Consider the following 57,671-nt stretch of genomic DNA (forward strand, 5'->3'; position numbering starts at 1 on the left):
AAACTGGACAGGATCGCATTGAGAACAAACTCATTCCAGAACTAAAAACTGGACAGGATCGCATTGAGAACAAACTTGATAGAATGAATTTTAACATTATTTCAAGTATAGGAGATTATACCGATAAGATTATCCATCATTTTGAAGATACTTCTAAAGCATTAAATAAAAACATCATCACAAGTATGGGAGATTATACAGATAAGATCATTCATCACTTTGATGATACTTCTCAGGCATTGAATAAAAGAGTGTTAAAGGTTGAAACTGAAATCGAGAAAGCTAACAGGCAGTAAAGGCACCTAGACATCAAATAGGGTCTCTGCTGTTTTTTAATTTGAATACTTGTGAATGTTAAACATATTTTTATGTATAGAAGGAGGCTAACAATATGACTTGGTTTTGGGTTTTCATCGGAGGCATGTTACTTTTTGCACTTTTTATAGACTGGCGTCGGAAAAGAAATAACAACAATCCGCACAGTTCTACTCACGCAGGTGCTAAGCCTGGGGATAGCACGAATTATCAGATGGGAGACAATCGGTATACAGGTGGCGGCGAATAGAAAAAGCATCTCCTTTGATAGATGAGATGCTTACCCGAATTCTTTTTGATGCGCTTTTTTCATTTTCAAATATTCTTCATCTGTTCGAGCGAGCTTCCACTTCTCTTCAAAAATCGCTGCTGACTTCGCCTTTACAGGGTCGATTTTACGTTCATTCACCTCGCCGTTTTCTTTATATTTCCTTCCCCCTTTGTAGTTCGTATAACGCCGTGCACGTGTATAGCCCATCTGCAGAAACTTCCTCGCCATATCAGCACCGACAAAATCTTTATTTTCCTTATACTCTAGAAATTGTTCATAAATTTTCTTGGAAGACTTTTCAGCTTCTTCCGGTGTTTTGAAACGCCAATGAGGAAGGATCTCACTTTTATAGGGTTCAACTAAAAGAACACCTTGTTCCCCGCGTCCAACACGATACTTTTCTGGATGTTTCCGAAAGTCTATCTTTTCAAAATCAAGGTCGTAGTTAAAAGCCATTGAATTCCCTCCTTTATCTTATCGTTACCCGAAAAAAGGGAAATTAAAAATTTTTAGTGTGTGCTTCCTGTCTCTAATTTAGGTTTTGCCCAAAAAAATCCGCTGTTCATTAGAACAACGGATCGCACACTTATTGAACATTCTCATATAAACTTTCTGAAGCTTCTTCTATAAAAGGACATGGCTTTCCGCTATAAAACACGGTCAGCTCATGCATCGCACGCGTGCACACCGTATAGAACAGTTTTCGTTCACGTTCATTTTGATAACCTGATGCATCAAATATAGCAACAGCATCAAACTCGATGCCTTTTGCTAAATATGAAGGTATAACGATTACTCCTCTTTGGAAAGCAGCATCTTCGTCGATCATAAGCCTTACATCCATTGTTCCCTTTAGCGATTCGTACACTTTTTTACTTTCTTTAGCAGAACGACAGATTACAGCAACCGTTTCATGTCCTTCATTTAACCAGCGACTAACGAGCTTTTGAACTTGATCGACATGACTTTTATCACTTTCAACCGCAACGACAGATGGTTTCTCTCCAGAACGATTAAATGGAATAATTGTGCTTCCATCATGTAAAAGACTCTTCGTAAACTCTACAATTTCTTTAGTCGAACGGTAACTTCTTGAAAGTGTAATCGTTTCAGGCTTTTTCTTATCCAATAATTTCTTCAGCCTGCTGAACGACTCATCGGATGCATGGGCGTAAATGGACTGGTTCAAATCTCCGAGCACGGTTAGATTTGCTCTTGGAAATATCCGCTGAATGAACGCGAATTGAAATAGTGAAAAATCCTGTGCCTCATCAATAAAAACATGTCGCACTGCTGCATTACTTTGAAAACCGATCAATAACTCTTTCACATATAAAAATGGTGTGGCATCTTCATTCGCGAGGTGATTTTGTTTTAAGTTAAACAACGTTTGATTGCAAATGTCGATCCACGTATCTAGATTGTCTATCAGCTTATTATTTTTTTGAAACAGTTTCGCATACAGTGACTTAACGTCCAGGAAGGCAAACTGCTCAACCTTTTCTCGCACCGGTTTAAAAGCAATCCTCGTTACATAAGCCGATAAAACTTTTTGCTCACTTTGCAAATCATTGAACGAATCCGCCCCGTACTGATTTCGTTCTTGCAATTTCTCATATAGCTTTGTATACACATTTTTATCGAGAAGCTGAATCTCTTTTTCTACCCAAGGTTTCTTGCGTTCTCGACGCTCAATTTTCTTCAGTTCTTCTAAAATCCAAACAGACGTTTTTTTCATTCGATAAGGTACGGTTTCACGCTGATCTAGTGAATAAAAGAATTCACTGATCTGTTTTGCTCGAATAACAACACGATCCCGGAATCTTATATCTAAAAACTGCATGCCTGATGTACTCAGTTTATCAACATATCGATGAATCTCATCTAAAAAATCAACAGAAGCTTTAAACTTTATTCCATTGATGCGACTCGACTCACCACTTCCTGATAGCAGATCCTCCATCTGTTCAAATGGCGTTTCCACGGAGAAATCTTTTGCTAAATGATGGTCGATATAAGCCTGGAAAGTAGTTTGCTCCATGTTTTCTTCACCAAGCTCGGGTAGCACGTTCGCTACATAACTGTTGAACATGTTGTTTGGCGAAAATAAAACAATATGGTGAGATTGCAGTGTTTCACGGTCCCGGTACAATAAGTACGCGACACGCTGAAGGGCTGCTGATGTTTTTCCGCAGCCCGCTGCTCCTTGCACGACAAGTAAATCGCTTGATGTATTTCGGATTATCGCATTTTGTTCTTTCTGAATTGTAGCGACTATGCTTTTCATTTGAGTATTCGCTTGATTGCCTAATACTTGCTGAAGAAGATCGTCCCCGATTGCTTCTCCTGTATCAAACATGCCTTTAATTTCACCGTTTTTTATAATAAACTGTCTTTTCAGCTCTAATTCACCTGTGATGATTCCGCTCGGCGCACGAAAATCCGCGGTACCAAGAGAATGATCATAATACAAACTAGAGATCGGTGCACGCCAATCATGAACAAGAAAAGAGCTTGTGAGTTCATCATAATAAGAAGCAATCCCGATGTATACGTTCTCGGTCTCAGCTTCATCCGCTTCTTTAAAATCAATGCGTCCAAAATAGGGTGACCTTTTTAGTTTTTCATACGTCTTGAGACGAGCTTTTGCTGATGTGTGACTTCGTTCGATTTCGGATAAAAGTTCTGATTGCTGTTTAATGCTTGCTGCTGTTTCGATTGCATCGTCAACATCATCTAAGTTAACTGTAACATCTGACCAAAAGTTTTTTCTAATCTGCACAACATCAGCTAGCTTTCCACCAAGATGATTCTCCAGTTTGGCCGTAGCATCAGAAAGTTTATGAATCACTTTATCTACTCGTTTTTGTTCATTTTGTTGTTCCCGATTCCAAGTAGTCATCCGATCTCTCCCTACTACAAAATTTATAGTTGACACACACTTCCTTTTCATCGTATAATATAATTAGGAGTTATTATAACCTAATTTATTTAACGAGTGCGTCTTTTCTATAATAGCATATTTCTGTGCAAAAAGTACATAGATGATTTACCGTAAAAAACAGTGAACCTCCACATGGGGGTTCACTGTTTTTTTGTGAAGCTACACCTGCTTGACCGACTGATTCTCTATAACTCTCTTGATTGCATGCATTTGGCCTAGATGATACGTTTCGTGGAATACTGTAAAGTTTACAAGTTCACCAAAGGTTTTAAAGTTAAAAATTTCTTTCTCCAATTTTTCTTGCAGTCTCTCTTCTGGTATTTCTTTTATTCTTACTAGTTGATCGGACAGCTGCTGTTGAAGTTCTTTTAATGTTGGTACTTCTCCTTTCCAATCGGCCGGGCTAGTTCCTCTGTTAAATAACTCAATATAGTGTTTTGGTAAGTTTGAAGATTTTTTCGGGAAATCAAACATAAAATACTCAGCGGTAGTAAGGACATGACCTGCATGCCAGCGAATATTGTTGTTGAACCCTACAGGCTGGACATCTGCAAGTTCTGCGTTCATAGCTTCCAGGTGATTTAGAAAAAAAGCTCGTGAAAGTTCAAAGTTTTGAATTGTTAAAGTACTCATTCATACTCCTCCTTTATTTTAAAAAAACGATCATACCGACCATTATACAAACCCTATCGCTGCTTCCTCAATAATACGTCCCTTAACGATAGTTATCGTGTATAGGCTGAAATAGATCTTCAGTAGTGTTCCTTACCGCCGAAAAGTGGTCAACGTTATAGTGACCATGCAGAATTTTATTGTGATGGCTTATGATTTGTTCAGCAGTCAACACCTCTGAATTTGTGGTGGAATGACCATCTCCAACTAGTGTCACATCAAAACCTGAGACCGTTGCCATCCTAACTGCCGTATCGATGCAATGTTCTGTCTTACATCCCATTACGACCAGGTGACGAATTTTCTTCTTATTTAAATATTCTAGTAGAGGTGTTCCATAAAAAGAGCTGGTTGCTTTCTTATTAAAAATTTCTGCATGCTCTGGAACTGCAATATCAGGATGAACCTCAAATCCAGCTCCATTTCCCTCTGCAACGTCAAGATCTCGGATAAAAATGATAGAAGCATCTGCTTCTTCCGCTTTTTCGATCACTGTGTTGATGTTGCTTAACAGACTGCCTTTGTTAAAAACCTCCTTCTCTTTTTCATTACCGTCTATCAAATCTTGTTGCGCATCAATTACAATTAGAGCTTGCTTCAACTTATCCGCTCCTCTTGATTCATTTTTCCTTCCAAATTTAATTTCGACATAGAATTCATATATCTTGTTTTTTGAACAAATTTTTTAAATTGGTTAATACTAACAAAGCAGTTATATTTTATCGTTGCGAAAAAAATTAAATTAACGAATAATAGAAAAGTTCTATTCGTAAAAGATTTAGGAGGAAAAGGAAATGAAGTACATCATCTTTCTAGCTGGAGTGGCTGCGGTTTTCTTGTTAGCCTACCTTGTCAGCAATGATCGCAAAAAAATTAAATACAGACCCATCTTAACCATGCTTGGGTTGCAGTTAATTCTTACATACTTTCTATTAAATACAGGTGTTGGCCTCGTTATTATAAAAGGTATTTCTAAACTGTTTGAAAAGTTATTAGGCTATGCAGGAGCTGGGATCGATTTCGTGTTTGGCGGACTTGCAAATGAAGCAGCCATGCCGTTCTTTTTAAACGTATTGCTGCCAATCGTATTTATTTCAGTTTTGATCGGTATTGCTCAACACTTCAGGATTTTGCCGTTTATTATTAAATGGGTTGGATTTGCCTTAAGTAAAGTGAATGGTTTAGGAAGACTAGAATCCTATAACGCCGTGGCATCTGCGGTTTTTGGCCAGTCCGAAGTATTTATCTCCGTAAAAAAACTGTTAGGGCATATGCCAAAGCATCGGTTATATACACTTTGTACATCAGCTATGTCTACTGTTTCTGCCTCAATCTTAGGGGCATACATGACGATGATCGATCCAAAGTACGTTGTAACAGCCTTGGTACTTAACTTGTTTGGTGGATTCATTATCGCAAACATCATAAATCCGTATGAAGTAACTTCTGATGATGACATTATTGAGATCGAAGAAGAAAAACAAACGTTTTTTGAGATGCTCGGTGAGTACATTATGGATGGATTTAAAGTAGCTGTTATCGTGGGAGCCATGCTTTTAGGATTTGTTGCGTTGATTGCGTTAATCAATGACGTGTTTGATATGGTGTTCGGCATTACCTTCCAAACGATGCTTGGATATGTGTTCGCACCTGTTGCATTCCTTGTCGGGATTCCGTGGTCAGAAGCCGTTTCAGCTGGTACAATCATGGCAACAAAACTTGTTTCCAACGAATTTGTCGCGATGATGGATTTGGCCAAGTATGCAAAGAATATGTCCGACCGTACAATCGGTATTGTATCCGTGTTCCTCGTATCGTTTGCCAACTTCTCTTCTATCGGTATTATCACTGGAGCAGTTAAGGGGCTTCACGAAGAGCAGGGAAACACTGTTGCCCGCTTTGGTTTAAAACTTCTCTATGGCGCAACTTTAGTAAGTATTTTATCCGCTGCCATAGCCGGTTTATTTCTATAAGCAATTAAAAAAGAAGCCTCGGCTTCTTTTTTTGTTTCGCTTTTTAGGTAACTGCTGAAAACGCAGGAGGATATTCAACCTTTCCTTGTATCCCTTCCAACGATCCCTTTTTTAGCTCAAACACCATAAATACTTCTTCTTGAACTGGAAATGGTGAATGTATTCCTTTTGCAACAGAAGAAACGAATCCAAACTTCGGATAAAAGTTAGGATGTCCCAATACGACCACATGCTCATAACCTAATTGCTGTGCTTTTTCTAAACCTGTTTGTACTAAAAGAGTTCCTATCCCCTGCTTTTGATGCTGAGGAGAAACAGCCATTGGGGCAAGCGCTAGTGTAGGTACTTGTTCGTTCTCTGTCTGAATCATCACTTCACTGAACAGAATGTGACCAACAACTTCTTCATGCTTTTCAGCTATTAAAGATAGTTCTGGCACGAACCACTCTGAATCACGTATAGCTCTTATTAGTTTGCTTTCACCTTTACCGTTAAAAGCAGAAGAGTTAATTTCATCGATGACAATGTAATCTGCTTCCTTTTCAATTCTGATTTTTATCATATGAACTTTCCTTTCCAAATCTTATATATTCACTATACCCTCTTTGAATGATACCCAACAACATAAAAAAACTGCCGCCTCACTATAGAGACAGCAGTTGTACATGCTATTGAAGTTCAGCTGCAAATTGACCTGGTACCAATTTTAACGCTTCGTGAACTGTGTTTAATTTTTCTTCAAAAGCTGTGAATAATTCGTCAGCTTCATTTGCTTTTGCTTCATCTTCTAATCCAGCTACGCGAGCTTCGTAAGATTTCTTCAGCTCTTCAAGAGAACCTTTTACAGCTTCTTGGTTTTCTTTTGATAGATCTGACGGTACTTCAATAGATGGAATTTCAGCTACAGCCTTTTCACCAGCTGCTTTTGCATCAGCTTTTAATTTATCGAGATCTGCTTGAGCAAGTGCTTCTTCGCCTTCTTTTTCAAGACCTGCAGCATATGCATTAAATGGTGCATGGTATCCGCGAAGTTTGTTTACAAGCTCCCCTTCGAAGTTAAGAAGTGTAATCTTTTCAGCATTTCCGTCTTCTTTCTTCTCAGCCGCTGCTGGCTTTGCTTCTTCTTTTGGTTTTTCTTCTTCCTTGCTGCACCCTACGCTAAGCGCAAGTAAAGCAGCTGCAGTTACCGCTAAAAATTTTTTCATCGAGATAGCCCCCTGTATATATTTCTATTTTTTGGAACTTTCTCATTTTAATACTTTTTCTTACTATTGTAAATCAAAATGTATCCGTTTTCTCTTTTTCCAAAAAAAATAATACTCAAGCCTTAATATGATTGAATTATCAAACTATTTTTATAATTCTAATTCCTAATCCTTTTAATATAAAAGTTATAACACTATACTAAATGATTAACTCCTTTAAACTTTTCTCATGATTTAAGAGCCATTCTTTTCTCCAAAGACCCCCTGCATAACCAGTAAGCTTCCCATTCGTCCCAATGATTCTATGACACGGAATAATAATGCTTAATTTGTTCCTCCCATTTGCACTTCCTACAGCCCTGACCGCTTTTTCATTTTGAAGCATGTTTGCAATATCACGGTATGATGCGGTTTGAGCAAAAGGGATCTGTAAAAGCGAATCCCAAACAGCCTGTTGAAATGGCGTTCCATTCAATGTATAGGCAAAAGTAAATGTTTTGCGCTTTCCTAAAAAGTATTCATGAAGTTGTGTGCAGCAATCTTGTAGAACATCTGGTATTTCTCTCTGGTGCTCAATTGCTGACAATCTATCAACGAACACTATTGAGTAGACCGTATCTTCGCTGCTCACCATCTCAAGAACACCTATAGGAGATTCGTAGTCCAATTTGAACAGTTTACTCATACAAAGACCTCCAAAGATAAAAAGTGGCGTACCCTTCCCAGTCAGTCCAATTTTCCGCGAATTTCTTTAATTCATCGATTGTTGGTTTACGATCCTGTTCCAACTGTTTCATTACCGCGTTGTGTAGTCCTACATCAGCTATCGGAAATGCATTTGGCTTTAACAGACATTTCATTAAACAATAGTCTGCTGTCCAAGCTCCGATTCCTCTTATGGAAATCAGTTGTTGAGCAGGATTTTCAGACTCTTTCAAAACTTTCTTTGACAAATGGCTAGAACTCATCTCTTTTGCCACACCAATCACGTACTCTGCTTTCCTCTCAGTAAATTGAAGCTTTCGTAAGTCATCGGTTTCAAGATTTGCGATTACTTCCGGCGTTGGGTGTAACCAAAATAACTTTCCATTGTAATTCAGCTTCTCACCAAAGTTCTCAACAAACCTTCGTTTTAGCGTATAAGCAAACTTTAAGTTGATTTGCTGTCCCATGATTGCCCAAGTCAAAGCTTCAAACAAATCAGGAATTCCAATGATCCGTAAACCGTAATACCTTTGTGTAAGTGGATGAAGGATGGGGTCTTCAGAAGCAACTTCATAAAAAACAGAAAGATCTCGCTCCAAATCAAACCATTCCGTAATATACCCAACCACTATTTCTTTTTGTTTTGTTTTTTTATCTGGAAACTTTACAATTAACTTTTGATCTTTAGAGTTTATTTTCATCAAAATTCTATCATTATCGACTTTTATTAGTTTATAAAGTGTATCTTCTTGTATGTCATGCATCACTTCCAGCTGTGATCTTCCGAGGAATGTGAGACATTCAGAAAAGCTGAATTCGTTAGGCAAGTGTATTTCTAGATGATCATCGCAATCAGTCCACTGCATATCCTGCCTCCTTTTTAGATTTTCGATAGTCACTTGGAGAACAGTTTTTGATCTGACGAAACGTTTTATAAAAATTTGAAGGACTATGAAAGCCCGCTTCATAACAAATTTCAAGATTTGTTTTTGATGAATTCATTAGCAGGAATGCCGCTTTATCTATGCGAATCTTCTCCACATATTCACGAGGCGTTTCGTTCATTTCCTCTTTGAACAGCCGCTCTAAATAAAAGGAGCTCACACCTGCGTAATCTGCTACATCTTGCAAAAGAATACGCTTGTGGTGGTTGTTCACTAAATAACTCGTTGCTTTTCTTATTAAATCAATCTGTGGACAATGCTCGACCTCAGGCTGGCACCTCTTACATGCACGGTATCCCGCCTCTTCACATTGCGTGATCGTATCATAAAAGACGACATTCTTCTTTTTGGGCTTTCGCGATCGACAGGATGGACGGCAAAAAATCTTCGTTGTCTTAACTGCCGTATAAAACAAGCCGTCATAAGACCGATCGCATTCCATGATTTTATCCCACATCTCGTCAAATGACATATGTACGTTACTCACTGTTCATCCCTCCACCCATCATCTTTTCTTTATTTTATCAAGCAAAAATCTTAAAGTCGTCCTCAATCTTGCTGTTATGGTCTGTGTAAAATAAAAAGAGAGTGACAAATAGCCACTCTCTTTCCTTTGTATTTATTTCACAGCCGCAACACGGTCATTCTTTTTTCGGGTGCCACTTGTTTTATATTGATAAAGTATGACTGCAGCGATGACAAAAGATGTAATTCCAAAGCCAATCACCATGTTAAAGAATCCAATCGTATCCAAAAACAAACCCGTTAACAGCATCAACACTTGAAAGATGATGTTATCAACCATCCCCTTAATGGAGAAAAACCTTCCGTGATAATCAGATGGCACATCCGTTTGAAAGATGGTCGTGACAACCGGGAATAATGTGCCCGCCGCTAGACCAAACAGTCCGAACGAGAGAACAGACATGATTGGATGATCTGCTAAAAATAAAGAGGTGTGTGCGGTAGCAATAATAAACGTGATTGCAAACATGTAAGATAATTTCGGATTGTCTCTAAAAAACCTTTTTGATAAAAACGTACCAATGAATACACAAACCCCTTCTGTTGTATACAGGATCCCTTTAATACCCGCATTATCTTGAAGCTCGCTGATCTCGATCACCATTAAATTGAAGCCGGATAAAAATAAGTAAGCTGGAATCAACAAGAAGATACCATAAACCACTTTCGGCTGTTTTTTAACCATAGGATAGAGCTCAGCTAGCGTTCTGAAGAAGTTTTCTTTTCTGCCAGACTTATCTACTTCTTTCGGCTTCTCTTCCACATTTAAAAAGAACGTAGAAATGAGTAGAATTACATATGAAACAAGCGTTACTGTATACAAAGAAAATAGCGACATGCCGACAAGCATCACACCGCCGAGTGCTGTTCCAACAATTCGAGAAGCTGTAAAGATGTTCATGTTGACACCGTTCGCATCAAGAAGTTCTTCCTTTTTCACGATTAACGGCAGCATGGTCTGCATGGCGGGCTGTGAAAACGTTCCGGAAATTCCGATGACGAGCGTATAAACAACCATCCACCAAACATTGTTGTAAGCGATCGCTAAGTACATAAAAAAGACCGCTGCACAGCGAGCAAATCCTGCATATATTAATATCTTTTTCTTGTTGCTGCGATCAATAATTCGTCCGGCCATCGGTGCCAAAAATATACCAACAAGAAAACCTGCTAAAATAATGAGTGCCTGCAGAAAGGATGACTCTACATTCATCTGCAAAAATTCAAGGTTCCCAATGATTCCTACCCAAAGTCCAGTACTTGATACAGCAAGACCAAACATCAAAATTAAAAAATTCCGGTTTCGCCACATGTTCTCTTTCTCCTTTCAGTCACACCGAAACAGTACATCTATGTTTATCAAAAATTACTTAACAAAGTAAAATAGACTCATTATTCAGTATACAGTATTTAGAAACTGTGAAGGAGAAATAAATCTTCATTTTTTTCTTATTTTTACACTCTGTTATAATGACTACAGTAGAAGTTCGAAAGGGGTACATTATGAAACAATTAATCCTTGCTGAAAAGCCGAGTGTGGCACGCGACCTTGCCCGTGTCCTAGGCTGCAAGCAACAAAATAAAAGCTATATTGAAGGTTCGAAGCACATTGTAACGTGGGCACTTGGTCACTTAGTTGAACTAAAAATGCCTGAGGACTACGACAAGCAATACAAACAATGGCGCTTGGAAGATCTCCCCATCATTCCAAAACATATGGGATTAAAAGTGATCCGCCAAGTCAGTCATCAATTCCGTGCGATTGAACAGCTCGCTAAACGTAAAGACATCGGTGAGCTTGTAATTGCAACAGATGCTGGACGTGAAGGTGAACTGGTCGCGCGCTGGATCATGGAAAAAGTGAGATGGCAAAAACCTGTGAAGCGACTATGGATTTCATCTCAAACCGATAAAGCAATACGTGATGGATTCAACCAGCTCAAACCCGCTAAACAATATGACAACCTTTATCAATCTGCTGTTTGCCGTTCTGAAGCAGATTGGCTGATCGGCCTAAACGTGACACGTGCACTAACAATGAAATACAATGATCCGCTTTCTGCTGGCCGTGTTCAGACACCGACTCTTGCTATGATTTTAGAACGTGAGCAAGAAATCAACTCGTTTCAGCCAAAAGACTTTTGGACGATTGATGCGACGATCGGGATGTTAAAAGCGTCTTGGGAACGCAACGGTGAGAAGCGTCTTTTCGAAGAGAAAAAAGCGACAGACATCGTTAGCAAAGTAAAGGGACAGCAAGCAACTGTTTCTTCACTTCAAAAGAAGGAAAAAACTGAGGCACATCCGATGCCTTACGATCTTACTGAACTGCAGCGTGACGCGAACCGCCGTTTCGGGTTCTCTGCTAAAAAAACATCGTCTGTTCTTCAAAAGCTTTATGAGCAATATAAGCTCGTTACGTATCCAAGAACAGATTCCCGCTACTTAACAAAAGATATGGAAAACACGATGTATGATCGCCTTCAGGGAATGTCATCAGGCTATCGTGAAGAAGTGCAGCCCCTTTTAAAACAAAAAGGAAATGTTGTCGCAAAGAAAGTATTCAATGACAGCAAAGTTACCGATCATCATGCGATCATTCCGACGGATGAACCGTTGCACTTAGGTGATCTCGATAACGATGAGCGCAAACTTTATGATTTAATCGCACGCCGATTCCTTGCTCTGTTCTATCCTGCGTATCGAACGGAGACGCTGACTGCTGCAATGAATGTTGCAGGCGAGACGTTCATGGCACGTGAAACATTGGTGTTAGACCCAGGTTTTAAAGTGCTGTCTGGTAAAGAAGAAGAAAGTCCTCGTGCACTTGCTAATCTAAAAGAAGGGCAAATACTTTGTGTTAAAGAGGTGAATGCGGAGAAAAAGCTTACTGAACCACCTTCCCGTTTTACAGAGGCCGACCTATTATCTCGTATGGAAAAATATAGTCTTGGAACACCTGCAACACGTGCTGATATTATCGAAAGACTATTAGGGTCTGAAGTGCTTGATCGTAAAAACAACAAGCTGCACCCTACTCCTAAAGGGAAACAGCTGATCGATCTTGTGAATGATGAGTTGAAGTCACCTGAATTAACAGCTAAATGGGAGCAAGATCTAGAGGCCATTGCACGCGGAAAAGGAAATCCAAAAGAGTTTCTAGAAAACATCCGCAAGCAGACAAAGCAGCTTGTGATGGAAATCAAAACAAGTTCGCAGGAATACCGTGCTCATAACCTAACAGGCTCCAAGTGTCCAGAGTGTGGAGAGCTATTAAAGGAAGTAAAGGGCCGTGACGGCAAAGTGCTTGTCTGCTCCGATCGCGAGTGTTCATACCGCCGCCGAAAAGATCCGAAGCTATCGAACCGACGTTGTCCGCAGTGCCATAAGAAAATGGAGCTTCACAACGGAAAAGCCGGCACATACTTTCAATGCAAGCCATGTAATGTGGTGGAAAAAGCAGACGATAAGAAAAAGAAGGTTACGAAGCGAGAAGAACGGCAGCTGCTCAAAAAATACAGCGCAAACAACAAAGAGGACGAAGGCTTTGGGAATAGTTTAGCTGATGCATTAAAGGCTGCGATGAAAGATAAAAAATAGTTAAAAGCTGACTTCTGCGGCCGGAAAATAGCATGTTACTGCTGTTTAGACCTTATGAAGTCAGCTTTCTTTAGTTTAGGGGAAATGAATTTGTACGCTTCAACCGTTAATCTGTCCAATTCGAGCATTTATCTGTCCGATTGAACGATTAATTTGTACGATTCGAGTGTTTATCTGTCCGATTCTCAAAGTGCGCTATTTCAGGATGAAAATAAATCTTTGATTTACCCTCTTTTCGTTGTTTACTGCCCTACTCCAGCAGACTTTTTCTCCATTTGCTTCTCATGCGCTTTTCCATGAGCTCGGTTTCTATCTTCTTCCACCTCACGCGACATTTTTACCCCTTCAGCTACGCTTGTTGAAGAGACTTGCTGTAAACCGTTTTGATCTTTTTGATAAACGAAGGATGCTCTTGTTGATATAGCTGCACCTGGAGACGTAACAAACGGCACAACACGATAGTCGGTACGCCACTCTTCTGGCGTTACCGTACATCGTACATACCCTCGGTAATCGTTAAAAAATTTGATATGCGGATTCAATCCCAAAATCTTATCCGTATCAGCTCGTTTATCCGCACCATTTCCTCCAGAAGTAATGGATGTTCCTACAAATTCAGCACCAATCACTTTTGAAGCTGAATCATCATAGTTCGTTCTCAAATCACACGCCCAGCTGGCATGTACATCTCCTGTTAAAACGACTAGATTATTTAAATTCTTAGACTCAACAAAATCAGTAATGCGCTGACGTGACGCTGTGTAACCGTCCCATGCATCCATGCTTAATCGAGGTGCAGTACTTGACCCATAGTTTCGCTGAGCAAAGAACACTTGTTGAGCAAGAACGTTCCAGTGAGCTTTTGAGTTTCCTAGATTCTGTAGCAGCCAACTTTCCTGCTCTTTCCCCATCAACGTTCGGTTCGGATCTTGCGATTCGGGTGATGGGGGTTTGCTGCCATCACCATTTGCTTGATCATCACGATATTGACGCGTATCCATCACATTGAATGCAGCCAGGTTACCGTAAGAAAAGTCGCGGTACAACAACATGTCCGCTCCATGCGGAAGGGAAGAGCGACGCAATGGCATGTGTTCATAATAAGCTTGATAAGCTGCAGCCCGTCGTTTTACAAATGCTTCTATTGACTGATCTTTTTCAGGAATCATGTTGGCATAGTTATTCTCAACTTCATGATCATCCCAAGTAACGATCCAGGGAAACGCTGCATGTGCAGCCTTAAGATTTCCATCTGAGCGGTATTGTGCATGTCTATTTCGGTAGTCTTCTAGTGTCATAATTTCAGGCCCGCTATGCGTGCGAACATTTCCAGATGGAGATACGTATTCATTTGGTCCGTATTCATAAATATAATCCCCAAGGTGAACGACAAAATCTAATTTCTCTTCAGACATATGCTGATACGCTGTAAAGAAACCATGCTCATATTGCTGACAGGAAGCAAATGCAAATGTCATGTTTTTCACGTGAGCATCCTTTTTAGGAAGTGTCTTTGTTCTGCCGACAGGACTTAATTCATGACCACTTTTAAAACGATAAAAATACACATGATCTGGCTTTAGTCCCTCTACCTCAACGTGAACAGAATGAGCTAGATTAGGCCGCGCAAATTCCGTTCCCTTTTGGACGATTTTCTTAAACCTTTCATCTTCAGCAATTTCCCATTTAACAGATACCGCTTCATCTGGCATCCCCCCTCCATTCAGTGGATCGGGTGCTAACCTTGTCCATAACACAACACTATTAGATAACGGATCGCCTGATGCCACACCTAATGTAAAAGGGTAGTTTCTAAACGTGGGTGCTGCGTTCACTTCGTTGCTGCCTAGCGATTGTGCAATTGTGAGTCCCAGTGAAATACCTGCAATTTTTCCGGCACCTGTGAGGAATGTTCTTCGATTCAGTTTGTTTTTTTTTTAAGCTGTCGTCTGTAAGCTTCTTAATCCATTCGTCCATCGGTCTTTCATCCATCATTGTTGCAACCCCTTTTAAATTAAATGAATTTTTACAATGCTCATTATAAATTAGGAATGTTAAGAAACCATTTCCTAATGTAAACGTATAAACATGTACCCTTAGGAAATTATTACTAAATTAAGACTGATCAAAGTCCATATCTGTTTACCATCAAGGTTCGACAACGATTGAATAAAATAACGAATCATTCATATGGCCTGTTTTTCTTCATACTATCTTTAAGAGATGTTCATAAAAACATAAGAAAGATTCGGTGATGACAAGTGGCGCTAAGGCGGAAAAAGAAGAAAAAACAATACGGAGAGCACTACTCGTGGTTTGACTTTTTATGTGATGTTCTGTTTTTTATACCCGAAATTTTGGTTTGGATGATTCGTATACTTGGAAGGGGCATATTCAGGCTTTTCGATGGTATATAAAAAAACAACTCTCATAATAGAGAGTTGCTTAATAGTTTCATTTTTGCATTGATTTTTGCAGTGTTATAGATACCGTTGTCCCTTGTCCTGCTCGGCTCTGAACTTTTAGGTCACCTTTGTGCTCCGTAATGATTTTATTGCTGATGGTGAGGCCAAGGCCAATCCCTTTTTCTTTATTTGTAAAAAACGGTACCCCAATACTTTTTAAACGTTCCTCCTCAATTCCAATCCCATTGTCCACAAATAGAAGTTTCACCTTTTTGTCTGTTTCTTCAATAGCTATCGTTAGTATTCCGCCTTCGTTCATCGCTTCGATCGCATTCTTTATTACATTAATAAAAACTTGTTTAATTTGATTTTTTTCACAAAAGACATACAATTTCTTCTCTTTAAATAGAAGGCGGATCTCTACGTTGTATAAGTTTGCTTCTGATGTTAACAGCATTACCGTATCTTGCAGCAGTTGAATAATATTTACGTCTTTCTTAATTTGAGTTGCATCAGGTTTAGCCAGTGCCATAAACTCGTTAACGATCGATTCTATTCGATGAAGCTCATCGCAAATCACTTCATTGTATAGATAGATTTTCTCCCGATCATAATCACCATTTTTCATTAAGGAAAACAAGCCTTTTATAGATGTTAACGGGTTGCGAATCTCATGAGCAACTCCTGCTGCCAGTTCTCCTAAAACTGCAAGCTTTTCACTGTTTCGTATATACTCATCTGCTTTTTTCTTTTCAGTAATGTCTCTAGAAATAAATACGATTCCTTCAATTTCACCTTCATCAGAAACCATGGGCATCCCTTTTCCCTCTAAAAGGATCGGGTGACCTGAAGCATGCATTTTCCGATAAACAAGTGGCATTGGATTCTTTGATGATGACACCAGGTTTATATAGTTCTTTACTAATTCATGGTCTTCAACATGAATGCAATTCATAGAGTTTGTACCAAGGAGAGTTTGCGGATCGATTCCTAACACACTCTTATAGGAAAGAGAAGCATATAAATATTTCCCTTCTGCATCTACTAAGCAAATCAAATCATTGCTGTGATCGAGAATAATTCTATGCTTAAACTCGTTCTGCTTTAGCGCAGCTTCTGCTTTCTTTCTTTTGGTGATATCTCGAGATGCAACAATTGCAGCATGATTGCCTTTTTGATAAATCGGTTTACCTTTCGATTCAAGCCAGATATAAGAACCATCTTTTGTTAAATATCTATACTCAACAGTTAGTGGTATTTGTTCAGCAATCATCCTAGTAAATTCTGAAATAACATGGACTCGGTCTTCTGGGTGAACGAGATCAAAAGGTGTTGAGCCAATAGCCTCTTCTTGTGGGTAACCGGTTACCAGGCTATAAGAAGGAGTCAGGGAAGTAAAAACACCTTCCATATTAACAACCCCTATAATATCAATCATATTTTCAGTAATGAGTTTCAAATGCTCTAACGTTTCCTGCTTTTCAATGTGCTGCTGCGTTAAATTCCGAATGATAATCTGTGTAGCATGGGATGAAAACATGAGCGGAAATCCAATAACTTCTAATTGAATATAATTACCTTTTTGGGTAATCCATGTTTGTTCACTAGGCTTTGGTGCAATTCCATTGCCGCATGACTGGATGCGTTCCTCCACTATGTCATGCACTTCTGTAGGAAGGTTGTTCCAGATTGGCTTGCCGATGATGTCTTCTTCCGCTTCGAGAATTTTTCTAGCAGCAGGATTAACATATACCCATTTTCTATCTTTTTGGATAAGAAAAGGAGTCTCAGAATGTTCAAATTGGCTGGCATAATTTTTAATTTGATTAATGACAAGACGATCTGCTGCGGGTTGACCATCTGAAATTTTCATATCCACCCTCCATGCAAACGTTAATCAAAACGTTTCGTTTGTAATTAACTAAATTATAAACATAGAGTTCTTCGTAAATAAAGATATTTTTCACGATTATTCATAATATTGAAAAGTTTATAAAGTGAGCTAAGTTGTCCTGAATTAAAGAAGTATCTGCCTTTTTAAAAAGTCAGATTGTGTTTCTTGAAACAAAAGAGCTGCACCTTTTATGGCTATTTTTCTTTCTGGGGCAGTTACGGAGGCCATGATGATCTGTTCTTGATTGTAATAGAGCATGCTCATAACAACGGTTGTTTTATGACTGTATTGAAAAATATCTACATCTACCAATTCACCTCCAATCATTACTCGAAAAAAACTGTATTTCGGGGAACTTCTCATCTCCATGACCCCCTTAATCTTTTAAGTAATTATACTTTGGTCATAAAAGTTTTGTTATTTAAATAGTAAATAACTCCTAATAATTTGTCAATATATTCTGTCAATTAAAGTCGATTTCCTGGGAAATTAGTTGTAGGTTGGAAAATAGTACGATTAAATATTTCTCTTGCGCGCACTGAGCTGTGTTGGAAGGCAGTCAGGCGATGGCAGTGAAAGTATGTGTACCTGTATATTAAGCACCATAAAAAAAGACCAGTCTAATTAAGACCGGCCTCATAACTTTTATGCTTCTTTTTCCACTAGTTGCTGCTCTGCATCTTCGGGTATCGAGTTATCTTTAAGCTCTACTTCCCTCTTGGTAATTTCAATCTTTTTAACTTGATGTCCATCTATTTCGATTACTTTGAAGTCATATCCTTCATAAGTAATTACCTGATGTTCTTGAATCTCAGAATTCTGAGATAACACCCAGCCACCAATTGTATCAAGTTCACTGTCATCAATTTGAAGTCCGTAAATGTCATTAACTTCTGCGATCAAAACTTTACCATCAAAGTGTTTTACATTTGGACTTACTGCCTGAATCATCGGTGATTCATCTTCATCGAATTCATCTCGAATTTCACCAACAAGCTCTTCCAAAATATCTTCTATGGTTACAATACCTGCTGTTCCACCATATTCATCAACAAGGACAGCCATATGAAAACCTTTTTTCTGAAGCTTTAAAAGTGTTTCTTTAATTGGTGTATTTTCAAAAACACTAAGTGTGGGACGAACATAATGCTCTAGTGGATATTCTTTTCCTTTAATCAGGTCAAAAAATACTTCTTTCGCATTTACCATACCTAGTACATTATCTTTATCTTCACCTACAACAGGGTAACGTGTATATTTTTCTTCAGCAATAATATTTATATTTTCTTCCATGGTATTATCTTCGTAAAGACAAACCATTTCAGTACGAGGGACCATAATCTCTTTTGCAGTTCTGTCGTCAAATTCGAATACCTTTTCTACATAACTGAACTCAGATTTGTTGATTTCACCACTTTTGTAGCTTTCGCTCAAAATCAAACGAAGTTCTTCTTCGGTATGTGCCATGTCATGCTCTGAAGCCGGCTTTAAACCAAACATTCTTACTAAAAGCTGTGCACTTCCGTTCAAGAACCAAATGAATGGATACATGACTCTGTAGAATCCAATCAATGCAGGTGATAACAATAAGCTGATTGTTTCTGCTTTTTGAATAGCTACCGTTTTTGGTGCAAGTTCACCAAGAACAACGTGTAAAAAAGTAATGGATGCAAACGCAATTGCAAATGATAAAGTATGAACAATTGCCGGACTCAAATCCATTCTTTCAAATACTGGACCGAGAATTGCTTCTACCGTAGGCTCACCTAACCAACCTAATCCTAATGCTGTAATTGTAATACCTAACTGACAGGCAGAGAGTGATCCATCAAGGTTTGAAATAACCTTTTGTGCTGCAATCGCTCGTTTGTTACCTTCTTCAGCCAGTTGATCAATGCGCGATTTACGAATTTTAACAATCGCAAATTCCGCTGCTACGAAAAAAGCGGTTAGTAGAATTAATACGGCTACTGCAAATAATTTCAATAAGGTCAAACTGTCCAAAAAGACTCCTTATACCCCATATGTTTCTGGAATATAAGTTGTCACCTCCTAAGTGTTATAAATTTTATTAATTTAGAAAAGTATATCATAAAAATGCAGAACTTACTTAATAAAACATCTTATCACCTATTTTTAACAGATTTCATCTTTTGAATATACTGTGTTCTTATTATCTTTTCGACCAACATCATGGTATATTTACGTTGATTTCTATGATTGAAAGGTGACTTAACATATGGATTTAAAAGAAATATTGATTTACATTTTTCTAGGTATCGTACAGGGGTTTACGGAACCCATTCCAGTTTCATCGAGCGGACATCTTGTCATTGTTCAATATTTCATGGGTATTAATATCAAAGATTTAAATTTTGAAGTATTAGTGAACTTTGCATCCTTGTTAGCAGTCCTACTGGTTTACAAACACGATTTATATCATCTAATCAAAAATACTATCGGCTTTTTAACAACTAAAAAAAAAGAATACAGATCTGACTTTATGTTTTCGGTTTATCTCGTATTAGCCACAATACCTGTAGCGGTTCTTGGCATTCTCTTTGAAGACATGATAGGAAATTATCTAAAAGGCATCCAACAGGTCGGATTCTCCCTTCTTGCAACTGCTGCAGCGTTATATTTGATTCGAAATCTAAAAGGTTATAAAGGAGACAAAAATCTTACTGTAAAAGACGCTATTGTTGTAGGATTTGCCCAGGCTGTTGCGTTGATTCCTGGTATCAGCAGATCTGGTGCAACCATTGTTGCATGTATGGCACTTGGAATGAAGCAGGATACTGCTCTTCGTTTCTCGTTCTTCTTATACATACCTGTAAGTCTAGGTACATTTTTACTTTCTATAAGTGACATCACTGGGGCATCTAACTTTGATGAGATGGCTCTGCCATATGCAGGTGCTTTTATCGCTTCACTTATTTTTTCCTATTTCTCATTAAAGTGGTTTATGGGAATTATGAAACGAGGTAATCTTGGTTATTTTGCACTTTATTGCCTAGCCGCAGGGCTTTTTATAATCTTTTATTTTTGACAAAAAAGAGCTGATTTCCTTTCAGCTCTTTTTATTCTCCTATTTCCACTGTATCCAGGTTTTCTTCTCGCTTTAGTACAAGTTTATTTTCCACTTCATCGTAATAATATATTTTCATCCGATTATCTTCATCAGAATGAACATCCCCACTATACAGACCAAAATATCCATTCCCCAAGTGGCACAAGGTTCTTATGAAATACAGGCGAATTGTCTGAATAATCATTTCCTTGTGATCTACCGTCATATGATTATTTGCCCCTGTTACAAACAAGAGCAAAATACCAAATACAATTAAAGTGTATTAATTCTCCGTAATTCAAATGCTACGTCAGAATACATGTCTTCCCCCCATTACTCTACAAAGTTTCACAACCTAATTTTACTAGAAAAGGATAAAAAAACTTATGAATTTTAAAAAATAAAATGATGCTATTTATGGAAGACTTAGCCAATACGTCGTGTTATTATTGTCATGGAATAAGTAAAAAAATGTATTAGAAGGGGCGGTTACTTAAAGTGGAGTTTGTTTTAGACAATAAATGGTTGTTTCTAATTCTTGCAGAGACCGTTTTCTGGCTATCCACCCTATCCTTTTTGTTAGTAAGGTATTGGTTCAATTTAAAGAGATTAAGTGTAGCTTTTTTTATTCTTTTTCTCGTTAATGATTTATGGATTGCTACAATGGGATATTTCGATTATTTGAGAACTGGAGAATTCTCTGCTTACCAGATTATTATTTTGGTTGTTATCGTCTATGCTTTCATTTATGGAAAAAGTGATTTTCAAAAGCTTGATGCTTTTATTCAACGAAAAGTGGCAAAATGGCGCGGATTGCCTGCACCTGAACTTACTTCAACCAAACCACTATACGGAATGGAGCATGCTAAACAAGAAAGAAGAAACTTTTATAAACACCTGATTGCCTTTATTGCCGTTCAGTGTTTGTTTGTAGTCATGTTTGGTCTCTCTGACTCGGTTTCCAGCCTACAAATAGATACGCTATTTGCAGAGTGGTATGATCAAAAACAAACTGAGCTGTTTTACAAAAGTGACACAGCCAATAACATTACAAGGGTATGGACTATTATCCTTGCTATTGATCTGATAATCGCTATGTCATATACTGTTGCTCCAAAAAAGAAAAAAAAGGCTTCACATGCAGTCTAGTTCATACATCCTCATGAAGGGTGTATTTTTTCGTTTAACTTGTAACATATATTTGACATTTTTAATATATATATTACAATACAAGGTATATTATGTAAGGAGTTGACGTTTCCATGGCAGAATCAATAATTATGAACAAAGTTAAAATTGTTCGTATTGCAAAAGGAAACTTAACTCAAGGTGACTTTGCAAAGTTGGTTGGAGTAACAAGGCAAACTATGAATTTAATTGAAGCACAAAAGTACAACCCCACTATTCGTGTATGCTTACTCATTAGCAAGTACCTAGAAACACCATTAGATGAGTTATTCTGGATTGAAGAATAAAGAAAAGAGGTGCACTATGCAAATCAACTTCTTATTTATCGTTATTGGCAGTTTAGTTAGTTTAGCTTTTGTTTATGTATTAACTAAAGAATTGCAGTGGGGCGCATTATCGGGGCTTTTGATACTGATTGGCGGTTTGAAATTTCTTCGCATTCGAAAAAAAGAAGCCAACGATGAAATTGAGTATGACGAACGTGTAAATGATAATCTTAGAACGTTCACCCTCCAATCTTTCGCTTTTTCTCAATTACTTCTACTCATATATTTATTAATCTCTCAGCTATTTTTTAATCAACAGCACATCCAGTCAAACTATCTCATTCTTTATTTATCCATCACATTTATTATAAGCTTTTTCATTGGTCCTTCCATTGTAAGAAAACGTTAAACAAGGGGGAAAACAATATGAATAGCACCTTAATAATCACAGCGGTTATTTTGTTTTTTATGGCTTACCTTATCGGAGTGAAAAAACAAACTTGGCTATTAACTGGATTTAATCAGCAACGGGTCAGTAATCAAGATAAACTAGCCAGACTTGTAGGCTCCTACACTTTCATTATGGGAGTTGTCATGTTAGCAGGAGCTTTCATTCGACAGCTTGAAACAGAAGTGTTATTTCCTGTTCTAGTGATCGGTTATGTAGTTCTGCTCGGCTATGTAAATACAAGAATGGTTAAGTAAAAAAAAGCTTGGGATCATTCCTTCCCAAGCTCTCTTTCTATTCTGGCTTTGTCTCCGGTTTTCTTGAAGTTTCTACTCTTTCATTTCCCATAAACAAAATGACAACCGCAGAAATAACGATCGGAATCAATGCATATGTGAAAACTGTTGTAATGGAATCAGACATTGATGCAGTTATACCGTCTAAGATATTAGCAGGGATCTTCGTGCGTTCCTCCGCTTGAAACACCTTTTGTGGATCTATGTTCGTAAAAGCCTCTGAACCTTCCCCGCCGAAGCCTTTTACGTTTTCCTTTAGTTTTTCATAAAATATACGGTTTTGAAGTGCACCAAATATCGTTACACCAAGCGTCATACCTAGTGACCGCAGAAAGGCATTTGTCGAGTTTGCTGAGCCTCGATAGCGAAACTCCATCTTATTAATGGTAGCTGCTGGTAATAACGAGAACGAGAACCCCATTCCAAATCCAACAGTCACCATAAAAAATGTAAGCATTATTCTAGATGTGTCTGGTGTCAACCCGCTTAGCATATACATTCCGCTGAAATAAGCAATAACCGATATGATCATCAAGTTACGGAAGTTGGTCTTCGTTTGAAAAATTCCACCGATCATACTTCCCGCAACTGAACCTAGCATCATTGGTGTTAGAACCAATCCCGCACTTGTTGCAGAACCACCGTAAACAGCCTGAACAAAAATGGGAATAAAGACGGCTAAGATGATAAACGTGCTGCCGTAGAGAAATCCCAAAAGCTGTGATGTGGCAAAAAGTCGTTTCTTAAACATCCAAAATGAAATGATCGGCTCTGATGCTTTTTGTTCTACAGCAAAAAACACAATGAAAAAAACAGTGAAAATGGTAAACAGTGCAACAATCTGTGTGGAATCCCACGCATACGTTTTCCCGCCCAATTCAAGAGCGAACATCAAACTTACGACAGCGATAACAAGCGTAATGGCTCCCCACCAATCAATTTTCTGCTCCCGGTGCTCAAGTGTTTCCTTATAATAGCGGAAGATAAAATAGAAAGAAGCTATACCAATCGGTACGTTTATATAAAAAACCCAGTGCCAGCTGATCGCATCAGTAATGAACGCTCCAAGCAATGGACCAAGAACACTCGACGTTCCAAAAACCGCTCCAAGAAGACCTGTCATCTTTCCTCTCTTTTCAGGTGGAAAGATATCAAAAACAATGGTGAACGCAATCGGCATCAGTGCTCCCCCGCCAATACCTTGTATAGCTCGAAACGCAATCAGCTGCTCCATGCTTTGAGCGAGACCGCAAAGCGCTGAACCAATCAAGAATACAACAAGACCAAAGATGAAGAAACGCTTTCTTCCATACATATCGGATAGCTTTCCGTAGATCGGCATCCCTGCCATTACGGCGACCATGTAAGACCCTGTAACCCAAACGAACTTATCAAATCCTCCAAGATCCGCCACAATGGTTCCCATCGCAGTTGCAACAATGGTGTTGTCCATTGCCGCCATCAGTATACCGAGTAACAAGCCCGCTACTACCAATTTTAAATTCGTTTCTTTATGCACCATCGCGCCATCTCCTAACCTTACACCCTCATGTATACTTAATAAGATTAAGTATACATGAGGGACTTCTTGAGGGACAGTCCCCCAACAATTTATTTCCTTTGCTAAATCTCTTTATTTGTATAGGGTGTTTTCTGCATTTCGCACATCTGAAACTAAGCATTTTGTTTTTAATTGATTAGCATAGTACTTTATTTCCTAAGTATACAATCCCATATAAAAGAGACAGCACGTCTACCGCCTCTTTCAAAACATTCTATCGTTTTATATCACTCTAGACCTATCGGGGAGGATTTCATTTCGAGTCATTTAGTTACAGTTTTTTGATATTTTTCTTATAAACAGGAAATATGACGAATAGCGTTTTATCCTTTACACTGGAAATAGGAATAAAAAGAGGTGAATGGTAAATGGCTCAACATGTTTTTCATTTACAAGCACATTGGCCTGGCGGCAGAAATGACTCTGGAACGATTGAGACGAAGAATCTGCAAACTACCGTGTCCATACCGCCAGAGATGGACGGGCCTGGGATTGGCACAAATCCAGATGAAATGCTGCTCGGAGCGGCTGCAACTTGCTATATCATTACGCTCGCTGCCATGATGGAGCGAAGCAAGATTGAAAAGATAGATTTAACAATGGAATCTGAAGGAATTGTCGATGTTACGAACGGGGTAATTACTTATCAAAAGATCATTCATCGGCCTGTCGTCACAATCAAACATGACCCGTCAAAAGACTTTTCGACAATTATACAAAAACTCGCCATTAAAGCTGAGCATTCGTGTATGATTTCGCGGGCATTGAAAGGTAATGTCGAAGTAAATGTCTTTTTGACGATAAAAAAACAGTGATTTTGGAAGAACAGGACTTCCGCTGCCTGTACTTACCAAAATACTTATGTTAGCATAAATGTTAAGAAAGGAAAATATTATTTGGGTTCCTAACAAGTTCCCCCATAATAGAAAGGGGACGATGTATCATGAACCAACACGATGTGAAAACCATTCTTTTAAATTTGCAGAACAAACAGTATATTGAATCCGATATTACGCACACCTTTAGTGAAAACAACACCGCCGTTTTTTCTGTAAAGTATTTGAAGAGCGATGAATCGTTTGAAGTTATTCAGATTGAAACAAACTCCCTTCAGCGGTTTGATGACGTCGACTCGGCTGTTCATTGTATTAATACCTTGATTGCTAAATAGAGAAGATTTCTCATTATAATATAAAAGAGGCTGACCATTAAAATGGCCACCTCTTTTTTGTTTGTTTATTTATTGAGATACTTCAGCCAATCATTTTCTGGGATCGGTAAAAAATGCTTTTCTTTTTTCTTCATTATGTATAATAACGCTTCTAACTCTCCATCTGGTGTTCTAATCTTAGCAACAATGCGATCGTAGAGATTGTTTGTTCCGCTTTCCTCGTAATCTTCAAGTCGATCTAAATGCTTTAATTCATCATGCGTGATTTCATATAACTCACCCGTAACCCACTTCCCGCTCTCTACAACTAACGCAGGGTATCCCCAGCCTGTATCATAGAGCTGTCCTTCCGTATAACATTTTTCTTCGACACACACTGCTTTCTCCAAATAGTGGTCATTACTACCACCTTTTCTAAGGGTTCCATAAACAAAAACAAGATGTTTTTCCACACTCTCTCACCTGCCTCAAAAACATTATCCTTTGGAGAAAAAAATAGCCCAAATCAAAACATATAAAAACAAAATCCCTACTATACTAGAGACAATTGTAAAGATTAATAAAAGCCACCTAGTAATTTCCGATCTGTTTGAATGAGAAAGATGCTTAACGTTATGATACCAAATAAAAAGCCTAATATCGCCCAAAGCCATCGATCTTTGTTATAAAGAGGAGCCTGAACAAATAAATAATAAACTATGAGCAATTCAATTATAAAAACCATTGCAAGTTCCAACCACTTTTCTCCCCTTTCACTCAATATGTTTTCTTACAGATACCTTACAACCGCACAAATTTAACCATTTTATTTCCAATTAAAAAACTTTCAACCTGTCTTATCTGGCTGAAAGCTTTTTCCTTCTATACAACACCAATCTAATATCCTTTTCTTACATCAATAACATGCTCATTTTTCTTTTTACGGCTTCCTCTTGCTGCATCAAATAATAGGACGATTGCCGTTACTATGTGCATAGCCATTCCGATAAACGGTAAGTAACCAACAACGGAAGTGATGAGCCCTAAAACACTGCCGGTGAATCTTTCTTTTTGAACGATACAAATAACGAGTGTGATTAAATGAAACACGAACATGAATTGAAGTGGTCCCCAAGCTGATGCGAGTATGATTGCTCCTCCTAAAAAAGGAATGCCAAGAAATGCTTCTATTCCGCCTGAGATTATCTTTAAAAGTCTCGATACGTTCATGAGTCGCCTCCTCAAAAGTTTTCTATCCTACATTACGTTTAAGGCATGAAAAGGTTTCCTTCTGTTTACCATTCCCGTTCATCAGCAAGCAAAAAACCTCCAGCTAACGGAGGTTTTAAATTCTAACGAATTATTTTTTACTTGCTTCTTTAATAAACGTTGTAATGATCGCCATCATATTCTTATTTTCATGTCTCAATTCTTCAGGATGCCATTGAGTACCTAACAAAAAAGTTTTTTCTTTGTCTTCAAGCTCCAATGCTTCAATTACACCATCTGCCGCTCTAGCCGCCACTCGCAACCCTTTTCCGACTTTTCCTATTGCTTGGTGATGGAAGCTATTTACGGCAACTTCTTTTTCACCTACGATTTGATATAGTTTACTGTCTTCTTCTAGGGTAACTGTGTGAGAAGGTTCTGTTCGCGTTGCAGATTTTTGAAAATGGTTTATACTGTCGGAAAACTCACTCTCAACATCTTGAACAATCGTTCCGCCATAGCTGACGTTTAACAAATGGTAACCTCGGCACATGGCTAAGATGGCTTTTTCGTTTTCACGTGCTTTTTGGACTAATTCAATTTCGAAATCATCACGGTGTTTGTTTACTTTTTTCACCTTAGGATGAGGTTCATGACCGTATGTGATCGAACTGATATCCTCACCACCAGTAAAGATGATCCCATCACACAAGTTGGCATAGTATTCTGCCTCTTCAGGCTTACCCATCGGGATAACAATAGGAATACCTCCTGCATCTCTTACCGTTTCAGCAAATTTATTATAAACAACGATTGTATCTACATTTTCGTTTTGCGTTTCAATCGTGTTAATGGACATAACCGTACTCGTAAGTCCTATTAATGGTTTATGTGTCATATGATACTTCCTCTCAAATAAAATGGCTTTCTCATATTTAACCTTCTTACATCACTTATAAACACCCATAATTTATCATTCCTAATACTATTATCCAATTATTCGTCAATAACCATCTTTTTATGGAATATATGGTTATATTTCCTATGAAATCAATCAAAATAAAAACAGCTCACAAAGCTGCGAGCTGTTTTCTTTATCGATTTGTTAAATTTATTGCATAGGCGGTCTTGGTTTTTTAACCACATAAACCAGTTCAATGTCACCGTTGTCTTTCACTCGTTTAACCGTATAGGTTTTCTCAACACCTTGTTCGGTATTGTGAAAGGTGATTCTATCGCCTTCTTCAAATTCTGATGTACCTGTGTCCCATAATTTCTCGTCATCGGGTTTTCTCATACCTTTCACCCCTTGTCATCCGAATAGTTACCCCATATGCAATATGCCATTTAATATTATTTCCCCCTTAAAAGGAAAATGAATCCTAAACGTATGATTAAACGTGCATATTTTACTCTCGTTATTGAGAATCCAGCATACAATCTCCTTTGTCCGCTGGGAATAGAGTCCGGCTCAATATCGGATTTGGTTTGTCGGCAAAGCAATTACTTACTCTCTCACCAACCGGTTATGACAAGAATTTATGGACACCTCTTTATTGGTTATCTCATTAGCAACAGATTTTTATAAAGTGCGCCTTATCTCTATAGTTCTACTAAGTCTACTCAATACCTTCAAATTATTTAAATTCGTTAAATATTTGTTTTCTTAGTTAACTTACAGTAAGGAGATCCAGCTCTTTCGCAACAAACTCCATAAGTTTAGATATCGTTTTTGATGAGAAATCTAATTTGATTCCAGCTGCTTCATAAACTTCTGGAAGCGGCTTGGAACTGCCGAGTTTTAATGCTTGTTTATACTTTAGGATTGTTTCTTCAGGATTTTCTTTATAGTTTTTGTATAATTGAAGAGCGCCTAGCTGAGAGATCGCGTATTCAATAAAATAGAAAGGAACTTCATAAATATGAAGGGTGTACAGCCAGCCTTTTTCTTTCCATTCTTCGCACCCCTTCCAATCTATAATGGAAGCATCGTAGCGATCCTTAAGTTCTCCAAACTTCTTCGTGCGTTCTTTCCAAGTATGATTTGGATGCTGGTACAGCCAGTGCTGAAACTGGTCGATAACCATAATATAAGGCAGGCTCATTATAGCTCCTTTCAATTGGTCTTTCTTCGCACGATTTAATTCTTCTTCCGTTTTGTAGAACTCACTCCAGCGATTCATCGTGAAAAGCTCCATACTCATACTAGCAAGCTCAGCTGACTCCATCGGGATTTGTTTATAAGCATATAACTCTTGATTTCTCTTTAGTAAATCATGGATGGCATGACCCATCTCATGCATGAATACAACCAGATCCCCATCAGTCTTAGTCAGGTTCATAAAAATAAATGGAAGGCCTGTCTCTGGCAAGTTCTCACAAAAACCACCTTGTGCTTTTCCTTTTCTGCTTGTTAAATCAAACAGCTTCTTCTCATTCATTTCATGTACAAGTGAACCAAATTCAGGGTCGAGTTCACTCAGCACTTTTGCAGATTTATTGATTAATTCAACATCTGAATCTACTGGTTTTAACGGTTTTCTGTTTCCTGGTACAGCTCTTACATCCCACGGTTTGTAATCGTCAAGCCCGATCTCATTTTTATGCTCTTTTTGCAGTTGAAGAGCAAGTGGAACGACATGTTCACGAATGGATTCCGCAAGCTGTGTGCAATCTTCAGGCGTGTAGTCAAATCGATAATATTTCTTAAACATATAATCTGCAAAACCATTTAATCCGGCATTTTCTGCTTTTTTTGTACGCAGCTGAATAAGCTCGTCAAGAATGCTTTGCAGTTTTTCTTCTTTCTTTAAAATCGGTTCGTACAAAGCTTCGATTGCGTTTTTCCGTATATTACGATTGGAGTCTCTAAAGTGAGCGAATAGCTCACTGATCGTCACTTCTTTTCCTTCCCAGTTGGCTGTTAATCCTCCAGTTATCTCAAAATATTGGTTAACGAGAGCGTCTTCTTGTTTCTCAATTTCTAAGTTTGCCTCTTGAAAAAGTGCAAACTGAGTTCTCAGCTTCTTCTTATACTCGCTATATTGACTATCAGGAAGTTCAGCTAAAAATGGAGATTCTAAAACTTTCTCATCCAAAATAGATTGATATTTTTTAAACAAAGGCTTGATGTGCTGCTGGTCGAATTCATATACTTGTCTGATTTCATCACTATCACTTTGGCACTGAAAAGCAATGTAATGCCTAAGCATCTTTTCTTCTTCTCTTTCATACACTTTCTTTTGCTGAGATAAGAATGTCTTTAAGTCTTCAGTCGATGTTATGTTAACGCTTACAAGATTTTCAAACTCGTTTTTTAACAGCTCTATTTTCTGATCGTTCATATCGATCCCTCCCGAGTCATTCTACCTTTTACTTTACCACAAATAGGAAAATACTTGATAGATGTAATGTTTAACTGACTAGCTGGTTATTTATGTAAGTCTGTTTCTCTAGCTTTGCTGCTCCTGTAAGTGGTTGATTTCCTCTCCAGGTGCTCGCTTTCCGCGGGGCGTGCGGTGAGCCTGTCCCGCAGGAGTCTCCCACCTTGCGATCCAATCAACTTCTCAAAGAAGTGAAAGATTTAAAAGATTCTTCTTACCTTCAAAAGATGTTGATTTCAAAGAAACACTAGGCTCTTCTAAAGCGAAGCAATCCTACAAACATAAAAAAACTGACCACAGGTGCACTTCACGTGCCTTTTGGTCAGTTTTCTTCTTCCTCATTACGATCTAAATAGAACGATAACATCCAAAACTCAAAAGCGCTAATTTCATATTGATAATCAATCTTCGGATCACTCTTAAATGATTCAAACTCTTGAACAATATACGTGCCATCTATATCATAAATACGATATAGATCTTGATCTGCAACTGTAAATTTCGGAACTTCTTCTAGAGAGATCGCGAGCTTTACAGTCTTCTTGTCGTTTTTGTTTACGATGTTTAATACTCTTTTGGATATGCTGCTATCCTCTTTTACCTGCTCAGAATTTGAACACGAAGTTAAAAGTAATAACGTTAATAACATTGTTAGACCTAAACAACGATTACTCAACCTACTACACCATTGTTTGGGAATTCAGATACTGTTTTTTCATATAGTTAATAAGTACATCTTTAACCATAATATCCTTTCCGACCTCAATAAGCTTATTTCCCTTAACGTTTTGATAGCCTGAAATATCTTCATATAACATAGGAGTTCCCGTACCAACAGTATATGTGTTCAAAAAGTCAATTTCTTCTCCGTTTACAAGGATGTTGGTAATATGTTCACCTTGTCCATCCCAGCTAACACCTGAAAACTGCAGCTTTCCAATCGGAATACCGTGTGGCCGAAATCCGCCTCCATAGATTGGTCTATTCACGATGTCATCGTTATACGACTCACTAATCAGGCCGGTGAGCTGCTGTCCTGTAATCTGCATAATGACAGGTGAATGCATGCTTTTACAGACGTTAACTACACTACCTTTTGTTATATTACCTTTACCTAATCCCTCTGTTACGCCACCACCGTACATGATGCCAATTTCAGAGTTCCAGTGTTCCTTTAAACTAGCAGCTGCTAACCTTACAATTTGTTCATGTGAGAGGTCTTCCTCTGTATGATAGATTACTTCAGACAAGAACTTCTCTGCTTGCAGTCTTCCTTTTTTTAACACAATTTCTAGTTCTGAATCTATCTGGTCATCTAATGTCATCTCAATTAATCTACCATGATAATCAATTACTTTTTTATTCTCCAGATCAACCGTAATCTGCAGTTCTCCTACATATTGACCGTAGCAGCCTGCTTGGACAATCACAACATCTGAAACAACTTCTGGTTTTTGTAGAACAGTATGACTATGAGCTCCAACGATAACATCTATCAAACCAGAAAGCTCTTTAGCAAGTTCAACATCTACCTTATTCCCCATATGTGAGAGGAAGATAATGAGGTTAGCTCCTGCTTCTCTTAGTTCAGATACAGCTTCTTTTATGACTGTCACTGTATTTCTATTACGAAACCCATGCTTATTTTCGTATATATCTTCAAAGAGATCCGTAGCACCAAACATGCCGATTTTTAACTGACCCACTTCCAGCATTATTGTTTTTCTCGTACCGCCAATTTGAGAACCATCCGCCTCTTCTAAATTGAGAAGTAGCCAAGGAACGTTCGAATCTATACTTAACTGTCTGATCTTTTCTTTAGGCAAACGTAAGAGTTCATTATTCCCAACAGACAATGCGTCATATCCCGTTGAAGCAAGCATGTCGAGATGAATGTATCCACCTGTTGCCAGACATTCGTTCATACTCATATCAAGGTGATCACCGCCATCTACAGCGATTACATGTTGGTTCTTACCTTTAAGTTCTTGCTTTCTGTTTTTTATGTACGCTGATTGCCTTAAAGCTAGATCATAATGACCATGCAGATCATTTGTATGAAGTATGGTTAATGTTTCTTTCATAAGATTGCCCCCCGTAACTCTAACAATTACATATCATAACCACGTTTCCGTCTGGGTCCCCTACATTGAACCAAGCCACTTCTCCGTGCCACTCGATCTCGCGTATCACATTCAAGTTCTTTTCCTTTACAGCTGCATAAGCTGCATCAATGTCTGGTGCGTATAGATTGAACATCGGTCCTGTTCCTGATGCTCGGTGAAAGGATGGATCAAACGTATGATCGTCAAGAGTCAATCCTGTTTGTCCAGTTACTGGGATATTGTGGACAGGGGATTTGACTTCGCTCGCATCAATCGTTACACCTAACAGTTTGGCATACCATTCTACAGACTTCTTTAAATCAGATACGTGAACAAATACATTATTAATATGGCTCTGGATCGGAGCAATACTTGTTACTTTTTCACTCATAATAATACGCCTCCTAAGAAATAATTTCTTCAAACGTTCTGCGAAAACCATAGAATGGCCTAAAGCTTTGTGATTCATAAAAAGTATGCGATGTACTTGATGCGAGCATTTCCATGCGTGTTCGAGGGTGCTTGCTATGAATAAACGCTAATAATTTACTTCCTAATCCCTTTCCTCTAAAGGATTTTGAGATTAGCATCTCGCAAATATACAGAGTTACATGACCATCTGTCAGTCCACGAACATATCCGACGACTTTTTCATCCTTTAACATGACATATGCCACGTTCGAATTTCTCCATGCTGTTTTAGTTTCTTCATAGCGATCAACGAGCTGTGTCCAGCCTTCTATCTTGTTCAGCTCTTGAATGGCATCAAACTGCTCCTCTGTAAAGGGAACAACTTTTACATCTTCCACGTTGGCTGTCTCCCTTATAAAAGCGCCTTAACGTTCTGCACTCCTTTTTCCACTTCAGCTAGTAAATCCCCTTCAAAATGTTCCTGCTCGATAACACAATAATCTACTTTTTGTTCATCAGCTAACTTTAAGAAATGTCTTAAATCCAACTTGCCTGTTCCTGCGATCGTACTCTGCTTCTGACCATTTTTCTCAGCCATATCTTTTAGGTGAAAAGACACACAGCGGAAACGATACGTATTCAGAAGCTCTTCAGGCTCAAAACCAGCATACTTTGCCCAGTACGTATCGAGTTCCATTTTGACTAGTTCAGGATCGGTTTCACGGTAGATCACATCGAACGGAAGCTTTCCATCAAGCTCATAAAATTCAAAATCATGGTTATGATAGGCAACGCGAATGCCGTACTCTTTGCTTCTGTAACCAGCTTCGTTCAATACTTCCGCAACCCGCTTATAATCATCGATGGATTGTCTTTGTTCTTCCGTTAAATAAGGCATGATCATCAAATCATTTCCTAATACAAGCTGCTCTTCCATCTGCTTTTTAAACGCATCTCCTGAAAATTGCTGAAGCGAAATATGTGCACCGGCAACCGTTAAGTCGTTCTCATCCAGAACCTTTTTCACTTCTTTCGCAGAAATGCCAAAAAGCCCCGCAAACTGAACACTGTCATAACCCATTTTCTTTACCTTTGCCAACGTGTCCAATAAATTCTTTTCTGCTACTGATTGTATAGAGTATAGTTGTAAACCAATTTTTCTCAATGTTCTCTCTCCCTTTTTTAAAACGTTTACAAAACTTTGTTCATTGATATGGATGCTTGTTTGTAGCCTAGCTTTCTATAAAGTTCAATCGCATTCTCATTCGTGCCAAAGACATGCAACCCGCAATATACTGCTCCTTCGTCTTTTGATTCATTTTCAAAAAAACGGAGTGCATTTTTTGCAATACCTTGCTTTCGAAAGCTCTCTAAAATATAGATGTGATAAAGAAAAGCACTCTTCTCTTCCTTAGAAACATGAAACCATAGGTAGCCTGCGACTTGTTCACCGCTTTTTATGTGAAAAAAATGCTGTCCTTCTGTTTTCTCCTTATCTGGAAGCAGACTTTCCATTTGCTTTTCTGCTTTTTCAGTTGCTTGCTCTTTCGTCATCATATAATGTTCAGAAGTATCTTGAATATAATCTGGCATCATGAACTCCAGATATTCCTTGAACTGCTTGTTGTCCATTCTTTCAAACGTAATCAACGCCTAATCACCCCTTTACTTCATCAAATAATGAATGATTTCAGGCATTCGTTCGCGCCAAGCTGATTCATGGTGTTTTCCGCCTTCAATAATGTCAAAGCGTACGTCAATTCCTTTTTCCTTAAACACTTCATAGACCGTTTTTGACGAGCGAATATAATGGTTCGCATCCACTTTTGAGGTATCCTCATCTGTCCCAATATCCATGTAAAACTTTTTCAACCCGCTTATATCGCTTTTTTGTATAAAACTCTCAATCTCTTTTTGATTGAACCAAAACGCCGAAGAGAGACTTGCCACCCGGCTAAAAACGTTAGGGTAGCGACACGCTGCATATGTAGAGATCAAACCTCCCATTGAACTGCCTGCCATTAAAGTTTCTTCCGGTTTTGTTCTGTATTTTTCATCAATTAGCGGTTTCAATGTATGAAGAAGATACTCAATATACGCTGCACCTTTTCCACCGTATACCCCTTCAATTTTTAATAGTTCAGGTCCAACAGTCGGATTTTCCCAAGGTCCATATTCATTTAGACGTTGAAATCCTTCATGGTTGCAGTCAATGCCTACGATGATGAGAGGCGTTTTACTTTTCTCTAAAAAGTCCGAAAGTCCCCATGATATACCGTAGCTCGCATCTTCATCCCTAAAAAGGTTCTGACCGTCATGCATGTAAAGTACAGGATAGCTTTCTTCACTTTCTTCATATCCATACGGCAAACACACGCGGATCTGTCTTTCTAACCCTTCAAACTGTTCAATTTTTACCTTGAATTCTTGAATCATCGTATTCTCCTATTCTATCAGTCTAGTTGTTTAGCTCATAGCCGTTAACAAAAAATTGGATGGTTTCCACTTCATCTTCCGTTAAATCACGCCCGGTTTCAACTCTATATTCTTCTGTAATGTCACCAATATTACCTCTATGTTTTTGAGTGAGGGTTGCAAGTTTTCTTAACAATGATGCTTCACTTTCAAACTCTTGCTTATTCGCAGGTTTCCAGTGCGAAAAAATATAAAATTCTGCGTCATACGACTCCACTAAATCCAGTAATTTCAATGTTTTTTCCACCGTATAATTGTTTTTCGGTGCGTACATATTGGCATACATGCAATCCGCTAAAAACAAGATTTTCTCTTCTTTTATGTAGACAACGATAGAGTCTGTTGTGTGGTCTCCCCCAACATGCTGAAGGATGCACGTTACACCGCCAAGATCAATCTCCATTTTTTCTTGAAACGTGATCGTAGGCAGTTTAATGGCAATATTTCGGTGGTTTCGGAATTCTTTTTTGATTGCTTCCGCGCAGAATTCAATTTCAATCCCCTGTTTCACTCGCTCATCAATTGCTGCATCACACCACGAAAAAGGAAGCAGTTCCTCCATTTTTGTTTTCGTCATGCTAGAAGCAATAGAAGGAAAGTTTAGTGCTGAAAGTCCAAAGATATGATCCCAATGCCAGTGAGTGATGGCGACAAGGCTAGGCTCAGGTATACAGTTCTTTTTTAATTCTTCTAAAAAATATTGAGCATGATCCTCTGAGTTTCCAGCATCGATCATTAATGTCCTATCATTACCAACTACTGCTCCTAAAATCGGACGATCTGTTTCGGAAACAGGCGTTTGATACCAAAAGCGGTTAGTTAATTTTTCGAGTGTCTGCAAAACATCCATCTCCCCTATTCAAAACACTTCTTATTTTACATTATTGTACTTCAAATTATCGCTTAGGGTTAGAAAGATGCACATCTTGTTCAATATGAATTTCTTCAGGTATGTTCGTCGGTGCATTTGGAACTTTTCTTGTTTTTTCGTCAAGAATCTCGGAAGAATATAGTTTTATCACTAAACTCCCACCATAACGTTTGGCTCGAATTAAGATGGGCTGGTTGTATTTGTTTTGAAACTGAAAATCAGGTCCGTACCAGCTTACTGTCGCGTCACGGCCTGATGGAACATAGGGAACGCGTTTGCTGTGAGAGTAGCGCTGAACAATTCGTAATCCTGCACGATCAACGGCATTAAACAAGGTAGATGAAACCTGACAGATTCCGCCCCCAATCCCCTCTGATAATTCTCCTCTTACGATTATCGGCGCACGCATGTATCCCTTTGTGGTTGTTCTTCTTCCAACCACTTTGTTAAATGAAAAAGTCTCATTCGGAAAGACAACATGACTATCCAATGCTTTTGCAGCCAGTTCAATATTTGTAGTTCGGCTTTTATTATTTGAATTGAAGTATGTAACATACTGACCGATCTGCTGTGTTTTTATATGTGCCAGAACCTCTGTATCCACCTTTGGATAGATGTTCATTTCAGGTACATCCATCTTCTGAGATCCGGTTGAAAAAAAATAGGTATAGAACTTTTCTTTAAATGCACTGCGATTTAGCCGGTAACCTACTTCACCTGGGACAATACCGCCGTAATCATTAAGTTTTGCATTAATGGGAGCTTTGAAGGATCTTTTATCAAGCAGCTCAAGGAATGAAGAGAATTTCGTTTCATCAACCATAGGTATCCCAGGAATGGGAGCTGCAAATTGTACACGATTGATTTCAGCGATCATCTTTCCCTGTTGGTTCACCGTTAAAGTATCTGGTGATTGAAGAGGGTTTGCCAATAGTAAAAGTCCAGTAAACCAAATGAGTAACATAAGAAAAACCTCCGCTGCTGTTTATTCCTAGCGTTTTTTACTTTTTCCTAAATTGAGATTTTTATTACATCTTCAAGAACAAAAATGGATGCAATTAATGATACCAGCAGGGGTAATAACGCCCCTAATTTAAGAAATTTATGAAATAATCCGGCGAGTTTTAACCATATATCGGCGAGTCGACACCACTCGACAACCATCAGCCCTCCCAATACCCTCTACCTCAGCAAGCAAAAATCCACTCACCCACCTTTCTTAGTGAATTGAAAAAAAACGCTTGAATCACGAATGATTCAAGCGTTTTTGATGTATTATTACTTTGTATGAAGAGGCTTTAGTTTCGCTTCAATTTCCTCACGATTAGGCTCTAAGAATGGAGGCAATGCGAGAGACTCACCGAGATGCTCAAGTTCTTCATCCGTATCAAACCCTGGACCATCTGTTGCAAGTTCAAAAAGAATGCGGTTTGGCTCTCGGAAGTACAGTGATTTAAAGTAGAAGCGATCCACAAATCCCGAATTCGGAAATCTGGATGTTTTTACTTTTTCGATCCATTTTCTAAGTTCATCCTCGTTATCAACGCGGAAGGCCACATGGTGCACGCCGCCGCGACCAAGGCGTTCCCCAGGAATGTCCGTTCGTTCTTCCACATGAATTTCAGCACCGCTTCCGCCTTCACCAGTTTCTAACACAATGATATCAGGCTGTCCCCTAACTTCAGGTTCAAATGTGCCTTTAATACGAAAACCTAAAAGTTCCGTTAATACTTGAACAGTTGGTTCGGCTGCTGGAACGGTCAGTCTTACAGGGCCAAGGCCGATAATCGCGTTTTCTTCTGGTGTTGTGCTCTTACTCCACGGCTGTCCGCCAGCAACACCTCTATTGTTTTCATCTGAAACCAAGATCAGCCTTTGGCCTTCAAGGTCTCTGAAGGCTAGCGTCTGGCGTCCTGCACGGTCCTTTAGTTCATCGGTTTCAATGCCGTTTTGCTTCAAGCGATCTTGCCAAAAGCGAAGAGCTGCATCATTTTTTACTCGTAATGAGATTGCCGAAATGCTGTTATTGCCGTCATGGTTTCTTCCTGCCATCGGAATTTCAAAAAACGTCAGTTCTGTCCCTGGATTTCCTTTTTCATCACCATAAAACAAATGATACACACTCGTATCGTCCTGATTCACCGTTTTCTTAATCAGCCTTAAACCCATTACTTCTGTATAAAATTTAAAGTTTTCAGGCGCATTTGCCGTAAGCGCAGAAACGTGGTGAATTCCTTTCAGTTCCATGTATACCCCTTCTTTCATGCATTTTCTTTTATTATCTCCTTTTGATTAAAAAATGCCCAATAAAACGGTTTGATCGTGTCGCGACACATTAACTTCTAGGTGCCCAAAGCATAACTGATACACCAATTAAACAGATTGCCGCCCCCACCCAGTCGTATAAATCTGGCGTTTTTCGGTCAACGAACCAGCCCCATAGAACGGCAAGAATAATAAAAACACCTCCGTACGCTGCATACACTCTCCCAAAGGTCGGAAAGTTTTGCAGAGTTGGAATGACGCCATAAGCGACTAAGATAAGACTCCCTGCTAATCCATATGTAAATGGCTTAGATTCTCTGAGCCAAAGCCAGACCAAATATCCTCCGCCGATCTCCGCTAAACCTGCAATAATAAACAAAAAAATAGCTGCTATCAATTAACCGCACCTCCTTCTTACGCATTCTACAGCACGAAAAAAACTCCTCTAAAAGGAGTTTTTGCCGGAATCTATTCTACCATCAAATAATGCATGCTGAACCAGTTCTTTTCATCTACCCATACCTTTTTCGGAGTAAATCCGCAACCCGCTGCAATATCTTGAAATTCCTCAATCGTAAATTTATAAGAGTTTTCAGTGTGAATGGTTTCACCTTCTGCGAACGTTACTTGTTCGCTGCCGATGGTTATGGTTTGATTTTTGAGACTTACGAGATGCATTTCAACCCTTCCTTTTTCTGCGTGATAAAACGCATGATGATGGAAGTTTTCAAGGTTAAAGTCTGCAAGAAGTTCTCTGTTTAACCGGTTCAGCAAATTGGTGTTAAACTGACTCGTAATGCCTTTGCTATCATTGTAAGCAGCGTTTAATACAGCATGATCTTTTTTCATGTCTACACCGATCAAAAGTCCGCCGTTCGGTTTTAGGAAATCAGCCGTCATTTTTAAAAAGTTTATCCTTTCATGAGGTTCAAAGTTCCCAATTGTAGAACCTGGAAAGAATACTGCCTTGCTAGCTGACGCGAGTTTTGGCACTTCAAATTTTTCTGTGTAATCGGCAGAAACAGCGTGAACATTTAAGTGCGGATACTCAATGGAAAGAGCTCTTGCTGATTGATAGAGAAAATCTTTTGAGATGTCGATCGGTACATATTCTTTCAGTTCAGGCATCGCCTCCAGCAGAGTTCTCACTTTTTCACTGCTGCCGCTTCCAAACTCAACAAGCGCTGTATCGGTGCCAATTGCCGCAGCCATCTCATCTCTATATTTATTTAAAATAAACAGCTCTGTACGTGTCGGATAATATTCAGCGAGCATGGTAATCGCTTCAAACAGCTCTGATCCTTTTTTATCATAAAAGTACTTAGGAGAAATGGTTTTCTTCTCCGCTCGTAATCCGTTTAGCACTTCACTGTACATATCCGTTTCAGGTTCGTTTCCTACGTGATAATGGACATTGGATTTTACTGTTTTCATGACAGGTCCTCCGCCAGACGGATTCCGCTAAACTGCCATCTTTTATCCGCTTGGAAAAAGTTTCGGTACGTCGGACGTATATGCAACCTGGACGTTACACATGATCCCCCTCGCAAAACCATCTGATTGCACATGAATTTGGCGTTGTACTCACCAAGTGCGCCTTCAAGCGGTTTGCTTTGAGGGTAAGAAGTGTACGGGCTACTCGTCCATTCCCACACATCTCCGTACGCTTTTTTAATCGGTGACTTTGACTGTGGTTCACCAACAACTGGATGGTACGTTTCACTTTCAACAAAATTTCCTTCTATCGGGATGGAGGCAATCGCATGCTCCCACTCTGCTTCAGTCGGCAGGCGTTTCCCGCTCCATCTTGCAAAGGCATCTGCTTCGTAAAAACTCACATGACTAACCGGTTCATCTAGATTTAATTTCTTTTCACCAGTTAACGTGAACGTGTACCAGCCGTCCTCTGTTTTTCGCCAATAAAGCGGATGTTTCCATTTCTCTTTTTTGACTGCTGCCCAGCCGTCTGACAGCCAATGTTCCGGCTGCTCGTATCCTCCTGCTTCTATAAATGAAAGATATTCACCGTTCGTTACAGGATGAGAAGCTAACTTATAAGAATTCAGCCAAACTTTGTGACGAGGACGCTCATTATCAAACGAGAACCCTTTACCTGTAAAACCGATCTCCACGAGGCCGCCTTCTATGTTTACATAGGTTGCTTGTGATGGTGCTTCAGAGTCTTGTTGATTGGTAGATGGGGATTGCATATATTGTGGTAGCAATGGATTACAGCTGAAATTATATTTCACATCAGTTAAAAGGAGTTCCTGATGCTGCTGCTCATGCTGAAGGCCAATTTCGATTAAATCTTCTATTTCTTGCGGCACGTGCTCACCATAGTCTTTTAAAAGATTTAAGATTCCTTCATTCACATGTGCCCGGTAGGCATACACTTCATCCATTGATGGTCTTGAGAGGACACCTCGGGAATGTCTAGGGTGATACGAACCAATGGTTTCATAGTACGAGTTGAAAAGATAGTCAAATTGCGGATTGAAAGGGACGTAAGAGGGATTTTTTTCTTTTAAAATAAACCGTTCAAAAAACCATGTTGTGTGAGCAAGATGCCACTTTGGAGGACTAACATCAGGCATAGCCTGAATAATTGTATCTTCGTTTTGAAGATTGGATGCCAGTTTTTCAGATAATGACCTAATCTTGTTGAATTGTTCACTTAACCGCTCGACTGCTACATGCTCAATCGCCATAAAAATCCTCCCTTTTTTAGCTGCTGCTTTTTACCACATTGCCTTCAGTTGGAATTGGATGTTTGTTTAACGCATTTGCAAAGTGAATTAGATTGTACGTCATTATTTTGTTGTGCTGCATCGAGCTAGCCCTGCTTCACCAACCCAATATGTATCTAAACTCGGCGGGATCGTAAAACTTTGTGTGATAAGCCGTACATTCTCCTCGTCACAACAACATCTGCCACCTTAATATAAAATATATATTGGCCTTGCTCGTTCATCATGCCACTAGCTCGTTAAAGCCTCTCGATTGCTCGCGATGCAAGATCGTTAAAATAGACTCTCCTATTAAAGAACATTTTAAGATATAAATAACCGAATATTAGCAAATTAAAACAAACTACATGATTTCTTAACATGATGGGAAGAGGGAAATGGCTGATTCTTCAGTTGAGGTATTTTGGAGAAATTTATAAAAATTGGGTAGGATCATTGTTAACAACGGTCGAAATGATTCAATTTAAGTATGTGTCCCTCTTAGATATACATTAAGTTGAAAAGGTGCACGCTCAAGAGACACATTTTTTTATTAAAATACTGATTAAGTCGAGAACGATACTAATTAAGTCTAAAACAAAAAAATTAAGTCTAACCGTTGCACAATTAAGTCTAAAAACTAAAATATAGGTCTTGCGACAAAAAACAGCTATTTCATCAAATCAAACCAAAAGAAAGAAGGCACCTTAAACAAGGTGCCTCCCATTAAACATAGATCAGTCTCTTAAAAACTTTCGGTCAAAGATGAACGGTCCAAACGGCAATACAGATGATACTAATGCTAAAAACGCACGCATGATTGGCCATTTCTTTACATTGTAAACATAAAGAATAGCTAGAATGTAAAGCACGAACAACAGACCGTGCAGAGCACCAACGATCGATACAGCAAGTGGCTGATCCAAGAAATATTTTAACGGCATTGCAATAAACAGAAGAATCAAGAAAGACGCACCCTCAAGATATCCAACTGTTTTTAACGTTTTTAACGGGTTCATAAATGAATTACCTCCATATCACGATTCTACCTATAGTTTTATCATAAGTTGGGTGAATCTAGACTTCATAACCCTTACTATTGTGTGAACAAATGAAAAGAAAATAGTTGGGGTCAGACCCCCAACTATTTTTCTTTTCTTTCATTTTCGCCAATTCTTCTAAAAGATTTACTCACTTTCACCTGCAACTAACCTATCATTTTATTTTCCAGACTCTTTTTTCATATCCTTAATGATCTCTTCATATGGGGTATTCTCCACACCATCGTATCGGGAAACCACTCTGCCATCTTTGTTTACTAAGAAAAATGCGGTAGCATGGATGAACTGATCGGAATTAGGATCAGCCACTACAGGTGTTTTGAATGAATCTCTCGCTAATTGTTCAATTTGCTTTTGGTCATAACCTCCAAGAAAGTGCCAGTTTGAAAAATCCGCATCGTAATTCTCACCAAACTTCGATAACGCTTCTGCGTCATCTCTTTTTGGATCAATAGAGAACGAAACAAACTCTACATCAACCTTCTCTTCTTTAGCCATTTGCTGTAGTTTTGCCATATGTGCTGTCATCGGCGGACAGACCGTTTCGCAGTTGGTAAAGATGAAATTGGTCATCCACACTTTTCCCTCAAGGTCCGACAAACCAAAGGACTGGCCATCTTGATCTTTAAAAGTAAACGACTGAACGTCCCAGTCTAGTGACTGAGACGTTTCGCTGTTATGCTGTTCGTGATTTTTATGGTTCTCATGTTCGTCTTTTGATCCTCCCGATCCGCAAGCGGACAGGACTGCCATTGATAATACTAGTCCTAAAATCATCATCATTCTTTTCATATTCATTCACCTCTAGGTTGATTTTTACGATAAATATTCTTGCAATGGTCTGAATCTTGGTATAACCAGTTTGTCTAACAAGAACACGAAGATAAAAGATAACCCTGCAAGGGGCATAATAATCCCTGTTATAATCATGATTACAATAAGCCAAGGCTTTAGTTTCTTATCAGATTTTTTGGGTACACCTAATTTTCCAGATGGCTTGCGTTTTTTCCACATAATTAGTGAAAAGATAACGATGGCAACCAAACCGAGAGCAGCTACCGTTCCTAGCAGTTGGTTAGCTAATCCAAAATAATGACCTTCGTGCAGTGCGATACCAATTGAGATCGCCTTTGCCATCCAGCCGTAATCGCTGAACCTTATGTCCTCTACAATCTTTCCATTGTACTGATTAAAATAAACAGTCGCTTCATTTTCAGGTTTATCTCTTGAGGATGCAACGGTAAATACACCATCTTCCCCAACTGGCATGGAGATTGTATACGGTTTCTGAATCTTGTTCTCTTGTGCCAGATACATCACTTGGTCCACCGAGAGTTTGCCGTCAGCTTTTTCGGAAGCAGGAGCGGGATTATTTTCAGTTGCCCATGGAATATCTTCAGCAACCTCATCAGTCGTCTTCTCTGCTTTTGGCGCCATAAATGCATAAGTTGGATAGTCAGCATCAGCACTCGTAGCGAGCTTATTGATCTGTTCCCCCATCACACCTGACCATGGCAGACCTGTTAGAATTAAGATCAGAATCAGAAGGGACAGCCAAAAAGCACTAACCGCATGAAGGTCTCGCCAGAACATACGACTATTCTTTCTAAGACGCGGGAATAGAGTACCCATGAATGTCTTTTTGTTTCTCGGCCACCAAATATACAGACCCGTTATTAAAATAATAATCGTCCAGCATGCAGCGAGTTCCACCAGTCTATTGATGAAAGTTCCGCCAACAATCCATTCGCTGTGAAGTTTGGCAACAACGTTTTTAAAATGATCTTCATTTAGAATTGTTCCTGTTATAGAAGCCGTATATGGGTTTACATAAACCTGTGTAACCACATCATCTTCAACAATTTTTATAAGAGTAGCACGGTTTGTTTCTTTCGAAAGCCGAATCGAACTTATTTCTGATTTTGGGTATTCTCTTTTAACCGCGTCGACTTGTTGTGAAAGTGGAAGTGCCTCTTTCCCTTGTTGAACGATTAGTTTATCTTTGTAAATCATCGTCTCAATTTCTGATTGGTACAAATACAATGCACCACTGATGGCAAGTAAGATTAAAAAGGGTGCAAAAATAATTCCGCCATAAAAATGCCATCTCCAAAATGTTTGGTAAAGACTGTTTGGTTTTTTTGATGAATTCTCATCTTTAGCTGGTAGTTGGTGAGCAGTTGCTTGCATGATTAAATTCTCCTTATTCCATACTCGATATGGAAAAGTATAATCAACAAACATGAAATGGTAATCACTCTAAAGGGTGATTACCATTTCAAAATGTGTCTAATGTATGACACCAGTATTTAAACAATGCCGTTATTGTATGCATAACTCGCCAGTTGAACACGGTTTTCCAACTGCAGTTTTCCTAAAATATTCTTCATATGTGTTTTCACGGTGTTCTCTGAAATATTAAGTGAATTAGAAATTTCTTTATTGGAATGTCCTTTTGCTACTAACTGAAGAACTTCCAACTCTCTTGCAGATAATGATTCTTCAGCTTGTCCATCCTTTTTAAACTCTTTCCAGATGCGAAACGCCATTTCTTTTGACATCGGAATCTCATCTAATGAATAAGCTTTTAGACCATTCAGCAGATCATCCGTATTTAAGTTCTTGAGCAAGTATCCTTGGGCACCGCGTTTCAATGCTTCAAACCAATCGGTGATGTCATACGAAACGGTCATCATGACCACTTTAATGTTTGGAAACTGCTGTTTGATTGCTTTCGTAGCATCAAGCCCATTCATTTTAGGCATGGAAATATCCATCAGAACGAGATCTGGCAGAAGCTCCTTCGTTTTTTCAATCGCTTGAATACCATTAGCGGCTTCACCAACAATCACAAACTCTTTCTGATTCTCTAAAAGTTCTTTTACCCCTTCCCGGGCAAGTAGATGGTCATCTACGAGTAAGATTCTTACGGGTTGCGTCATGCTGCAGCCTCTCCTTTAATACGTACCGCTGTTTTTTCTTGGTCACTTAGAATCTCTAAATCCCATCCCATTGACACTGCTCTGTCTTTAACGATCTTAAGACCAAACCCTTCTGATTGAGTGGGCGCTGTAAAACCTTTTCCTTTATCCACAACCTCACAAAACCATCCGTTCTCACTTTCCCTAGCACTCACCCATACTTCATCTGTTTCAGCATGTTTGATCACATTAATAATCGCTTCTTTTACACAAGCAAACAGTTCAATTTTTTCTTTAGTAGATAAAGTATGTTCGTCCATTTCCCAGTCACGGTGGATACTAAGAGAATGGGTGTTTTCAATATCATCAAAAAACTGGTGAAGCGAGCTTGTCCATGTTACATCTGAAGTAACTGTTTCCGTTCTTAAGTTTTGTATCGCACTTCGTATATCATCATGAATATGCTGCAGTGTTTTCTTTAATTTTTGATAGTTTGAAGAGTTACGGTCGACTTCTAGTTTGTTAGCTTGTACAGATAAAAAAAACAACGACTGTGCAATACCATCATGAAGTTCTTTAGCGATTTTCTCTCTTTCTTCCAATACCGCCTTTTCTGACCTTTCTCTTTGTAATTCTTGCTGCATGCCCTCAAGCTTGCCAAACAAAATGTTTAGAAAATATAAAGTTACTAAAAATACAATGATCGCTGAAACCCAATTTCCAGAACTCATAGAGATATATTCTTCTAAAATGGAATGACGCAAGTATTCCCACATACCAACTGAAAATGTAGGAAGTAGGAGTATGAGCCACTTAATCTGCTTGTAGGTCATCGTTTTATCCCTCCCGCTTTTTTCTATCATATCTTATAGAACAAATATAGGATTTACGAAATCTAACAAATTCGTTAACTACACAAAAAAAAGACCCGCACATCGCCGGTCTCTCAACTTATTCCCGCATTCTTTTTCAGTCTTTCCGCAATCTGCATAAAATCTTCATGAGAGATGCCAGGTGCAAATTCCTCTGAGATGGAACGCAGCTCTGGCATTGGAGCACCTTCTGGAGCACCGATCACCGTTTCAAGCGGACCGCCTAATGGATGCTCGCCTGCCCAGATCAAAGCAATATCCCGATAATCTGTATCACTGAACGTATACAGCTTTCTGTGAACACCTTCTGCCTCAAACTTGCGCGTTGTTTCAAACGCTGAGTTCTCTAGGTCAGGAACTGGGAGCATCTTTTTAATATCTACACCTGTTACCATTTCAATAGCCTTCGCATAAGCGAGAACGTGAACGCCCCCACGAACGAGAAGATATCCGATCATCTCTCGTGCCACTGGATTACTAGTCATTTCATAAACTCTCATCTTATGAGTACGTGCCCCGCACTCTAAGAAGAAGTTGTGCAAAAGATCCAGCAATAGGTTGCCGCTGCTGAATACATAATCACCATTCCACGCTTTTCCCATGGAATCGAAGGGAAATGATGTTTGAGCCGTCGCAATAAAATGCTGTGTGTTTCTTTTGTCAGTCGCAGCTGCCATCGGTGCTGAGTTCACATCACCAGGCCTTGTTGTTCCATAGATCATCATGTTGATCGTATGGGAAACGAGTTCAACATGGCCAAATTCTTCTGCCGTGATACTTGAAACTAGATCAAAAAATGGCTTCAACTTTCCTCTTTTTCTAAAGTTAAATGACTGATACATATAGTTATTGAGTGTAGACATCTCACCAAACCGTCCGCCTAACAATTCCTGAACAGCCGCCGCTGCATTCGCATCAGGGTTCGTCGGCGTCGGAAGTTCAATAGCAAGCCTGTTAAAGCGTTTAATCATCAAGCTACCTCCTCACAATTGCATGTCGTTTAAGGGTATGTGGCCTGATGATTGTACTATTCCGACTTTTATAGAAGCACCTAATGATGAGTTATTCGTTTCGCTCAAAAAGTCCAAAAATCGCTCGTAATCTTATGTGTAAGATGAAAAGATGTTTACGATTTCTTAACAGGTTAATAAACACTTACCGTAAACATTTCATTCTATTAAACATGAAACTGAGGCTCTGAGAGGCATTCATTTAAAAATTTTTTCAAAATGAAAACAGCCGCTTCTTAATTTAAGAAGCGACTATTGAAAAATCATTTAATATTGTACTTCAAACTGCTTATTGTAAAGCTGCGCATAAGCTCCATTACGGCTAAGCAATGCATCGTGCGTGCCTTCCTCCACAATACCTTTATTCGTTAAAACTATAATCCGTTCAGCGTTGCGGATTGTTGAGAGGCGATGAGCGATCACAATCGTTGTCCGCCCTTTTGCTAAAGACTCAAGTGATTCCTTAATAACACGTTCAGACTCATTATCCAATGCACTCGTTGCTTCATCCAAAATCAGCACAGACGGATTTTTCAAAAATACGCGTGCGATACTAAGCCTCTGTTTTTGACCTCCAGATAGTTTAACTCCTCGTTGGCCGATATCAGAGTGGTACCCGTTTGGTAAGCTCATAATAAATTCATGAGCGTTTGCCTGCGTTGCGGCTGTAATCACTTCTTCATCAGTCGCTTCGTTATTTCCGTAGCGGATATTCTCCATCACCGTTCCCGCGAACAAGTAAACGTCCTGCTGAACGATGCCAATCTGATTTCTTAATGCGTTCAAATCAAAATCCTGTATGTTAACCCCGTCAAGCTGTACTTCTCCATCAGTCACATCATAAAAGCGAGGGATAAGGGAGCATAGTGTTGTCTTCCCCGCACCTGATGGACCCACTAACGCAACGTACTCTCCAGGCTGTATATGAAGAGACAAGTTTGTAAACACAGGATCCAAATGCGGTTCGTACCGAAAGCTCACTTCCTTAAAAGCAATTTCTCCTTTCACCATGGAAAGCTTTATCGCATCTGATTTACTTTCAATTTCTGGTTTCAGGTTCATAATCTCCATAAATCGCTGAAAGCCTGTAATGCCTTCCTGAAACTGTGTGCTCATATGAGTCAAACGCTGAATAGGCTCTACCATATAGCCCACATATAACAAAAATGTGATCAGGTCGGCTAAATCCAGCGTTTGATTAACGATACTTGCGCTTCCGAACACAACAACGGTAATCGTGATGAGTTGAATTAAGATTTGTATGCTGTTGTAAAAGGTTGCTTCTACCTTATACGTGTTTCTTCGGCTATCTAAGAAACGGAGATTTTCTTTATTAAATTTATCAATCTCCACTTGTTCGTTTGCGAATGACTTAACGACCCGAATACCTGAAAGTGTATCTTCAAGCTGTGCATTGATATCTGCTATACGCTCCTTATTTCGCCGCAAAGCCTGGTTCTCTTTCTTATTAAAATAGAGCGAGAGAAAACCGATGACCGGTAGAAACAAAAACACGGCAAGCGTTAGAGGAACATTGATAAAAAACAGAATTACAAAGGCTCCAACAAACCTTACAAAATATTTGACGTAATCTTCTGGACCATGGTGATAGAGTTCAGCAAGTAAAAATAAGTCGTTCGTTACCCGAGACATGAGTTGGCCCGTCTTTTCTTTATCGTAGAAGCTAAAAGAGAGTTTCTGCAGATGTTGAAACAACTCGCTGCGAATATCACTTTCCATTCGAGCCCCTACTTCATGGCCTTTATAATCGACAAAGTACGTTCCAAGATTCTGTATGACAACTAATACGAACATGATTGCGCCAATCAAGTACACCTTATGAAGAGCAACAGACAAGTCCCCTTCCAAAACTTCTTTGGTTATATACCGAACGAGCAGCGGAAGGACAAGTGTAATACCAGAAACAAAAAACGCAGTAGTTAATACAGATAAAAACAACGGCAAATACGGTTTATAATACGAGAAAAAACGTTTGATTGGAAAATGCATGATTTACCCCTTTTTGTGTTTTTTTACGAGGCACACATAAGGGGGCACACCGTCTTCTATAAGTTAAGAACGTGTTCCACCCTTATATGTTTTTACGGTTTGAGTAGTCATGTTTCTCATGTTAAATTCCTCCTTATTTATTGATACTTTTATTGTAAGTTATTTTTGAATATTCTGATATAACGATTTTGTAAGTCAATAAAAAAGACCCCTTGTCACCAAAAGGTCTCATGATTTCTGCTTCGGTGTTCCACCAACACCCCAGTGTTTATTGGGAACTTCTTGAATCAAAACGCGGACTTGTTCCATCTTTACATCCAAACTTTCTGCTGCAGCCACAGTTAACTTTTCCATCAGCTGGCTCAACTGTTCATCACTCCGCCCTTCGATCACGTGAACATGGATAATAGGCATCTAGCTCTCCACCTATTTCACATATCGGGATGACAACGTAACAGAGCCTAGTCCGTCAAACTGAGCAACGATCGTGTCATCCATATCAAAAGCAACTGCTTCAGACAACGCACCGCTTAACACGATATCTCCCTTTTTCAACCCTTCACCGCGCTTTGCAAGCTTTTGAACCGCCCAGGCAACTGCTTCTGCGGGATGTCCAAGAACAGCTGATCCTGCACCTGTTGTGACCATCTCTCCGTTTTTACTCATCACCATTCCGATGCTCGCCAAATCGAGTTCCTCAGGTCTTACCATCTTGCTTCCTAAAATCAGTTTGGCAGATGAACAGTTGTCTGCCACAACATCGGGAAGTGTAAAGCGAAAATCTTTGTAACGGCTGTCAATCACTTCAATCGCTGCTACAACGTACTTTGCAGCTTTCATAACATCGGCCGCTGTTACGTGTTCACCCATTAAATCCTCACCCATAATAAAAGCAATCTCTGGTTCTGCTTTCGGATGAATAAGACGGTGCTGCTGAAGCGGCTCCCATTCCAATGCAAGCATGTCACTCAGCAAATAGCCGTAGATCGCCTCATGAACGCCCATCATCTCTTGCTTCGCTTTACTCGTTAACCCTAATTTTATTCCTAAACGCTTTGTTTTCGTCTTCTCCATTCTTCTTTCAATCAGCTGTTTTTGAAGGTCATATGCCTCTTCAATCGATAGGTCAGGATATTGATCGGTTATTTTAACAACTTCTTTCACATCACTTTCAGCACGTAAAAGATAATCAACCACTTCTACTTTTGACTGGTCCGTAACCGTCATGCTCTACACCTCCAGTTTTTGTTGCTTTGCGAGTTCAGCCGCAACTTCCAAAATAAGATCTTCCTGCCCACCTACCGCTTTTCGTTTTCCTAATTCGATTAAAATATCTCTCGGATCCAAGCCAAACCGTTTACCTGCTCGTTCAGCATGCAGCAGGAAGCTTGAATAAACACCTGCAAACCCCATCGCTAAACTGCCTTTTCGAATTTCCTGCGATCCAGGAAGCATCGGTCCGATTACGTCTTCTGCCAAATCCATCATTTTATAAAGGTCTATTCCCGTATCTACTCCCATGCGGTCAAGAACGGCAAGCAATACCTCCGTTTGCGTATTCCCTGCTCCTGCACCTAAACAGCGTACACTTCCATCGATGCGTGTCGCTCCTTCTTCAATCGCAACAAGTGTATTGGCAACAGCTACCGATAAATTGTTATGTGCGTGAAATCCGACTTCAATATCAAGTGATCTCCGCAAAGCCGCAATGCGTTCTTTTACTTCGTAGGGCAATAATGCTCCGGCCGAATCCGTTACATACACTCCTTGTGCTCCATAAGACTCCATCAACTTCGCTTGTTCCACAAGCTTTTCAACAGGCGCAGAATGGGCCATCATCAAGAATCCCATTACTTCCATTCCAAGTTCACGGGCCATATGAATATGTTGAGCAGATACATCAGCTTCAGTCACATGTGTTGCCACACGGACAAGACTCGCTCCTAACCTTCGCGCTTGCTTAAGCTCCTGAACCGTTCCGATACCAGGCAACAAAAGAACGGCAACTTTCGCTTGCTTACACACTCCAACTGCTGTTTCAATCAGCTTCATCTCATCCACAAGCGATCTTCCATACTGAAGTGTAGAGCCACCTAAACCATCACCGTGACTGACTTCAATATAATGCATACCTGCTTCATCAAGTGCTTTTGCTGCATCATACACTTGCTTTTCTGTGAACTGATGAGCCATCACATGACTGCCGTCACGAAGACAAACTTCGGTAAACTTTAGCGGCAACGTGCTATTTCGTTTCATATGCTGTCACCGCCTTGTCCATTTTTTCCTGTCCTAAAAGATGCTTGGCAACCATTTCTCCAGCTTGTTTCGCGGCTGCTGTCATAATATCAAGATTACCGGCATATTTCGGAAAATAATCGCCTGCTCCCTCTACTTCGACAAAAACAGTGATACAGTTCCCATCAAATAGTGGTTCTTGTTTTAATCGGTATCCAGGGACATAACTTTTTACCTTTTTCTCCATATCTGAAATAGCCGCTCTAATTTTCTCTTCATCAACCTGTTTCACTTCACAATAAACCGTTGCTCTCATTAAAATCGGAGGATCAGCCGGATTTAAGATAATAATGGCTTTTCCAATATCCGCTCCTCCAACTTCCTCGATTCCACGCCGTGTTGTAATCGTAAATTCATCAATGTTCGCACGTGTACCAGGACCTGCACTTAAGGATGAGATCGTTGCTACAATTTCACCATAGGAAACGTCAGCAGCTTCATTTATTGCGTGAATCACCGGAATCGTAGCTTGTCCGCCACACGTAATCATATTGATGTTCTGAGATTGCATATGTTCACCTGAATTAACTGGCGGACATACGAAAGGTCCAACTGCAGCAGGGGTCAGATCGATCACTGTTTTTCCCATATCCTTTAAAATTTCAGCATGCCGCAAGTGAGCTTTAGCTGACGTTGCATCGAAAACGATGTCAGCTAACTCTGGACGCTCAATAAAGTCATCGATACCATTTGTAAATACTCTGTACCCTGCAGAATTCGCTCGTCTTAAACCGTCAGATTCAGAATCAATTCCAATCATTGCTGTTAGTTCTAAACATTCACTTTTTTGAAGCTTGTACATCAGATCCGTACCAATATTCCCCGAGCCAATTATTGCGGCTTTTATCTTTTTCAATGTATTAGGTCCTTTCTGCACAGTTTTTAATCTCGAAATGAGATGGTTACTGAACCTAGTTTTCCAAAATAGGCAGTCACTTCATCTCCTGAATCTACGTCGATCGCAGCAGACAGTGCACCTGGCAGAATCAACTCTCCCGCTTTTAATGAAATGTTGTAGTCTGCTAGTTTATTAGCAAGCCATGCTATGGCATGTGCTGGATGTCCAAGAGCTGCAGCTCCGGCACCTGTTGCGGTCACTTCACCATTCTTTAAAAGCGTCATGCTCAGTGTACGCAGATCAATCTGATCCATCTCGTAAAAAGGTTTCCCCACAACTGCTCTAGACGATGAACCGTTGTCAGCGACCGTATCCACAAGCTGAATCTTCCAATCTTCTATCCTGCTATCAATGACTTCAATTGCAGGTACAATCGCTTCTGTTGCCATCAGCACATCCACGTATGTCACATTCGGACCCCGTAAGTCTTCTTTTAAAATAAAGCCGATCTCCGCTTCTGCTTTTGGTTTAATAAAATCTTTTCTGTTTAGCACACAGCCAGAGTCAACCTTCATATGATCAAGCAGATGACCGTAATCAGGCTCATCTACACCAAGCATATTTTGCATCGCCTTACTCGTGAGCCCTACCTTTTTTCCAATCACTACACGACCTTCTTCAAGCTTTCTCTCAACCCACTCAAGCTGAATTTCATATGAATCCTTTACCGACAGTTCTGGGAAACGCTTGGATAATGGCTCTACCGGAGTCAGCTTCTCTTCTGCTTCTAAAAGTTCTTCAGTTAATCTTGAAATCACTTGTTTCTGCATTTTTACTTCCTCCCTTCTTTTTCAAAGAGCAAAACGCGACTGGAGTCCAATCACGTTTCACTAAAATATAACTTTCTTATGTTTCTTTAAAAGCTTTGCTGAATGTGATTTGATGCGTGCTAACCACTTGAATCCTTCTTTCAAGAGATGCGGCGAGAAAGGCTGTTAAAAACATTGCTTGTAGACGCAGGAGCATCTTTGCTCATCTCAAAAGTAGTGTTCTTTTGGTTATTATTCTCATCATATGCAAGTTGATTGGAGCGCAAGGTGCGAGACTCCTGCGGGACAGGCGGGCAGGTGAGACACTTATACGTGAAACGTACGAATGTGGCTCACCGCCTGCCCCGCGGAAAGCGAGTAGCTGGAGCGGAAATCAACTTCTTTCAAGACCATCTGGAGATTAACCACCCTCTAAAGCTTCATCGTTATCGTCTTCGCTTCTGAATAAAACTCAAAGCTGTGTCTTCCGCCTTCACGTCCGATTCCGCTTGCTTTTGAACCACCAAACGGCGTACGCAGATCTCGTATGTACCAGCAGTTGATCCAAAGCAGGCCAGAATCCACAGCAGCCGAAACACGTTGAGCGCGGCGTAAATCGTTCGTCCAAACGACTCCCGCCAACCCGTACTGTGAATCATTTGCAATAGCAATCGCCTCTTCTTCTGTTTTAAAAGGGATGACCACAAGCACCGGCCCGAAGATCTCCTCTTGTGCCACACGCCACTTGTTGTTCACGTCATATAAAACAGTAGGTTCATAGAAGTTTCCGTTTCCAAGACCTTCAACCCGTTTACCCCCGCAAGCGAGTTTGGCTCCTTCTTTAATTCCGATGTCCACATACGTTTCTACCGTCTCCAAGTGACTTTTTGACACGAGTGCACCCATGTCGGTATCTTCCTGAGTAGGGTCACCTACTTTAATCTTTTTCACAGCTTCTACAAACTTGTCCAGAAACTGATCATAGATACTTTCTTGTAAAAGTAGACGTGATCCGGCAAGGCAGATTTCCCCTTGATTTCGATAGATTGCATCAATTGATCCTTTTACTGCTTCATCAAGATCGGCGTCTTCAAAAACGATGTTTGCCGACTTTCCTCCCAACTCGAGTGAAACTGGAATCAAATTTTCAGCAGCGTTCTTCATAATTGTTTTCCCAGTGTTCGATTCACCTACAAACGAGATGCGGCGGACGTTAGGATCAGTCGTCATCGCTGCCCCCATCGTGCTTCCTGGTCCAGTGATAATGTTCAGTACACCTGGCGGAAGGCCTGCTTCATTAGCGATATCCCCAAACATGACAGCAGAAAGCGGTGTGTAAGATGCGGGCTTAACGACAACCGTGTTTCCTGCCGCTAGTGCTGCGGAAGCTTTCCATGTCATCTGCATGAACGGCAGATTCCAAGGGATGATTAGACTTGTAACCCCAGCTGGACTGTATTTGGCGTACGACATGATATTGTGTTTGTCATAATGCTCACTCACCATGTACTTGGACATCTCAGCAAAAAAACGGAAATTGGAGGCCGCTCGCGGAATATCAAACCCACGGCTCTCTTTGATCGGTTTTCCTACGTCGAGTGTCTCTACCATCGCAAGTTCATCCACGTTTTCCATAATAAGATCTGACATTTTACATAAAATATCGGATCGTTCTTCTACAGGCATTTTACTCCAGACGCCGCTATCATAAGCATTTTTGGCAGATTGGATCGCTCGTTTCGCATCTTGTTCACTGCCGTTTGCAATAAGCGCTAACCTCTCGTTTGTTGCTGGATTGATGGATTCAAAGGTTTCACCCGAAAGTGCATCGACATATTCTCCGTCAATGAACAATTTTGCGTTATTCACTTTTACTTGCTGCGCGAGGGTTTCTGCTTTCATGTGTTAGTCCCCCTTCTCTTCTTCCACTTCAACGACCATTTCAATTTCGATCGCCGTTCCACCTGGAAGCTGTGCCATTCCTACTGCTGATCTGGCATGCTTTCCTTTCTCGCCAAAAACATCAACCAAAAGATCTGACGCACCGTTGATCACTTTTGGCTGATCTGTAAAATCCTCCGTGCAATTCACGAATCCAAGAAGTTTTACAATGCGTTTTACTTTATTTAAACTTCCAAGCTCCTTTTGAACGACTGCCAACAAATTCAGCATGGATTGACGAGAAGCGGCATACCCGTCCTCTACGGATAAGTCTGCTCCTAGCTTTCCATGATACTGATCGACACCTTGTCCCGCTGTAAAAAGAAGATTACCCACTCTTACACATCCAACATAGTTCCCTACAGCTTTGCGCACTTCTGGCAGCACGATTCCTAACGCTTCAAGTTTATCCTCCGGTGTTTGAATGACTTGCAACGGCTGCACCCCGCTTTCTTTTACCAAGACTTAAAAATTCAGCAGCGTTTCCGCCAAACATCGCTTTACGCTGTTCATCCGTCAGCTCAAGCGTTTCATCCAGGACTTTTCCGGGATTCACTTCGCGAAGTAAAAACGGATAATCTGAACCCATGAAGATTTTATCTGAACCGAATCGCTCCATCATATAGCGGATGTTCATCGGATCGTAATTTAACGAATCAAAATAAAACTGCTTTGCATAATGACTTGGGGGATGTGTTGTCAGGCGAAGATGCGGCCACACCTGCCATCCTTGATCAAGGCGCGGAATTAAGTAAGGAAACGAACCACCGCCATGAGCAAAACAAATTTTCAGTTTAGGGAATTTTTCCATCATACCGCTCCAGATAAGTGAAGCTGCGGCTAATGCCGTTTCACTCGGCATCCCTATCGTGTACATAAAGTTATGGTTTGGCATACGCTCTTTCCCGAGCGTTTCCCACGGATGAATAAAAAGCGGCACTTCCCACTTTTCCGCCATCTCAAAAAACGGAAGAAAGTCAGGGTGATCCAGATTCTGTCCATTTATATTTGTTCCAATTTCGATTCCATGAAGTCCAAGGTCATTCATACAGCGTTCCATTTCACGGATCGCCGTTTCTGAATCCTGCATGGGAACCGTTCCTAGACCAGCAAAGCGGTCGGGATATTCATTCACGGTTTCGGCTATAAAGTCGTTCTGGATTCTTGCCATCATTTCCGCTTGTTCAGGTGGAGCCCAGTACGAGAATGTAACAGGGATCGGGGATAGCACTTGAATGTCTACCCCTTCACGGTCCATGTCCTGTATTCGTTTTTTCGGATCCCATACTTGGTCAGTTACATCTCTAAAATTTTTCCCGCCTACCATAATGGCTGCGCCGCAAGCACAAGTCCGGTTTAACACCGGCCACCTTTCTCCACCATATTTTTCGGCAAAGTCAGGAAACGACTCTGGAATGATATGTGTGTGAAAGTCAATTCTTAGCACTTCCATTCCTCCACGTTTTCAGGCATTTGATAACCGCAGTCTTTGCATAGACGAACTCGTTCATTCGAGTTAAAGCTGTGGATTGCTTCTTTAACTTGTTTCTCAATATCACTCAATTGCACGGTCACGCGATGCATCTCAGAATCACAACGGTCACAGAACCAAACGAAGTCTTCAAGCTCACCTTGTGCACGTTTTCGCTCGATCACGAGACCATAAGAATTCGCCACACGATGCGGCGAGTGCGGAACCATTGCTGGAAGCATGAACACGTCTCCTTCTTTTACTTCAACCACTTCACGCTTGCCGTGTTTATTAATGACCTCTACATAACAGCTGCCTTTGATCTGATAAAAAAACTCATCAGAAGGATCCACATGAAAATCACGTCTTTTGTTTGGACCGCCTAAGATCATTGCGATAAATTCGGAATCTTGCCAAATTACTTTGTTGTTGACCGGGGGCTTGAGCAAGTCTTTGTTTTCATCAATCCATTTTAATAGGTTAAAAGATTTCAAAGTCGTTGTACTCATTACAATTACCTCCCTTTATTTAGCCAGCTTAGGCTGGTCCTTCACAAATTCATTTGTTACGGATAGTGCTTCATCAACCATAGAGAATTTCGCTTTTCTTTTATAACCGTTATAAAAGATGGCTCGCTTACGGATTGGATCTCCCGTATAATAGCGCTCATATTGTACAAGACGCTGCCCGAAAGCTTCACCGCAAAGATCCCACGCAAGCTTGAACAACTTCACACGTTCAAGTGAGTCAACACCGTCACGGCCTAAATAGTACTTATCAATCTCACTTCGAATTTCCGGAGCGTTAAAGTCATTTCCTGTCGGTGACATGAGCAATCCGCCAGCACCGATAATTTGGATAACCTCGATCGCTCTAGGATACATCTTAGGAAGCATGCCTCGAATGGTCTCAAGCGCTGCCGCATTCGGCATCACTTCACCAGATGCTGTTGTTTCATACTCATATTCAGCTACTCGCAATAATGATCGGATTACTTCCACATTCTGTACGAGTTCACCCAAGTCGTTCTGTACATTCAGATATCCATCAACACCAATAGAGTCTGCTAGTTTACAAGCCACTTCTGTTGCAAAAGCAAGTTTTACATAACCTCTTACACCTGACTGATGAGCAGGCTGCTGTGCAATCCCTGTCTTCGGATACAAGAGGTTAGCTGCTTCAACGTTGTTATAGAGAAATACACGATCCCAAGGCACAAGTACATCGTTAAAGACGAGCAGTGCATCCATCTCTTCAAATCTTGAAGCGAGTGGATGATCAAACTGTGAACGCTTGCCGTCCTGCATCGGTTCACGGCAAATAAGCTTAAGTCCTGGCGTGTCCACAGGCACCGCAAACGCAAGCGCATAACGCTCATCACCAGGTGCGAATCCAGGGAACGAATAGATGATGACTTCATCTGTAATAGGTGCTAATGTTGCAAGCATCTTTGCTCCACGAACAATCAAACCTTCTGGTGTCTCCTCAACCGCTCCAAGATGAGTGAACATATCTTTTTGACCATGTGAGTTTTTGCTTCGGTCGTTCTGCGGGTTAATG

64 protein-coding genes and 1 pseudogene (1 of these 65 running past the window's edge) are annotated in these 57,671 nt (G+C 39.8%); 12 read left to right on the forward strand and 53 right to left on the reverse strand.

Annotated features, from left to right (window positions below):
* Nucleotides 1-296: hypothetical protein (locus P8610_RS13440; protein WP_394604806.1), on the forward strand; the 296-nt coding region annotated here is incomplete at its 5' end.
* A 95-nt stretch (nt 297-391) separates the two neighbouring features.
* Nucleotides 392-565: a hypothetical protein gene (locus P8610_RS13445; RefSeq protein ID WP_394604807.1), complete on the forward strand. Its 174-nt coding sequence runs from the start codon at nt 392-394 to the stop codon at nt 563-565.
* Between the two features lie 30 nt (nt 566-595).
* Here P8610_RS13445 and P8610_RS13450 read toward each other — a convergent pair whose 3' ends face one another.
* From P8610_RS13450 to P8610_RS13465, 4 genes are all read right to left on the reverse strand, one after another.
* A complete protein-coding gene (locus tag P8610_RS13450; RefSeq protein WP_394604808.1) occupies nt 596-1,042 on the reverse strand; it encodes a DUF4385 domain-containing protein in 447 nt (148 codons plus the stop codon).
* Between the two features lie 130 nt (nt 1,043-1,172).
* The gene (gene helD / locus P8610_RS13455; RefSeq protein WP_394604809.1) at nt 1,173-3,488 is read right to left on the reverse strand and encodes an RNA polymerase recycling motor HelD; all 2,316 of its coding nucleotides are present in this window, start codon (nt 3,486-3,488) and stop codon (nt 1,173-1,175) included.
* 201 nt (nt 3,489-3,689) lie between these two features.
* A complete protein-coding gene (locus P8610_RS13460; RefSeq protein WP_394604810.1) occupies nt 3,690-4,163 on the reverse strand; it encodes a DinB family protein in 474 nt (157 codons plus the stop codon).
* An 82-nt stretch (nt 4,164-4,245) separates the two neighbouring features.
* Complete coding sequence (locus P8610_RS13465) at nt 4,246-4,803, reverse strand: cysteine hydrolase family protein (RefSeq protein ID WP_394604811.1); 558 nt, start codon at nt 4,801-4,803, stop codon at nt 4,246-4,248.
* Nucleotides 4,804-4,996: 193 nt separating this feature from the next.
* Here P8610_RS13465 and P8610_RS13470 point away from each other — a divergent pair, with 193 nt between their 5' ends.
* The gene (locus P8610_RS13470; protein WP_394604812.1) at nt 4,997-6,175 is read left to right on the forward strand and encodes a NupC/NupG family nucleoside CNT transporter; all 1,179 of its coding nucleotides are present in this window, start codon (nt 4,997-4,999) and stop codon (nt 6,173-6,175) included.
* Nucleotides 6,176-6,218: 43 nt separating this feature from the next.
* On the opposite strand, the gene P8610_RS13475 is transcribed toward P8610_RS13470, so the two are convergent.
* From P8610_RS13475 to P8610_RS13500, 6 genes are all read right to left on the reverse strand, one after another.
* Nucleotides 6,219-6,737, reverse strand: coding sequence for a GNAT family N-acetyltransferase (locus tag P8610_RS13475; RefSeq protein WP_394604813.1), 519 nt, complete (start codon nt 6,735-6,737; stop codon nt 6,219-6,221).
* Between the two features lie 106 nt (nt 6,738-6,843).
* Nucleotides 6,844-7,380 (reverse strand): hypothetical protein, encoded by a 537-nt coding sequence (locus P8610_RS13480; protein WP_394604814.1) that lies wholly within the window; start codon nt 7,378-7,380, stop codon nt 6,844-6,846.
* 199 nt (nt 7,381-7,579) lie between these two features.
* Nucleotides 7,580-8,065: a methylated-DNA--[protein]-cysteine S-methyltransferase gene (locus P8610_RS13485; RefSeq protein ID WP_394604815.1), complete on the reverse strand. Its 486-nt coding sequence runs from the start codon at nt 8,063-8,065 to the stop codon at nt 7,580-7,582.
* Nucleotides 8,058-8,951 (reverse strand): DNA-3-methyladenine glycosylase family protein, encoded by an 894-nt coding sequence (locus P8610_RS13490; protein ID WP_394604817.1) that lies wholly within the window; start codon nt 8,949-8,951, stop codon nt 8,058-8,060. Before P8610_RS13490 ends, P8610_RS13485 begins: the two co-directional genes overlap by 8 nt.
* Nucleotides 8,938-9,516 carry a bifunctional transcriptional activator/DNA repair enzyme AdaA gene (locus P8610_RS13495; RefSeq protein WP_394604819.1) on the reverse strand — a complete coding sequence of 193 codons (579 nt, stop codon included), beginning with the start codon at nt 9,514-9,516 and terminating at the stop codon, nt 8,938-8,940. The genes P8610_RS13490 and P8610_RS13495 overlap by 14 nt, the downstream gene beginning before the upstream one ends.
* Before the next feature lie 132 nt (nt 9,517-9,648).
* On the reverse strand, nt 9,649-10,866 hold the full coding sequence (locus P8610_RS13500; protein ID WP_394604820.1) for an MFS transporter: 1,218 nt from the start codon (nt 10,864-10,866) through the stop codon (nt 9,649-9,651).
* Nucleotides 10,867-11,057: 191 nt separating this feature from the next.
* On the opposite strand from P8610_RS13500, the gene P8610_RS13505 reads away from it, so the two are divergent.
* Nucleotides 11,058-13,154: a DNA topoisomerase III gene (locus P8610_RS13505; protein WP_394604821.1), complete on the forward strand. Its 2,097-nt coding sequence runs from the start codon at nt 11,058-11,060 to the stop codon at nt 13,152-13,154.
* Nucleotides 13,155-13,396: 242 nt separating this feature from the next.
* On the opposite strand, the pseudogene P8610_RS13510 reads toward P8610_RS13505, so the two are convergent.
* The 4 genes and pseudogenes from P8610_RS13510 to P8610_RS13525 all read right to left on the reverse strand — a co-directional run bounded on the left by P8610_RS13510 (nt 13,397) and on the right by P8610_RS13525 (nt 19,448).
* Nucleotides 13,397-15,149, reverse strand: a pseudogene (locus tag P8610_RS13510) (alkaline phosphatase D family protein).
* 459 nt (nt 15,150-15,608) lie between these two features.
* Nucleotides 15,609-17,432, reverse strand: a complete 1,824-nt coding sequence (locus P8610_RS13515) for a PAS domain S-box protein (RefSeq protein WP_394604822.1) — start codon at nt 17,430-17,432, stop codon at nt 15,609-15,611.
* Nucleotides 17,433-17,576: 144 nt separating this feature from the next.
* Nucleotides 17,577-17,816: a hypothetical protein gene (locus P8610_RS13520; protein WP_394604823.1), complete on the reverse strand. Its 240-nt coding sequence runs from the start codon at nt 17,814-17,816 to the stop codon at nt 17,577-17,579.
* 282 nt (nt 17,817-18,098) lie between these two features.
* Nucleotides 18,099-19,448 (reverse strand): hemolysin family protein, encoded by a 1,350-nt coding sequence (locus P8610_RS13525; RefSeq protein ID WP_394604914.1) that lies wholly within the window; start codon nt 19,446-19,448, stop codon nt 18,099-18,101.
* 244 nt (nt 19,449-19,692) lie between these two features.
* On the opposite strand from P8610_RS13525, the gene P8610_RS13530 reads away from it, so the two are divergent.
* The gene (locus P8610_RS13530; protein WP_394604824.1) at nt 19,693-20,502 is read left to right on the forward strand and encodes an undecaprenyl-diphosphate phosphatase; all 810 of its coding nucleotides are present in this window, start codon (nt 19,693-19,695) and stop codon (nt 20,500-20,502) included.
* A 31-nt stretch (nt 20,503-20,533) separates the two neighbouring features.
* Here P8610_RS13530 and P8610_RS13535 read toward each other — a convergent pair whose 3' ends face one another.
* Complete coding sequence (locus P8610_RS13535; RefSeq protein WP_394604825.1) at nt 20,534-20,749, reverse strand: hypothetical protein; 216 nt, start codon at nt 20,747-20,749, stop codon at nt 20,534-20,536.
* Between the two features lie 272 nt (nt 20,750-21,021).
* Between P8610_RS13535 and P8610_RS13540 the strand changes: the two genes are divergently transcribed.
* The 4 genes from P8610_RS13540 (at nt 21,022) to P8610_RS13555 (ending at nt 22,682) form a co-directional block, all read left to right on the forward strand.
* Entirely contained in the window at nt 21,022-21,672 is a 651-nt protein-coding gene (locus P8610_RS13540; RefSeq protein ID WP_394604826.1) for a hypothetical protein, read from the forward strand.
* Nucleotides 21,673-21,785: 113 nt separating this feature from the next.
* The gene (locus P8610_RS13545; protein ID WP_289496607.1) at nt 21,786-21,998 is read left to right on the forward strand and encodes a helix-turn-helix transcriptional regulator; all 213 of its coding nucleotides are present in this window, start codon (nt 21,786-21,788) and stop codon (nt 21,996-21,998) included.
* A 16-nt stretch (nt 21,999-22,014) separates the two neighbouring features.
* Entirely contained in the window at nt 22,015-22,386 is a 372-nt protein-coding gene (locus tag P8610_RS13550; RefSeq protein ID WP_394604827.1) for a hypothetical protein, read from the forward strand.
* 17 nt (nt 22,387-22,403) lie between these two features.
* Entirely contained in the window at nt 22,404-22,682 is a 279-nt protein-coding gene (locus P8610_RS13555; protein ID WP_394604828.1) for a DUF3784 domain-containing protein, read from the forward strand.
* A 37-nt stretch (nt 22,683-22,719) separates the two neighbouring features.
* Here the strand turns inward: P8610_RS13555 and P8610_RS13560 are convergent, their stop codons facing one another.
* Nucleotides 22,720-24,243: an MDR family MFS transporter gene (locus P8610_RS13560; protein WP_394604829.1), complete on the reverse strand. Its 1,524-nt coding sequence runs from the start codon at nt 24,241-24,243 to the stop codon at nt 22,720-22,722.
* Nucleotides 24,244-24,650: 407 nt separating this feature from the next.
* Between P8610_RS13560 and P8610_RS13565 the strand changes: the two genes are divergently transcribed.
* Both P8610_RS13565 and P8610_RS13570 read left to right on the forward strand, forming a co-directional pair.
* Complete coding sequence (locus P8610_RS13565) at nt 24,651-25,097, forward strand: OsmC family protein (protein ID WP_394604830.1); 447 nt, start codon at nt 24,651-24,653, stop codon at nt 25,095-25,097.
* A 128-nt stretch (nt 25,098-25,225) separates the two neighbouring features.
* Nucleotides 25,226-25,453 carry a hypothetical protein gene (locus P8610_RS13570; RefSeq protein ID WP_394604831.1) on the forward strand — a complete coding sequence of 76 codons (228 nt, stop codon included), beginning with the start codon at nt 25,226-25,228 and terminating at the stop codon, nt 25,451-25,453.
* A gap of 65 nt (nt 25,454-25,518) precedes the next feature.
* Here the strand turns inward: P8610_RS13570 and P8610_RS13575 are convergent, their stop codons facing one another.
* The 32 genes from P8610_RS13575 to P8610_RS13730 all read right to left on the reverse strand — a co-directional run bounded on the left by P8610_RS13575 (nt 25,519) and on the right by P8610_RS13730 (nt 52,720).
* A complete protein-coding gene (locus P8610_RS13575; RefSeq protein ID WP_394604833.1) occupies nt 25,519-25,905 on the reverse strand; it encodes a gamma-glutamylcyclotransferase family protein in 387 nt (128 codons plus the stop codon).
* Between the two features lie 104 nt (nt 25,906-26,009).
* Complete coding sequence (locus tag P8610_RS13580) at nt 26,010-26,189, reverse strand: hypothetical protein (RefSeq protein WP_394604834.1); 180 nt, start codon at nt 26,187-26,189, stop codon at nt 26,010-26,012.
* A gap of 140 nt (nt 26,190-26,329) precedes the next feature.
* Nucleotides 26,330-26,662: a hypothetical protein gene (locus tag P8610_RS13585; RefSeq protein ID WP_289496615.1), complete on the reverse strand. Its 333-nt coding sequence runs from the start codon at nt 26,660-26,662 to the stop codon at nt 26,330-26,332.
* Nucleotides 26,663-26,792: 130 nt separating this feature from the next.
* Nucleotides 26,793-27,539, reverse strand: coding sequence for a gamma-glutamyl-gamma-aminobutyrate hydrolase family protein (locus P8610_RS13590; RefSeq protein WP_394604835.1), 747 nt, complete (start codon nt 27,537-27,539; stop codon nt 26,793-26,795).
* A 213-nt stretch (nt 27,540-27,752) separates the two neighbouring features.
* Nucleotides 27,753-27,938, reverse strand: a complete 186-nt coding sequence (locus tag P8610_RS13595) for a hypothetical protein (protein WP_394604836.1) — start codon at nt 27,936-27,938, stop codon at nt 27,753-27,755.
* 373 nt (nt 27,939-28,311) lie between these two features.
* Nucleotides 28,312-29,985, reverse strand: coding sequence for a M3 family oligoendopeptidase (locus tag P8610_RS13600; protein ID WP_394604837.1), 1,674 nt, complete (start codon nt 29,983-29,985; stop codon nt 28,312-28,314).
* 70 nt (nt 29,986-30,055) lie between these two features.
* Nucleotides 30,056-30,187 carry a hypothetical protein gene (locus P8610_RS13605; RefSeq protein WP_394604838.1) on the reverse strand — a complete coding sequence of 44 codons (132 nt, stop codon included), beginning with the start codon at nt 30,185-30,187 and terminating at the stop codon, nt 30,056-30,058.
* A 159-nt stretch (nt 30,188-30,346) separates the two neighbouring features.
* Nucleotides 30,347-30,700, reverse strand: a complete 354-nt coding sequence (locus tag P8610_RS13610; RefSeq protein WP_394604839.1) for a hypothetical protein — start codon at nt 30,698-30,700, stop codon at nt 30,347-30,349.
* A 4-nt stretch (nt 30,701-30,704) separates the two neighbouring features.
* Nucleotides 30,705-32,108: a bifunctional metallophosphatase/5'-nucleotidase gene (locus tag P8610_RS13615; RefSeq protein ID WP_394604840.1), complete on the reverse strand. Its 1,404-nt coding sequence runs from the start codon at nt 32,106-32,108 to the stop codon at nt 30,705-30,707.
* 19 nt (nt 32,109-32,127) lie between these two features.
* Nucleotides 32,128-32,520, reverse strand: a complete 393-nt coding sequence (locus tag P8610_RS13620) for a VOC family protein (protein ID WP_394604841.1) — start codon at nt 32,518-32,520, stop codon at nt 32,128-32,130.
* A gap of 13 nt (nt 32,521-32,533) precedes the next feature.
* Entirely contained in the window at nt 32,534-32,938 is a 405-nt protein-coding gene (locus P8610_RS13625; protein WP_394604842.1) for a GNAT family N-acetyltransferase, read from the reverse strand.
* 14 nt (nt 32,939-32,952) lie between these two features.
* The gene (locus P8610_RS13630; RefSeq protein WP_394604843.1) at nt 32,953-33,705 is read right to left on the reverse strand and encodes a sugar phosphate isomerase/epimerase family protein; all 753 of its coding nucleotides are present in this window, start codon (nt 33,703-33,705) and stop codon (nt 32,953-32,955) included.
* A gap of 26 nt (nt 33,706-33,731) precedes the next feature.
* Complete coding sequence (locus P8610_RS13635) at nt 33,732-34,190, reverse strand: GNAT family N-acetyltransferase (RefSeq protein ID WP_394604844.1); 459 nt, start codon at nt 34,188-34,190, stop codon at nt 33,732-33,734.
* A gap of 15 nt (nt 34,191-34,205) precedes the next feature.
* Complete coding sequence (locus P8610_RS13640; protein ID WP_394604845.1) at nt 34,206-34,976, reverse strand: alpha/beta hydrolase; 771 nt, start codon at nt 34,974-34,976, stop codon at nt 34,206-34,208.
* Between the two features lie 22 nt (nt 34,977-34,998).
* Nucleotides 34,999-35,856, reverse strand: a complete 858-nt coding sequence (locus tag P8610_RS13645) for an MBL fold metallo-hydrolase (protein ID WP_394604846.1) — start codon at nt 35,854-35,856, stop codon at nt 34,999-35,001.
* A gap of 55 nt (nt 35,857-35,911) precedes the next feature.
* Complete coding sequence (locus P8610_RS13650; RefSeq protein WP_394604847.1) at nt 35,912-36,850, reverse strand: VanW family protein; 939 nt, start codon at nt 36,848-36,850, stop codon at nt 35,912-35,914.
* A gap of 314 nt (nt 36,851-37,164) precedes the next feature.
* Entirely contained in the window at nt 37,165-38,133 is a 969-nt protein-coding gene (locus P8610_RS13655; protein WP_394604848.1) for a ring-cleaving dioxygenase, read from the reverse strand.
* An 88-nt stretch (nt 38,134-38,221) separates the two neighbouring features.
* Nucleotides 38,222-38,548 carry a YnfA family protein gene (locus P8610_RS13660; RefSeq protein WP_289496633.1) on the reverse strand — a complete coding sequence of 109 codons (327 nt, stop codon included), beginning with the start codon at nt 38,546-38,548 and terminating at the stop codon, nt 38,222-38,224.
* 71 nt (nt 38,549-38,619) lie between these two features.
* A complete protein-coding gene (gene egtD, locus P8610_RS13665; RefSeq protein ID WP_394604849.1) occupies nt 38,620-39,585 on the reverse strand; it encodes an L-histidine N(alpha)-methyltransferase in 966 nt (321 codons plus the stop codon).
* Nucleotides 39,582-40,862: an ergothioneine biosynthesis protein EgtB gene (gene egtB, locus P8610_RS13670; RefSeq protein ID WP_425590822.1), complete on the reverse strand. Its 1,281-nt coding sequence runs from the start codon at nt 40,860-40,862 to the stop codon at nt 39,582-39,584. Before egtB ends, egtD begins: the two co-directional genes overlap by 4 nt.
* Nucleotides 40,863-41,617: 755 nt before the next feature.
* Nucleotides 41,618-41,899 carry a DUF3817 domain-containing protein gene (locus P8610_RS13675; RefSeq protein ID WP_289496636.1) on the reverse strand — a complete coding sequence of 94 codons (282 nt, stop codon included), beginning with the start codon at nt 41,897-41,899 and terminating at the stop codon, nt 41,618-41,620.
* Nucleotides 41,900-42,100: 201 nt separating this feature from the next.
* The gene (locus P8610_RS13680; RefSeq protein ID WP_394604850.1) at nt 42,101-42,733 is read right to left on the reverse strand and encodes an SCO family protein; all 633 of its coding nucleotides are present in this window, start codon (nt 42,731-42,733) and stop codon (nt 42,101-42,103) included.
* 24 nt (nt 42,734-42,757) lie between these two features.
* Complete coding sequence (locus tag P8610_RS13685; protein ID WP_394604851.1) at nt 42,758-44,131, reverse strand: PepSY-associated TM helix domain-containing protein; 1,374 nt, start codon at nt 44,129-44,131, stop codon at nt 42,758-42,760.
* A 119-nt stretch (nt 44,132-44,250) separates the two neighbouring features.
* The gene (locus tag P8610_RS13690; RefSeq protein ID WP_394604852.1) at nt 44,251-44,883 is read right to left on the reverse strand and encodes a response regulator; all 633 of its coding nucleotides are present in this window, start codon (nt 44,881-44,883) and stop codon (nt 44,251-44,253) included.
* Complete coding sequence (locus P8610_RS13695) at nt 44,880-45,695, reverse strand: sensor histidine kinase (RefSeq protein WP_394604853.1); 816 nt, start codon at nt 45,693-45,695, stop codon at nt 44,880-44,882. The genes P8610_RS13690 and P8610_RS13695 overlap by 4 nt, the downstream gene beginning before the upstream one ends.
* Nucleotides 45,696-45,808: 113 nt before the next feature.
* Nucleotides 45,809-46,705: a manganese catalase family protein gene (locus P8610_RS13700; RefSeq protein WP_289496643.1), complete on the reverse strand. Its 897-nt coding sequence runs from the start codon at nt 46,703-46,705 to the stop codon at nt 45,809-45,811.
* 306 nt (nt 46,706-47,011) lie between these two features.
* The gene (locus tag P8610_RS13705) at nt 47,012-48,754 is read right to left on the reverse strand and encodes an ABC transporter ATP-binding protein (protein WP_394604854.1); all 1,743 of its coding nucleotides are present in this window, start codon (nt 48,752-48,754) and stop codon (nt 47,012-47,014) included.
* 228 nt (nt 48,755-48,982) lie between these two features.
* A complete protein-coding gene (locus P8610_RS13710; protein ID WP_289496645.1) occupies nt 48,983-49,168 on the reverse strand; it encodes a 4-oxalocrotonate tautomerase in 186 nt (61 codons plus the stop codon).
* A gap of 12 nt (nt 49,169-49,180) precedes the next feature.
* Nucleotides 49,181-49,981 carry a 2-keto-4-pentenoate hydratase gene (locus P8610_RS13715; protein ID WP_394604855.1) on the reverse strand — a complete coding sequence of 267 codons (801 nt, stop codon included), beginning with the start codon at nt 49,979-49,981 and terminating at the stop codon, nt 49,181-49,183.
* Nucleotides 49,982-49,984: 3 nt separating this feature from the next.
* Nucleotides 49,985-51,013 (reverse strand): 4-hydroxy-2-oxovalerate aldolase, encoded by a 1,029-nt coding sequence (dmpG, locus tag P8610_RS13720; RefSeq protein ID WP_394604856.1) that lies wholly within the window; start codon nt 51,011-51,013, stop codon nt 49,985-49,987.
* Nucleotides 51,000-51,908: an acetaldehyde dehydrogenase (acetylating) gene (locus tag P8610_RS13725; protein WP_289497678.1), complete on the reverse strand. Its 909-nt coding sequence runs from the start codon at nt 51,906-51,908 to the stop codon at nt 51,000-51,002. Before P8610_RS13725 ends, dmpG begins: the two co-directional genes overlap by 14 nt.
* 26 nt (nt 51,909-51,934) lie before the next feature.
* The gene (locus P8610_RS13730) at nt 51,935-52,720 is read right to left on the reverse strand and encodes a 2-keto-4-pentenoate hydratase (RefSeq protein ID WP_394604857.1); all 786 of its coding nucleotides are present in this window, start codon (nt 52,718-52,720) and stop codon (nt 51,935-51,937) included.
* A 267-nt stretch (nt 52,721-52,987) separates the two neighbouring features.
* On the opposite strand from P8610_RS13730, the gene P8610_RS13735 reads away from it, so the two are divergent.
* The gene (locus P8610_RS13735; protein WP_394604858.1) at nt 52,988-53,164 is read left to right on the forward strand and encodes a hypothetical protein; all 177 of its coding nucleotides are present in this window, start codon (nt 52,988-52,990) and stop codon (nt 53,162-53,164) included.
* Here the strand turns inward: P8610_RS13735 and P8610_RS13740 are convergent.
* The 5 genes in view from P8610_RS13740 to P8610_RS13760 are tightly spaced (at most 15 nt apart) and all read right to left on the reverse strand, a layout consistent with a single transcriptional unit that may run on beyond the window.
* Nucleotides 53,132-54,601: an aldehyde dehydrogenase gene (locus tag P8610_RS13740; protein WP_394604859.1), complete on the reverse strand. Its 1,470-nt coding sequence runs from the start codon at nt 54,599-54,601 to the stop codon at nt 53,132-53,134. The genes P8610_RS13735 and P8610_RS13740 overlap by 33 nt on opposite strands.
* Before the next feature lie 3 nt (nt 54,602-54,604).
* Nucleotides 54,605-55,075: a RidA family protein gene (locus P8610_RS13745; protein ID WP_394604860.1), complete on the reverse strand. Its 471-nt coding sequence runs from the start codon at nt 55,073-55,075 to the stop codon at nt 54,605-54,607.
* On the reverse strand, nt 55,047-56,093 hold the full coding sequence (locus P8610_RS13750; protein WP_394604861.1) for an amidohydrolase family protein: 1,047 nt from the start codon (nt 56,091-56,093) through the stop codon (nt 55,047-55,049). Before P8610_RS13750 ends, P8610_RS13745 begins: the two co-directional genes overlap by 29 nt.
* Complete coding sequence (nbaC, locus tag P8610_RS13755) at nt 56,081-56,620, reverse strand: 3-hydroxyanthranilate 3,4-dioxygenase (RefSeq protein WP_289496653.1); 540 nt, start codon at nt 56,618-56,620, stop codon at nt 56,081-56,083. The genes P8610_RS13750 and nbaC overlap by 13 nt, the downstream gene beginning before the upstream one ends.
* A 15-nt stretch (nt 56,621-56,635) precedes the next feature.
* Nucleotides 56,636-57,671, reverse strand: partial view of a 4-hydroxyphenylacetate 3-hydroxylase family protein gene (locus tag P8610_RS13760; RefSeq protein ID WP_394604862.1) — the 3' portion only. 452 nt of this gene lie beyond the right edge of the window; the window shows 1,036 of its 1,488 coding nt (coding positions 453-1,488); the start codon falls outside the window, past its right edge — the gene reads right to left on this strand; the stop codon is at nt 56,636-56,638.

Source organism: Fictibacillus sp. UD, from assembly GCF_043558025.1.
In the GTDB taxonomy this organism is placed as follows: domain Bacteria; phylum Bacillota; class Bacilli; order Bacillales; family Fictibacillaceae; genus Fictibacillus.

What these genes read in the sequence shown, in the direction of transcription:
- P8610_RS13445 (WP_394604807.1), top strand. Translation starts at nt 392, where the DNA reads ATGACTTGGTTTTGGGTTTTCATCGGAGGCATGTTACTTTTTGCACTT.
- P8610_RS13450 (WP_394604808.1), bottom strand. Translation starts at nt 1,042, where the DNA reads ATGGCTTTTAACTACGACCTTGATTTTGAAAAGATAGACTTTCGGAAA.
- helD (WP_394604809.1), bottom strand. Translation starts at nt 3,488, where the DNA reads ATGACTACTTGGAATCGGGAACAACAAAATGAACAAAAACGAGTAGAT.
- P8610_RS13460 (WP_394604810.1), bottom strand. Translation starts at nt 4,163, where the DNA reads ATGAGTACTTTAACAATTCAAAACTTTGAACTTTCACGAGCTTTTTTT.
- P8610_RS13470 (WP_394604812.1), top strand. Translation starts at nt 4,997, where the DNA reads ATGAAGTACATCATCTTTCTAGCTGGAGTGGCTGCGGTTTTCTTGTTA.
- P8610_RS13475 (WP_394604813.1), bottom strand. Translation starts at nt 6,737, where the DNA reads ATGATAAAAATCAGAATTGAAAAGGAAGCAGATTACATTGTCATCGAT.
- P8610_RS13480 (WP_394604814.1), bottom strand. Translation starts at nt 7,380, where the DNA reads ATGAAAAAATTTTTAGCGGTAACTGCAGCTGCTTTACTTGCGCTTAGC.
- P8610_RS13485 (WP_394604815.1), bottom strand. Translation starts at nt 8,065, where the DNA reads ATGAGTAAACTGTTCAAATTGGACTACGAATCTCCTATAGGTGTTCTT.
- P8610_RS13490 (WP_394604817.1), bottom strand. Translation starts at nt 8,951, where the DNA reads ATGCAGTGGACTGATTGCGATGATCATCTAGAAATACACTTGCCTAAC.
- P8610_RS13500 (WP_394604820.1), bottom strand. Translation starts at nt 10,866, where the DNA reads ATGTGGCGAAACCGGAATTTTTTAATTTTGATGTTTGGTCTTGCTGTA.
- P8610_RS13505 (WP_394604821.1), top strand. Translation starts at nt 11,058, where the DNA reads ATGAAACAATTAATCCTTGCTGAAAAGCCGAGTGTGGCACGCGACCTT.
- P8610_RS13515 (WP_394604822.1), bottom strand. Translation starts at nt 17,432, where the DNA reads ATGAAAATTTCAGATGGTCAACCCGCAGCAGATCGTCTTGTCATTAAT.
- P8610_RS13520 (WP_394604823.1), bottom strand. Translation starts at nt 17,816, where the DNA reads ATGAGAAGTTCCCCGAAATACAGTTTTTTTCGAGTAATGATTGGAGGT.
- P8610_RS13530 (WP_394604824.1), top strand. Translation starts at nt 19,693, where the DNA reads ATGGATTTAAAAGAAATATTGATTTACATTTTTCTAGGTATCGTACAG.
- P8610_RS13535 (WP_394604825.1), bottom strand. Translation starts at nt 20,749, where the DNA reads ATGACGGTAGATCACAAGGAAATGATTATTCAGACAATTCGCCTGTAT.
- P8610_RS13545 (WP_289496607.1), top strand. Translation starts at nt 21,786, where the DNA reads ATGGCAGAATCAATAATTATGAACAAAGTTAAAATTGTTCGTATTGCA.
- P8610_RS13550 (WP_394604827.1), top strand. Translation starts at nt 22,015, where the DNA reads ATGCAAATCAACTTCTTATTTATCGTTATTGGCAGTTTAGTTAGTTTA.
- P8610_RS13555 (WP_394604828.1), top strand. Translation starts at nt 22,404, where the DNA reads ATGAATAGCACCTTAATAATCACAGCGGTTATTTTGTTTTTTATGGCT.
- P8610_RS13560 (WP_394604829.1), bottom strand. Translation starts at nt 24,243, where the DNA reads ATGGTGCATAAAGAAACGAATTTAAAATTGGTAGTAGCGGGCTTGTTA.
- P8610_RS13565 (WP_394604830.1), top strand. Translation starts at nt 24,651, where the DNA reads ATGGCTCAACATGTTTTTCATTTACAAGCACATTGGCCTGGCGGCAGA.
- P8610_RS13570 (WP_394604831.1), top strand. Translation starts at nt 25,226, where the DNA reads ATGAACCAACACGATGTGAAAACCATTCTTTTAAATTTGCAGAACAAA.
- P8610_RS13585 (WP_289496615.1), bottom strand. Translation starts at nt 26,662, where the DNA reads ATGAACGTATCGAGACTTTTAAAGATAATCTCAGGCGGAATAGAAGCA.
- P8610_RS13590 (WP_394604835.1), bottom strand. Translation starts at nt 27,539, where the DNA reads ATGACACATAAACCATTAATAGGACTTACGAGTACGGTTATGTCCATT.
- P8610_RS13595 (WP_394604836.1), bottom strand. Translation starts at nt 27,938, where the DNA reads ATGAGAAAACCCGATGACGAGAAATTATGGGACACAGGTACATCAGAA.
- P8610_RS13600 (WP_394604837.1), bottom strand. Translation starts at nt 29,985, where the DNA reads ATGAACGATCAGAAAATAGAGCTGTTAAAAAACGAGTTTGAAAATCTT.
- P8610_RS13615 (WP_394604840.1), bottom strand. Translation starts at nt 32,108, where the DNA reads ATGAAAGAAACATTAACCATACTTCATACAAATGATCTGCATGGTCAT.
- P8610_RS13620 (WP_394604841.1), bottom strand. Translation starts at nt 32,520, where the DNA reads ATGAGTGAAAAAGTAACAAGTATTGCTCCGATCCAGAGCCATATTAAT.
- P8610_RS13640 (WP_394604845.1), bottom strand. Translation starts at nt 34,976, where the DNA reads ATGATTCAAGAATTCAAGGTAAAAATTGAACAGTTTGAAGGGTTAGAA.
- P8610_RS13650 (WP_394604847.1), bottom strand. Translation starts at nt 36,850, where the DNA reads ATGTTACTCATTTGGTTTACTGGACTTTTACTATTGGCAAACCCTCTT.
- P8610_RS13655 (WP_394604848.1), bottom strand. Translation starts at nt 38,133, where the DNA reads ATGGAACTGAAAGGAATTCACCACGTTTCTGCGCTTACGGCAAATGCG.
- egtD (WP_394604849.1), bottom strand. Translation starts at nt 39,585, where the DNA reads ATGAAAACAGTAAAATCCAATGTCCATTATCACGTAGGAAACGAACCT.
- egtB (WP_425590822.1), bottom strand. Translation starts at nt 40,862, where the DNA reads ATGGCGATTGAGCATGTAGCAGTCGAGCGGTTAAGTGAACAATTCAAC.
- P8610_RS13675 (WP_289496636.1), bottom strand. Translation starts at nt 41,899, where the DNA reads ATGAACCCGTTAAAAACGTTAAAAACAGTTGGATATCTTGAGGGTGCG.
- P8610_RS13680 (WP_394604850.1), bottom strand. Translation starts at nt 42,733, where the DNA reads ATGAAAAGAATGATGATGATTTTAGGACTAGTATTATCAATGGCAGTC.
- P8610_RS13685 (WP_394604851.1), bottom strand. Translation starts at nt 44,131, where the DNA reads ATGCAAGCAACTGCTCACCAACTACCAGCTAAAGATGAGAATTCATCA.
- P8610_RS13690 (WP_394604852.1), bottom strand. Translation starts at nt 44,883, where the DNA reads ATGACGCAACCCGTAAGAATCTTACTCGTAGATGACCATCTACTTGCC.
- P8610_RS13695 (WP_394604853.1), bottom strand. Translation starts at nt 45,695, where the DNA reads ATGACCTACAAGCAGATTAAGTGGCTCATACTCCTACTTCCTACATTT.
- P8610_RS13700 (WP_289496643.1), bottom strand. Translation starts at nt 46,705, where the DNA reads ATGATTAAACGCTTTAACAGGCTTGCTATTGAACTTCCGACGCCGACG.
- P8610_RS13705 (WP_394604854.1), bottom strand. Translation starts at nt 48,754, where the DNA reads ATGCATTTTCCAATCAAACGTTTTTTCTCGTATTATAAACCGTATTTG.
- P8610_RS13710 (WP_289496645.1), bottom strand. Translation starts at nt 49,168, where the DNA reads ATGCCTATTATCCATGTTCACGTGATCGAAGGGCGGAGTGATGAACAG.
- P8610_RS13715 (WP_394604855.1), bottom strand. Translation starts at nt 49,981, where the DNA reads ATGACGGTTACGGACCAGTCAAAAGTAGAAGTGGTTGATTATCTTTTA.
- dmpG (WP_394604856.1), bottom strand. Translation starts at nt 51,013, where the DNA reads ATGAAACGAAATAGCACGTTGCCGCTAAAGTTTACCGAAGTTTGTCTT.
- P8610_RS13730 (WP_394604857.1), bottom strand. Translation starts at nt 52,720, where the DNA reads ATGCAGAAACAAGTGATTTCAAGATTAACTGAAGAACTTTTAGAAGCA.
- P8610_RS13740 (WP_394604859.1), bottom strand. Translation starts at nt 54,601, where the DNA reads ATGAAAGCAGAAACCCTCGCGCAGCAAGTAAAAGTGAATAACGCAAAA.
- P8610_RS13750 (WP_394604861.1), bottom strand. Translation starts at nt 56,093, where the DNA reads ATGGAAGTGCTAAGAATTGACTTTCACACACATATCATTCCAGAGTCG.
- nbaC (WP_289496653.1), bottom strand. Translation starts at nt 56,620, where the DNA reads ATGAGTACAACGACTTTGAAATCTTTTAACCTATTAAAATGGATTGAT.